We start from the raw sequence: 56,982 nt of genomic DNA, 5'->3' as shown, positions 1-56,982 counted from the left end.
AGTTCGGCGAAGTAAAGGCCGTTGACCGGGTTTCTATCGATATTCAGGACGGCGAGTTCTTTTCCCTGCTGGGCCCCTCCGGCTCGGGCAAAACCACTTGCCTGCGCCTGATCGCCGGGTTCGAACAACCGAGCACCGGCTCCATCCGCATCCATGGCGCCGAAGCCGCCGGGCTGCCGCCGTATCAGCGCGACGTGAACACCGTGTTCCAGGATTACGCGCTGTTCCCGCACATGAACGTACTCGACAACGTCGCCTACGGATTGAAAGTCAAAGGTGTCGGCAAGTCCGAACGCCAAAAACGCGCCGAAGAAGCCCTCGACATGGTCGCCCTCGGCGGCTACGGCGAGCGCAAACCGGTGCAACTCTCCGGCGGCCAGCGTCAGCGTGTAGCCCTGGCCCGCGCGTTGGTCAATCGCCCTCGCGTACTGCTGCTCGACGAGCCCTTGGGCGCCCTCGATCTGAAACTGCGCGAGCAAATGCAGGGCGAGCTGAAGAAGCTGCAACGCCAGCTCGGCATTACCTTCATCTTCGTCACTCACGATCAGACCGAAGCGCTGTCGATGTCCGACCGTGTGGCGGTGTTCAACAAGGGCCGCATCGAACAGGTCGACACACCGCGTAACCTGTACATGAAACCGGCAACCACTTTCGTCGCCGAATTCGTCGGCACTTCCAACGTGATTCGCGGCGATCTGGCGCAGCAGTTGAGCGGCAATCCACAGCCGTTTTCGATCCGCCCGGAACACGTGCGTTTCGCCGAAGGCCCGCTGGCCAGCCATGAAATCGAAGTCAGCGGCCTGCTGCACGACATCCAGTACCAGGGCAGCGCCACTCGCTATGAACTGAAACTGGAAAACGGCCAGACGCTGAACATCAGCCAGGCCAACGTCCAGTGGCTGGACGTCAGCGCGCAACATCAGACCGGGCAGCGCATCAGCGCCCGCTGGGCGCGCGAGGCGATGATCCCGCTGCACGACAATGTTGTGGGCGGGGTGTGAGATGAACAGCGTGGCCGCTCCTCAACACCCTGCCAGCGGCTCGCCGTTGCGCCGGTTTTCCAATCTGCTGTACCGCCGGCCGAACCTGTATCTGTCGCTGCTGCTGGTGCCGCCGTTACTGTGGTTCGGTGCGATCTACCTCGGCTCGCTGTTGACCTTGTTGTGGCAAGGCTTCTACACCTTCGATGACTTCACCATGGCGGTCACCCCCGACCTGACCCTGGCGAATTTCACCGCGCTGTTCCAGCCGTCGAACTTCGACATCATCTTGCGCACGCTGAGCATGGCCATCGTCGTGTCGATCGCCAGTGCAATCGTGGCGTTCCCGATCGCCTACTACATGGCGCGCTACACCAGCGGCAAAACCAAGGCGTTTTTCTACATCGCGGTGATGATGCCAATGTGGGCCAGTTACATCGTCAAGGCCTACGCCTGGACCTTGCTGCTGGCCAAGGGCGGCGTGGCCCAGTGGTTCGTTCAGCACCTGGGGCTGGAGCCAGTGTTGCAGTTAGTGCTCGGAATTCCGGGCATCGGTGGCAGCACCCTGTCGACCTCGCATCTGGGACGGTTCATGGTGTTCGTCTACATCTGGCTGCCGTTCATGATCCTGCCGATTCAGGCTTCACTGGAACGCCTGCCACCGTCCTTGTTGCAAGCCTCGGCCGACCTCGGCGCCAAGCCGCGTCAGACCTTCATGCAAGTGATTCTGCCGCTGTCGATTCCGGGCATCGCGGCCGGTTCGATCTTTACGTTTTCGTTGACCTTGGGCGACTTCATCGTGCCGCAACTGGTGGGCCCGCCGGGCTACTTCATCGGCAGCATGGTCTACGCCCAGCAAGGAGCGATCGGCAATATGCCGATGGCGGCGGCCTTCACACTGGTGCCGATCGTGCTGATCGCCATTTACCTGTCCATCGTCAAACGTCTGGGGGCTTTCGATGCGCTCTGATGCTTCATCTCAAGATCGGGCATCCCTGGGCCTGCGCATCGCCGCCTGGGGCGGGTTGGTGTTTCTGCACTTCCCGATCCTGATCATCTTCCTCTACGCCTTCAACACCGAAGACGCGGCGTTCAGTTTTCCGCCCAAGGGCTTCACCCTGAAGTGGATCGGCGTAGCGTTCTCCCGGCCCGACGTGCTGGAAGCGATCAAGCTGTCGTTGCAAATCGCGGCCGTCGCTACGCTGATTGCGATGGTCCTCGGCACCCTCGCGTCGGCGGCGTTGTACCGGCGGGACTTCTTCGGCAAACAAGGTATCTCGCTGATGCTGATCCTGCCGATTGCCCTGCCCGGGATCATCACCGGCATCGCGCTGCTGGCGACTTTCAAAACACTGGGGATCGAACCGGGGATGTTCACCATCATCGTCGGTCACGCGACCTTCTGTGTGGTGATCGTCTACAACAACGTCATCGCCCGCTTGCGCCGCACGTCATACAGTTTGATCGAAGCCTCGATGGACCTCGGCGCCGACGGTTGGCAGACCTTCCGCTACATCGTCCTGCCAAACCTCGGCTCGGCGTTGCTCGCCGGGGGCATGCTGGCGTTCGCCCTGTCGTTCGACGAAATCATCGTCACCACCTTCACCGCTGGCCACGAACGCACCTTGCCGCTGTGGCTGCTCAACCAGCTCAGCCGCCCACGGGACGTGCCGGTGACCAACGTCGTCGCGATGCTGGTGATGATGGTGACCATGCTGCCGATCCTCGGCGCCTATTACCTGACCCGGGGTGGCGAAAGCGTTGCGGGCAGTGGCGGGAAATAACGGACAACTCATTCCCAAGGTGGAAACCGGATCCTGTGGGAGCGGGCTTGCCCGCGATAGCGGTCTTACAGTCGACATTTCTGTTGAGGGTCAGTCCGTCATCGCGGGCAAGCCCGCTCCCACAGGGGGCCGGTTTCAGCAGGAAAACAAAAGCAGCTTCGATGAGGACATAGCCATGCAAACCAAACTCTTGATCAACGGCCAACTCGTCAATGGCGACGGCCCCGCCCAAGCCGTGTTCAACCCAGCCCTCGGCCGTGTACTGGTGGAAATCAACGAAGCCAGCGAAGCCCAGGTCGACGCCGCCGTGCGAGCCGCCGATACCGCCTTCGAAACCTGGTCGCAAACTACGCCGAAAGAGCGTTCGCTGCTGCTGCTCAAACTTGCCGACATCATCGAAGCCCATGGCGAAGAGCTGGCCAAACTGGAATCGGACAATTGCGGCAAACCCTACAGCGCTGCGCTGAACGATGAGATCCCGGCGATTGCCGATGTGTTCCGTTTCTTCGCCGGCGCCAGCCGTTGCATGAGCGGCGCGCTGGGAGGGGAATACCTGCCCGGCCACACCTCGATGATCCGTCGCGACCCAGTGGGCGTGATTGCCTCCATCGCGCCGTGGAACTACCCGCTGATGATGGTTGCCTGGAAAATCGCCCCGGCCCTGGCCGCCGGTAATACCGTGGTACTCAAGCCGTCGGAACAAACCCCGCTGACCGCCCTGCGCCTGGCAGAACTGGCGTCGGAAATCTTCCCGGCTGGCGTGCTTAACCTGGTGTTCGGTCGTGGTCCTACGGTCGGCAGTCCATTGGTTACACATCCGAAAGTGCGCATGGTGTCCCTGACCGGCTCCATCGCCACTGGCTCGAACATCATTTCCAGCACCGCCGGCAACGTCAAACGCATGCACATGGAACTGGGCGGCAAAGCGCCGGTGATCATCTTCGACGATGCCGACATCGATGCCGCCGTGGAAGGCATTCGCACCTTCGGTTTCTACAACGCTGGTCAAGATTGCACCGCCGCTTGCCGCATTTACGCGCAAGCAGGCATCTACGACCAGTTCGTCGAGAAGCTCGGTGCGGCTGTCAGCAGTATCAAGTACGGCTTGCAGGACGATCCCTCGACAGAGCTTGGCCCGTTGATCAGTGCACAACATCGCGACCGCGTGACCGGATTGGTCGAGCGTGCCATGGCGCAACCGCACATTCGTTTGATCACTGGCGGCAAAGCGGTGGAAGGCAATGGTTTCTTCTTTGAACCGACGGTGCTGGCAGACGTGCAACAGGACGATGAGATCGTGCGCCGCGAAGTGTTCGGGCCGGTAGTGTCGGTGACTAAATTCACCGATGAAGCGCAAGCACTGGTCTGGGCCAACGATTCAGACTACGGCTTGGCATCATCAGTCTGGACCACGGACGTCGGCCGCGCGCATCGGCTGTCTGCACGCCTGCAGTACGGCTGCACGTGGGTGAACACCCACTTCATGCTCGTCAGCGAAATGCCTCACGGCGGTCAGAAACTGTCCGGTTATGGGAAAGACATGTCGATGTATGGGCTGGAGGATTACACCGTTGTGCGGCATGTGATGTTCAAGCATTAAAAGCTTCGCTCCTACAGGACTGCGCTGAACCTGTGGGAGCGTGGCTTGCCCGCGATGGCGTCACAGCACAATCAAGGAAGAACTCAAAGACCTTTACCAATTGCCATCTCGACAGCTTTATCCGTGGAAACACGGAGGTCTCAGGCCGGCACTATCAACTCAACCGATGAAAAATAGCTACGGTAGCGCTTGGCATCCCGCGTCAACAACGGCAGCTTTTTCACAGCCGCATGAGCACCGATGAAAAATTCCGCCAAAACATTGTTTTTTCCGCCACCGACTTTACGGTAACGAACGAAAGCCTTTCCTGCCAAAAACAAGGCGGGGCGCGGGACTTCTTGCATTACAAGACCAAGCTGAGTGACGACATCATCCAACGCTTCGAAATTGGAAAATGTCTGTGACAGTTCAGCGTAAATAATCGGATTAATGGCCAATTCATGGATCTGGGATTGGGCGCGAAGCTGTTGTATGGACCAATCAGCCCAGACAGGGTCGTCCTCCAAGACATCAATCAACACGTTCGTGTCGACCAATATCATCAATCGTCACCCCGTAGTAGCTTCATCAAATCGTCGGTTCGCCATTTTATATCCGCCTTTCCACGCACGGCTTCGAAGCGGTCGATAGTGCCCGCTTTACCCATTTTGGGGTTGCCGCTGTGCAGCACCACCTCCCCCTGCGCGTTGACGCTGAACTCAATTGCCGCACCCGGCTTCAGATGCAATGCATCACGAATAGGCTTGGGAATGGTCACTTGCCCTTTACTGGTCATGGTTGTCGTCACGATGCTCTCCTGAAGTATTACTCTACAGATAAACGTAATACTTAGCGTGTAAGCCTGCAACCGCCGCTCATCGTAGGCAGTTTCTCTTCGTTCTGAAGGATCCGACCGCGACAACGCTGTCATGGCCGAATCCTTCACCGTCTCAAAACCGCGAAACACTGCGCATCGCATCCACCAGATACCGCATCGCAATCCGGTCACTCTCCGACAGCTCACGATACCGCTCCACCAACTTCAACTCCTCCGAACTGAGCCGACGCCTTCGCCGACCGATGGCCAGGCAAGGGAAGATTCCTAATATTTCAGTGATGCCTTGTACTTTCGACATGGACGATGTCCTTCTATACGTCAGAGAAAACTTCAAAACCGCATCGCCCTATCACTTTCAGCGGTCACCTTGTGCCTGCCGCACCCACCGGCCTGAAGGGCCGAAACCGGTCATGCCTCATAGAATAGAAATTAAATCGGCGCTGAAAAGCGTTTTTAGAGTAATTAGTCGAAAAAAGCAGATATGCCCTAAAAATCAGAAAGTGCTGTGAGAAACGTTACCTGAAATGTCTTGTTTCATTGCCGCACTGTCGCGGTGCCATCAATCATTTTTGCTCTGCAACCGAACGGTTTAAGCTATTTGGCATCTCTTTAAGGTCCGTTGCGTTTGGCCAAGGCATGTCCGAACCGTTATTTCTGATCCAGCACGTGCCAGGAACGGCGCGGGATTGTTCACGACAGGTTGTACTTATGCACCGCAGGAATTTGCTCAAAGCCTCCATGGCTATCGCGGCTTACACTGGTCTTTCGGCCACCGGCTTATTGGCGACACACGCCTGGGCTGGCAGCAGCACCGCTGATGGCGACGAGGTGGCGTTCGACTTCGAAGCGCTGAAGAGCCAGGCCAAACAGCTCGCCGGCAAGCCCTGGCAGGACACCAAGCAAGTGCTCCCGCCGACGCTGGCGACCATGACGCCGCAGAACTTCAACGCGATCCGCTACGATGGCAATCATTCGCTGTGGAAGGACTTGAAAGGTCAGCTGGACGTGCAGTTTTTCCACGTCGGCATGGGTTTCAAGCAACCGGTGCGCATGTACAGCGTCGATCCCAAGACTCGACTGGCGCGCGAGGTGCATTTCCGCCCGTCGCTGTTCAACTATGAAAAAACCACCGTCGACACTAAACAGCTCAAGGCCGATCTGGGCTTTTCCGGATTCAAGCTGTTCAAGGCCCCGGAGCTGGATCAGCACGATGTATTGTCCTTCCTCGGCGCCAGCTACTTCCGCGCGGTAGATGCCACCGGTCAGTACGGTTTGTCGGCCCGCGGCCTGGCGATCGATACCTACGCCAAGAAGCGCGAAGAATTCCCGGATTTCACCAAGTTCTGGTTCGAGACACCGGACAAGGACAGCACCCGCTTCGTGGTATATGCCTTGCTCGATTCGCCGAGCGCCACTGGCGCCTACCGTTTTGACATCGATTGCCAGGCCGAGCGTGTGGTGATGGAAGTCGACGCCCACGTCAATGCCCGCACCGCCATCGAGCAACTGGGCATCGCGCCGATGACCAGCATGTTCAGCTGCGGCACCCATGAGCGGCGCATGTGCGACACCATTCACCCGCAAATCCACGACTCCGATCGCCTGGCCATGTGGCGCGGCAATGGCGAGTGGATCTGTCGCCCGCTGAATAACCCGGGCACCCTGCAATTCAATGCCTTCGCCGACACCGATCCGAAAGGCTTTGGTCTGGTGCAGACCGATCACGAGTTCGCCAATTATCAGGACACCGTCGACTGGTACAGCAAGCGTCCGAGTCTGTGGGTAGAACCTACAACCGCGTGGGGCGAAGGCTCTATCGATTTGCTGGAAATTCCTACAACCGGCGAAACCCTGGATAACATCGTCGCGTTCTGGACGCCGAAAAAACCGGTCGCGGCCGGGGACTCCCTCAATTACGGCTACAAGCTCTATTGGAGCTCCCTGCCACCGGTGAGCACGCCGCTGGCGCGGGTCCACGCGACCCGTTCGGGCATGGGCGGTTTCATTGAAGGCTGGGCGCCGGGCGAGCATTACCCGGAGGTCTGGGCGCGACGCTTTGCCGTGGACTTCACCGGCGGCGGTCTGGACCGCTTGCCCGAAGGCGCGAGGATCGAGCCGGTGGTGACCTGCTCGAACGGCGAAGTGAAGGACTTCAATGTGTTGGTGCTGGATGACATCAAGGGCTACCGAATTACTTTCGACTGGTACCCGACCAATGACAGCGTGGCGCCGGTGGAGCTGCGGTTGTTCATTCGCACCAATGACCGGACGTTGAGTGAAACCTGGTTGTACCAGTATTTCCCGCCGGCGCCTGATAAGCGTAAGTACACCTGACGGTAAGTGGGCGCCTGAACCGGCCCTTTCGCGGGCAAGCCCGCTCCCACAGTTGACCGTGCGTGTACAGAATTTGTGTACACCTGATTCACTGTGGGAGCGGGCTTGCCCGCGAAGGCGGCAGGACAGACGACAAACCTCTCGGCACAAAAATGCAAAAGCCCCGATCAACACGACCGGGGCTTTTGTTTTTACAGCAGCATTCAATCACGCAAATCCGATTCATGAATCGGCTGGTCACGATGGGTAGCCCGCTGATATTGCGCCGGCCAGATAGCCTTGTTCCCGCCCAGATCATCATCGGCATGCAGCGGCCAGTACGGATCACGCAACAACTCCCGGGCGAGGAAGATGATGTCGGCCTGACAGGTACGCAGAATGTGCTCGGCCTGGGCCGGCTCAGTGATCATTCCTACGGTGCCGGTGGCAATGCCTGACTCCTTGCGTACCCTCTCGGCGAAACGGGTCTGGTAACCGGGGCCTGTAGGAATCTCGGCGTTTACCGCCGTACCACCCGATGAGACGTCGATCAGGTCCACGCCCAGGTCTTTGAGGCGTCGCGCCAGCTCTACGGTTTCATCGGGGTTCCAGCCGTCTTCCACCCAATCGGTGGCCGACACCCGCACAAACACCGGTAACTCTTCAGGCCACACGGCCCGCACCGCTTCGGTGACTTGCAGCACCAGCCGAATCCGATTCTCGAACGAACCACCGTACAGATCGCGCCGCTGATTACTCAGGGGCGAAAGAAATTGGTGCAACAGGTAACCGTGGGCGGCGTGTACTTCGACCACTTTGAAACCGGCGGTCAGCGCCCGTTTGGCCGATTCGACGAACGCCTGAATGACCTCGGCAATTTCACCTTCATCGAGCTGCTTGGGTGGTGTGTGCTGTGGGTCGAAAGCGATGGGTGAAGGGCCGACCGGGATCCAGCCACCGTCTTCCGGCTTGACGCTGCCATGCTTGCCGAGCCACGGCCGATGCGTGCTGGCCTTGCGCCCGGCATGGGCTAATTGAATGCCGGCAACGGCGCCCTGCGCAGCGATAAAGCGGGTAATACGTTGCAAGGGCTCGATCTGCTCATCGTTCCACAGACCGAGATCCTGGGCGGTGATGCGCCCGTCGGCGGTGACCGCCGTGGCTTCGGTAAATACCAGTCCCGCCCCGCCGATGGCACGGCTACCGAGGTGGACCAGATGCCAGTCATTGGCCAGCCCATCCACGCTGGAATACTGGCACATCGGTGATACCGCAATGCGGTTAAGCAAGGTCAATTGACGAAGAGTATAGGGTTCAAGCAGCAGACTCATGGGGCACCTCTCGAATCAGTGGGCAGGCTCCAGGGTTCTGTTTGAATAGTCGACGAGTGACAGGAAAATGGTGCAGCACCCGCCCCCGCGGGCAAAAAATTCGACAAGACGTCACAAGGATAATCAAGCAGTGCTTAGAGCCTAGTCGACATCGGGGGATGAGGGAGGGTTCAGAGAGATTCGGTGTGAGGGAAATCGCTTTCGCGGGCAAGCCCGCTCCCACAGGGTTTGCGCAAATCCTGTGGGAGCGGGCTTGCCCGCGAAGGGCTTAACGCGGTTCGATATGGGCAATCATCAACTGAACGGTCTCGTTCCCACGGAACTCATTGAGGTCGAGTTTGTAGGCCAATTCGACCCACTTGATGGTCGGATTCGGCCAGATATCACGGTCGATACCGAAGGCAATGCCGTCGAGCTTCACCGAACCACATTCACTCCTCAGCACCACTTTGAGGTGCCGTTCACCCACAACACGTTGCTCAACCAACTGGAACACCCCGTGAAACAGCGGCTCCGGAAAGTGTTGCCCCCAAGGCCCGGCGTGGCGCAGGGCGCGGGCCAGTTCCAGGTGAAACTCTTCGACCGCCAACGTGCCGTCCGACAGCAGGCGTCCGGTCAGGTCTTCTTCACGCATTTGCCTACGCACTTCAGCGTCGAAGGCCTCGGCGAACAACGGAAAATTCGCTTCCGGCAACGTCAGGCCGGCCGCCATGGCGTGGCCGCCGTATTTGCTGATCAGGTTCGGATGCTGCGCCGCGACCACGCTCAAGGCGTCGCGAATATGAAAACCCTGGACCGAACGCCCCGAGCCCTTGAGCATCCCATCACCTGCATCGGCAAAGGCAATGGTCGGACGGAAATAGCGCTCTTTCATACGCGACGCGAGGATTCCGATGACGCCCTGGTGCCACTCGGGATCGAACAGGCACAGGCCGAACGGCATCGATTCCACTGGCAAATCCTTGAGCTGGGCCAGCGCCTCACGCTGCATGCCCTGCTCGATGGATTTGCGGTCCTGGTTCATGCCATCCAACTGAGCGGCCATTTCACGGGCAGCGCCCGCGTCTTCGGTGAGCAGGCATTCGATGCCCAGGCTCATGTCGTCCAGACGCCCTGCCGCGTTCAGACGCGGGCCGAGGATGAAGCCCAGGTCGGTGGAGGTAATGCGTGAATGGTCACGCTTGGCCACTTCAAGGATCGCCTTGATCCCCGGCCGCGCGCGCCCGGCGCGAATCCGCTCCAGGCCCTGATGCACCAGAATCCGGTTGTTGGCATCCAGCGGCACCACGTCGGCGACGCTGCCCAGCGCCACCAGGTCCAGCAGTTCGCCAATGTTCGGCTGTGGCTTGCTCTCGTACCAACCCAGGCTGCGCAAGCGCGCGCGCAGGGCCATCAGCACATAGAAAATCACCCCGACACCGGCCAGGGCTTTGCTCGGAAACTCGCAACCCGGCTGGTTCGGATTGACGATGGCATCGGCCAACGGCAGTTCATCGCCGGGCAAGTGGTGATCGGTGACCAGCACCTTGAGCCCGGCCTTTTTCGCCGCCGCCACGCCTTCGACGCTGGAGATGCCGTTGTCCACGGTGATCAGCAGTTGTGGCTCGCGGGTCAGCGCCACTTCGACGATCTCCGGCGTCAGGCCATAGCCATACTCGAAGCGGTTCGGCACCAGATAATCGACATGCGCCGCGCCCAACAGACGCAACCCCAGCATGCCCACGGTACTGGCCGTCGCACCATCGGCGTCGAAGTCGCCGACGATCAGAATCCGCTGACGCTGTTCCAAGGCCGTTACCAGCAAATCCACCGCCGCATCGATACCTTTGAGCTGCTGGAACGGAATCAGCCGCGCCAGGCTCTTGTCCAGTTCAGCCTCGGACTGCACGCCACGCGCCGCGTAAAGGCGGGTCAGCAGCGGTGGAATATCACCGAGGAATGGCAGGGTGTCGGGCAACAGGCGAGGTTCGATGCGCATGGGGTGACAGGTGCTTCTCTTGAATACGTAGGATAAAACCGGGTAACTCGGTTCAGCGGCGAATAATCAGCCGCGCTCACCGCTCAGCCATTGCAACTGGACTTCGTGCTGACCACGGTCGTCGGTGACGAAAATCGTTCCTTCGCTGATCATCACATCCCACTTGATAACGCGCGGCATGTCCTTGGCCAGGGTTTCCAGCACTTCCTGGGGCACTGCGGCGATGTGAACGTTTTTCAGGTTTTTGATCGCCGGGATCACTTTGGTTTCCCAGACCCGCAGGCTGCCGTAAGCCAGCAAGCTGGTGCGCTCGGTGCGACGCGAGCACCAGGTCAGGCGATCGGCGTCTGGCTGGCCGACTTCGATCCAGTGCAGGACACGGTCATCCAGGCTTTTTTCCCACAGCGCCGGTTCATCCACGTCTGACAGACCGCGACCGAAGGACAGCTGCTCGTTGTACCAGAAGGCGTAGGCCAGCAGCCGCACGGTCATGCGCTCTTCGGTTTCCGAAGGGTGACGGGCGATGGTCTGCTTCACGCTCTCGTAGACGCTGCGGTCAAGGTCGGTGAGGTTCAGTTCAAACTTGTAGGTCGTGGACGGCTGGGCCATGAACGGGCTTCTTGATACGAGGAAAGGCGGCAAGTCTAACCGATGCAACAGGCAATCAACGAATTGAAGGCGATCAACCTTGGGCGACTGACGGTCGGCTATGTTAAAACTCTGCACTCGCTCAGCCTTTGTCCTACAGGATTCAGCATGCCGTTCTCCAACAAACCGCTCTCCGGTCTGAAAGTCATCGAATTGGGTACGTTGATTGCCGGGCCGTTTGCCTCGCGTATTTGCGGCGAATTCGGCGCCGAAGTGATCAAGATCGAGTCCCCGGACGGCGGCGACCCGTTGCGCAAATGGCGCAAGTTGTATGAAGGCACTTCGCTGTGGTGGTTCGTTCAGGCGCGGAACAAGAAGTCTTTGACCCTGAACCTGAAACACCCGGACGGCCTGGCGATTCTGAAACAGCTGCTCAGCGAAGCCGACATCCTGATCGAGAACTTTCGCCCCGGCGTGCTGGAAAAGCTCGGCCTGGGCTGGGAAGTCTTGCACGCACTGAACCCGAAACTGGTGATGGTGCGGCTCTCGGGCTTTGGCCAGACCGGGCCGATGAAAGATCAGCCGGGCTTCGGCGCGGTCGGTGAATCCATGGGCGGCCTGCGCTACATCACCGGCTTCGAGGACCGGCCGCCGGTGCGCACCGGGATTTCCATCGGTGATTCGATTGCCGCGCTCTGGGGCGTGATCGGCGCACTGATGGCCTTGCGTCATCGCGAGGTCAATGGCGGCTTGGGACAAGTGGTGGATGTGGCGCTGTACGAAGCGATCTTCGCCATGATGGAAAGCATGGTCCCGGAGTTCGACGTGTTCGGCTTTATCCGTGAACGCACCGGCAACATCATGCCGGGCATCACGCCCTCCTCCATTCATACCAGCGCCGACGGCAAGCACGTGCAGATCGGCGCCAATGGCGATGCGATCTTCAAGCGTTTCATGCTGATCATCGGTCGCGAAGACCTGGCCAACGACCCTGTGCTGGCCAGCAACGACGGACGCGATAGCCGTCGCGACGAGATTTACGGGGTGATCGATCGCTGGGTCAACTCACTGCCGCTGGACGCGGTGATCGAGCAACTGAACCAGGCCGACGTTCCCGCCAGCCGAATCTTCAGTGCCGAAGACATGTTCAGCGATCCGCAGTACCTGGCCCGGGAAATGTTCTTGCAAGCCAAGCTGCCCGATGGCAAGGACTTCAAGATGCCCGGCATTGTGCCGAAACTCTCTGAGACGCCCGGCAGCTCCGAATGGGTCGGACCGCAGTTGGGTGAACACAACGCGCAAGTACTCCACGACCTTGGCTACGACCCGGCACAGATCGTGCGGTTGCGTGAAGACGGGGCCATCTAAGCTGAAGCGCCTGCTCTCATCAATCATCGGTTACGTCGGCATCGGGCGTGCGCTGACGGCGCTCGGGCTGTTGGCGGGGCTGATATCCCCGGCCCTGGCGCAACCTAAGGAACATTTGCTCTGGCTGCTGCGCGATCTGCCGCCCGTGACGATCTTCGAAGGCCCGAAAAAAGGCCAGGGGGTTATCGATCAACTGATGCCGCTGTTAATTGCCGGTATGCCGCAGTACGAACACACCCTGATGCGGGTCAATCGCGCCCGCGGCATGCAAATGCTTCACGAAAAATCCTTTACCTGCGATCCCTCGCTGATCTGGAGCAAGGAGCGCGAACAATGGATCGCCTTTTCCATTCCGGCCTTCCGGGCTGTCAGCAATGGGCTGGTGATTCGACGTGAAGACCGGTCGGTGCTGGAGCCCTTTCTTTTTGGCGATGAAGTCGATCTGGCAGCACTGTTGGCCAGCCGTCGAGAGAAAGTCGGGGTGGTCGCCGAGCGTCGTTACGGTCGGTTCCTCGACACGCTGCTACAACAGGCGCCGCCCGGCGTGCTGACGCCCCACTACGGCAATAACGCTCTTGGCAGTCTATTGCAGATGCAGCGCCTGGGTCGTTTGCAGGTGGTCTTGGGCTACTGGCCGGAAATCCGCTATCAGGCTCATCAGGAACATATTGCCGATGATCAGTTGGAGTTTTATCCAGTCAAAGGCACGGGCAAATACCTGTCCGGGTACATCGGTTGCTCGAATACGCCCCAGGGACGACAGGCAATCAGTGAAATCAATCAGCTATTGCGCGCCCTGCCCCGCGAGCGCCTGGACCCGCTGTACGCCGACTGGCTCGATCCGCAAAGACGCAAGGACTACCTGGAAGAAACCAAGGCTTTTTTCCAACGTCAGGCCGCACAGTGACAAATCGCAGGCAAAAAGAAACCCCGAGAAGTGGGGAGACGACTCGGGGTTAAACGTGGCCTACATAAAGACCAGTAACAACAAGCTACAAGCACCGGAGCACAATGCTTGATCCTGCTGTTACATGGTCTGACTGACCTTGGCGCAGGAAGGTTCCCACAAAAAACAATTCAATTTCGGCTGGCCAGGATCTTGTCCTGAGCAGCATTGCGCAACGCCGCAATGACACAGGGCTCCAGGCGTCCTTCAGCGATCAGCACGTCGCGGTGCAGCCCGTCGACGACATCCGTCAGCAGACGTTTATCGGTTAACTGGGCCTGATTGAACGTCCGTTCGACCACGATAGCGCCGCTCGTACTCTTCAGTGTCACCAGGCATTCGCCATGGGCACCCGATGGGGTCAACTTGACCTGATACGGGCTCAGAGCCTCACCGAGCAATAGACTGATACTTTCCATCTCGATCACCACTCAATAGTCCGAAAACAAAGTGCCTGGGGCGTGTCCACAGTAAATGACCACAGGCCCGAGAAGAAAGTTCTGGATTCCAACGGCAGGCGCACCGGCGCCTCTGGTAGTTAGAGCATGCACGGTAAAGATGACAGTAAAAAAACAGCTGATTCACGCTTGATGCCAGCCCGCCAAGATGCAGATGCTGTAGGAGCGGGCTTGCTCGCGAAGAGGGAGTGTCAGTCGACATTAACATTGCCTGGCACACCGCCTTCGCGAGCAAGTCGGATCGCCGCACCGCCGCTCCCACAGGAATTGCGCCTGACTGACAGGCATTGCCAATTCATACCTGCCTCGTACGCTTGCCGATATCGCTCCATCCGCCCAGCAGTCCTCGCAATTGACCGTCCGCACTGTAGAACGGCACCGTCCACTGGTAGATGTCTCTGGCGCCATCCTTGAACATCAACTGACGTTCGCTGAAGCGGGTCTTGCGAGTACCGAGCTGAATCATGAACTCGGCGTGCAGCTGTTCGGCGGTCTCTTTGGGCAAGACATCGAGTTCGATCAGTTGTCGCCCCTGAACCTGGTCGAAACGGGTCGACAAGCGTTCCTCATAACTTTTGTTGCACATGATCAAACGCCCCTCCAGATCACGCACAAACATCGGATCGGGCATGGCGTCTATCAATGCGTGCTGGAACGCGAGCTGGTCATTGAGGTCTTTCTCGGCGTCCCGACGTTGTTCGATCAGCGCAGCAAGCCGACGGTTCCAAAGCAGTGAGAGCAAGCCGAACAGGCTAACGATGAACAGGCTCCAGCAACCCCACTGGGTTATCCGCTGCCAGGCCGAGGGCGCGTGTACCGGCGCAATTCCGTTCAGCCATTTCAGCCGTATGGCGCGTAACTCGGCGGGTGGAAATGCCTCCAGCGCCTTGTTGAGGATGCTCAATAACTGCGGCTGTCCTTTGCGGACTGCCAAATGATCTGCCTCCCATTTGCCCTCCACCGCATGCCCGACCTTGAGCCGGCCCGAGGGATAGAGCTGCGCTCCGATTTCGTTTTCGATGGTGGCGTAGGCCTCGCCACTCTCCACCAGTGCCCGGGCCTCAGCCTGGGTTTTGACCGAGCGCAGCTCGATCGCCGGGTAGTCACGCCGAATCACACCCTCTAGCGCGTGCCGGGTCGGCAGCACCAGGACTCTTTTCGAAAGCTGCTCCAGGGACTGTAACGCTGGAGTACCGGCCAGTCCCACGAGTACCCAGCCCGCCCCGCCGAACGCATGGCTGAAATCCAGAAACGCCTTGCGCTCGTCATTCATGGCCAGCGTCGTGCTCATGTCCGCCGCGCCACGTTCCAGTCGCTCCAGCAGTTGGTCGGTGGAAAACGACTCTTCATGGACGAACCGCAAGCCGGTCATGGCGCTGATGCGGTTGAGCACATCGTTGTTCAAACCGCTCCAGTGACCGTGCTCATCCTTGAACAGATACAGCGGGTACTGCGTCGATGCGACGATAACCATTGGATGTTCAGCAATCCATTGCCGCTCCTGAGCGTCCAGCTCAATGCGCGCGACAGTGGCTGACTCCCGGGGTTCATGTGTCGTCAATTGTGCGGCCGTTACCCATTGCCCCAAGCCCAGGGCGCCCAGCAAAAACATCCAGCACACGGCTGGTTTAAACCCTCTAAAAAACAGCATTGCCACTTCCTTGGTGATCGTCTCGCCCGTCCTTCATGGGCGGCTCTTCTTTTACGAAACCCGGCAAGTGTGGCATGCAGAAATGAGAAAGCCCGTCAGGAGACGGGCTTCAAAATGTGACAGCTTTTACCGGTTACAGCGGCTTGCCGCGGTTGCCATGCTGACTGACAAAGGCCTGCACGGCTTTCAGGTCGTTCGGCAATACGGTGCAACGCTCATCTCGCTCAAACAAATCAGAAAGATGTGCAGGTAGTTCGAGCGCTTTTCCTACGCCAGCTTTTTCCACTGCGTCCGGGAATTTGACCGGATGGGCCGTGCCAAGGATCACCATCGGGATATCCAGGCTACGACGGCATTCGCGCGCGGCCTTCACGCCGATGGCAGTGTGCGGGTCCAGCAGCTCGCCGGTTTGCTCAAAGACTTCGGCAATGGTTTCGCACGTTTGGGCGTCGTCCACGGCCAGCGAATCGAACAGTTTGCGTGCCTCGATCCAGCGTTCCTCTTCGACGCTGAAACCGCCGCCCTGCTTGAAGGTGTCCATCAAGCCGGCAATCGCCGCGCCGTTGCGACCGTGCAGGTCGAACAGCAGGCGTTCGAAGTTCGACGAGACCATGATGTCCATGGACGGCGACAGCGTGGCGTGCAGGGTTTCCTTGACGTACTGATTACCGCTCATGAAGCGGTGCAGGATGTCGTTGCGGTTGGTGGCGACGATCAACTGGTTGATCGGCAGGCCCATGTTGCGCGCCAGGTAACCGGCGAAGATATCGCCGAAGTTGCCGGTCGGCACCGAGAACGACACCGAACGCGCCGGGCCGCCCAGTTGCAGGGCTGCGTGGAAGTAGTAAACGATCTGGGCCATGATCCGCGCCCAGTTGATCGAGTTCACCGCCACCAGACGCGTGCCCTTGAGGAAGCTCTGGTCGGCGAAGCTGGCCTTGACCATTTCCTGGCAGTCATCGAAGTTGCCTTCGATGGCGATGTTATGGATGTTCTCGCCGAAGATGGTGGTCATCTGGCGACGCTGCACTTCAGACACACGGTTGTGCGGGTGCAGGATGAAGATGTCGACGTTTTCGCAGTGCTTGCAACCTTCGATCGCCGCCGAACCGGTGTCGCCGGAGGTAGCACCAACAATTACCACGCGCTCGCCGCGCTTTTCCAACACGTAGTCGAGCAGACGACCCAGCAGTTGCAGGGCAAAGTCCTTGAATGCCAGGGTCGGGCCGTGGAACAGCTCCAGTACCCATTCGTTGCCATTCAGCTGACGCAGTGGCGCAACGGCGTTGTGGGAAAACACGCCGTACGTTTCTTCAAGAATTTTTTTGAAATCGGCATCAGGGATGCTGCCGGTCACGAACGGGCGCATCACCCGAAAGGCCAACTCGTGATACGGCAGGCCGGCCCAGGAAGCGATTTCTTCCTGGGTGAAACGTGGCAGGTTTTCCGGGACGTACAGACCGCCGTCGGTGGCGAGACCGGCCAGCAGGACATCTTCGAAATTCAGGGCCGGTGCCTGGCCGCGGGTACTGATATAACGCATGACTGGCTCCAATAGACAGTGTTCGCAATGCCGGGCCCGCGTGCGAGCCCGGTGAACGATAACGGCTTAGTTCAGGTGCTCGACGCGGATCCGTACGACCGGGCCGACCACGCCTTCCAAGGCCTCCAGAGCGGTGATCGCGTCGTTCATGTGCTGTTCCAGCACACGGTGCGTCAGCAGGATCATTGGCACCAGACCGTCATGCTCTTCGACTTCTTTCTGCATGATCGATTCGATGTTGATGCCGCGCTCCGAAAGAATGCTTGCCACCTGAGCCAACACACCCGGATGGTCCTTGGCCTGAATGCGCAGGTAGTAGGCGCTTTCGCAGGCTTCGATCGGCAGGATCGGATGAGCCGACAGCGAATCCGGCTGGAAGGCCAGGTGCGGTACGCGGTTTTCCGGGTCGCAAGTCATGGCGCGAACCACGTCCACCAGATCGGCAATTACCGAAGAGGCGGTAGGCTCCATGCCGGCACCGGCACCGTAGAACAGGGTCGAACCGGCAGCATCGCCGTTGACCATCACCGCATTCATCACGCCGTTGACGTTGGCGATCAAGCGATCGGCCGGGATCAGCGTCGGATGCACACGCAGCTCGATGCCGGCCGCGGTGCTGCGCGCCACGCCCAGGTGCTTGATGCGATAGCCCAGCGCTTCGGCGTAATTCACGTCAGCGGTGGTCAGCTTGGTGATGCCTTCGGTGTAAGCCTTATCGAATTGCAACGGAATGCCGAACGCGATGGACGCCAGGATCGTCAGCTTGTGGGCTGCGTCGATGCCTTCGACGTCGAAAGTCGGATCGGCTTCGGCGTAACCCAGGGCTTGCGCCTCGGCGAGCACGTCTTCGAAGGTGCGGCCCTTCTCACGCATTTCGGTGAGGATGAAGTTGCCGGTGCCGTTGATGATCCCGGCCACCCAGTTGATGCGGTTGGCGGACAAACCTTCACGGATCGCCTTGATCACCGGGATGCCGCCAGCCACGGCCGCTTCGAACGCCACGATGACGCCCTTCTCGCGGGCCTTGGCGAAAATTTCATTACCGTGAACGGCAATCAGTGCCTTGTTCGCGGTGACCACATGCTTGCCATTCTCGATGGCCTTGAGTACCAGCTCGCGGGCAACGGTGTAGCCGCCCATCAGCTCTATAACGATGTCGATCTCAGGGTTCGTGGCCACTTCGAACACATCGTTGGTAATCGCAATACCGGTCGTCTGGAACTGAGGCTTTGGCGTGCGCATGGCAATTTGTGCCACTTCGATTCCACGCCCGGCACGACGAGCAATTTCCTCGGCGTTGCGCTGAAGTACGTTGAAGGTACCGCCACCGACGGTCCCTAACCCACAGATGCCTACTTTGACCGGTTTCACTGTGAACTCCCCATAAAACGGCCGACTCAAGGCCGGCCGTGAAAACAGCCGCATACTCGCGGCTCTCTATTAATGGCCCGACAATATTGCCGCCGAACCATGATCGTCAAAGGCTGACCATGACGATGCGAAATTATTTCGCGCCCAGTGCCAGTTTGGCGACTTGTGGCGCAGGCTGGTAGCCCGGAATGACCTGTCCGTCGGCCAAAACGATGGCCGGTGTGCCGTTCACGCCAATCGACTGACCGAGGGCGAACTGTTTGGAAACCGGGTTCTCGCACTTGGCGGCCTTGATTTCCTTGCCATCGACCATTTTGTCCATGGCGGCTTTCTTGTCCTTGGAGCACCACACGGCTTGCAGTTGTTCGTCACCCGGCGAGCCCAGGCCCTGGCGCGGGAACGCAACATAACGCACTTCGATACCCAGCTTGTTCAGCTCCGGCACTTCGGCGTGCAGCTTATGGCAGTACGGGCAAGTAGTGTCGGTGAAGACGGTGATGTGCGACTTGGTTTCGCCGATAGCCGGATAGACCACGGTTTCAGCCACTGGAATGTTGTTGATCAGTTTGGAAATGCCCAGGCGCTCGGTCTTCTCGGTCAGGTTGACCGGTTTGCCGTCCTTGAGCTGGAACATGTAGCCCTGAACAACGTATTGGCCGTCGGCGCTGGCGTAAAGCACGCGGCTGCCCTTTAGTTTGACTTCGTACAGACCTGGCAGCGGGCTGGCGGTGATGGTTTCGACCGGCACGTCGAGATTGAGGTTTTCCAGGCTTTTACGAATGGCTTTATCGGCCGCATCATCGGCGACGGCAAAGGTGCTGACCAACGCAATGGCTGCGGCGGCGAAAATCTGGGTCAGACGCATGAGAACTCCTGAAGGCGGACAAATGGGACGATCAGAACACCCGTGCCGAAACACCGGGTCATAACCGCCCATCGTACAAACCGGCAAAGCCTACCACATAAGGCCCGTGTGGCCGAATGCGGGTGACGCGAGACACCCATGCCTGACTGACACCCATTATTGTGGCGAGGGAGCTTGCTCCCGCTCGGCTGCGTAGCAGCCGCAAATAGGCCAGTCGGGCCTTCCTGAATAAATTCAGCGCCTGTTTTTGGGGTTGCTGCGCAACCCAGCGGGAGCAAGCTCCCTCGCCACAGGGTTTGCGCTAGCCTCTGGGGTGATGTTTGGCATGCAGGTCCTGCAAGCGTGCGCGGGCGACGTGAGTATAGATCTGGGTGGTCGAAAGATCGCTATGGCCGAGCAGCATTTGCACCACTCGAAGGTCGGCGCCGTGGTTGAGCAAGTGCGTGGCAAAGGCATGGCGCAAGGTGTGCGGCGACAGCGACTTGCCGATCCCTGCAACCTTGGCCTGGTGCTTGATGCGATGCCAGAAGGTCTGGCGGGTCATCTGTTCGCCGCGAAGGCTGGGGAACAGCACATCGCTGGGACGTCCGCCCAGCAACTCGCCACGGGCGTCGCGCATGTAGCGCTCGACCCAGACAATCGCCTCCTCGCCCATCGGCACCAGCCGCTCCTTGCTGCCCTTGCCCATCACCCGCAGCACGCCCTGGCGCAGGTTGACCTGCTCCAGCGTCAAGCTGATCAGCTCCGTCACCCGCAAGCCACAGGCATAAAGCACCTCAAGCATGGCGCGGTCACGCTGACCGATGGCTTCGCTCAAGTCTGGCGCGGCCAACAGCGCTTCCACATCGGCTTCCGACAAGGATTTAGGCAAAGGCCTACCCAGTTGCGGCATATCGACGCGCAAGGTCGGATCGACAGCGATCAGCTTTTCCCGCAGCAAATAGCGATAGAAGCCACGCACACCGGAAAGAAACCTTGCCGTAGAACGGGGCTTGTAGTTTTGCTCCAGGCGCCAGGCCAGGTGATCGAGGATCAACTCACGACCGGCGTTGATCAGCTCCAGGCCCTTTTCCTGTAGCCAGCCGTTGAACAAGGCCAGGTCACTGCGATAGGCATCGCGGGTGTTATCGGAAAGGCCTTTTTCCAGCCACAGGGCGTCGAGGAACTGGTCTATCAGGGGATGGTCGATGGCAGGCATGGAGTCTCAGACAGGCAGGCGTAAGGCCGCAAAAAATGAAGAGTCTTTCATAGCACGTTGGCGGTGAACATAAAATTCAGGCACAAAAAAAGCATCCCCTGCGGGATGCTTCTTTTTTGCGTGAGGCGCTCAGATTATTGTTGAGCCGGTTCGTTTTGCCCCAGGATCAACTTGCCTTCCTTGTCGACCGGAATCTGGTTGCCCGGATCGCGATCCATCCGCACTTTGCCTTCCTTGCCATCCAGCGAATAACGAACGTCGTAGCCTACAACTTTGTCGCTGATGTCATTCACGGTGTTACAGCGGGTTTGAGTGGTGGTGTAGGTGTCACGCTCCTGCATGCCTTCCTGCACCTTGTTGCCCGCATAACCGCCGCCGACCGCACCGGCCACTGTGGCGATTTTCTTGCCTGTACCACCGCCGATCTGGTTGCCCAACAGGCCACCAGCCAGCGCGCCGACCACCGTACCGGCGATCTGGTGTTGATCTTTTACCGGCGCTTGCCGGGTTACTGCAACGTCCTTGCATACTTCACGTGGCGTCTTGATTTGTGTCTTGACCGGTTCAACGGCTAGAACTTGCGCATACTCAGGGCCGCTTTTTTTGACCAGGCTGTAGGTGGCAACAGCACCCCCGGCCGTCACACCAACAGCACCCAATACTGCACCAACCAGCATCGACTTGTTCACATGAACCTCCTGACCATCACATGCGGGACATGCCCGCGCTTCTCCCAGCCTTGGAGCATAAAAAAAGGCGCGAGTTCAATACTCGCGCCTTCTCGGCTTACAGCTGGAAAAGCGATAACCGTTATGGACGATCGTCGACTTCCGTCTCGACCGCCGCAGCAGGAATCAGGTCCTCGCTGCTCAGGTTCAGCCAGATCAGCACCACGTTCGCGATGTAGATCGACGAGTAAGTACCCGCCAGAACACCGATGAACAGGGCAATGGAGAAGCCGAACAGATTGTCGCCACCGAAGAACAACAGGGCCGCGATCGCCAGCAAAGTGGAGATCGACGTCGCCATGGTCCGCAGCAGGGTTTGCGTGGTCGAGATGTTGATGTTCTCGATCAGGCTGGCCTTGCGCAGTACCCGGAAGTTCTCACGAACCCGGTCGAATACCACGATGGTGTCGTTGAGCGAGTAACCGATGATCGCCAGCACCGCCGCCAATACCGTCAGGTCGAAGGTGATCTGGAAGAACGACAGGATACCGATGGTCACGATCACGTCGTGGATCAAGGATACGATCGCACCGACCGCAAACTTCCACTGAAAGCGGAAAGCCAGGTAGATCAGGATGCCGCCCAGCGCCATCAGCATGCCGAGGCCGCCCTGGTCGCGCAGCTCTTCACCGACCTGCGGGCCGACGAACTCGACGCGCTTGACCACCGCCGGGTTGTCGCCACCGACCTTCTGCAAGGCCTCGGCTACCTGGTGACCCAGCTGCGGGTCTTCACCTGGCATACGCACCAGCAAATCGGTAGTCGCACCGAAGCTCTGTACGATCGCTTCGTGGTAACCCGCTGTCACCAGCTGCTCACGCACTTTGGTGACGTCGGCCGGACGCTCGTAGGTCAGCTCGATGAGCGTACCGCCGGTGAAGTCCAGCCCCCAGTTCATGCCCTTGTGGAAGCAGCTGAACAGTGCCAGCGCGGTAAGGAACAATGTGACGCCGAACGCGAAGTTGCGAACGCCCATGAAGTTGATTGTACGTAACATGGCAGCCCCTTAAATCCACAACTTCTTGAAGTCACGACCGCCGAAGATCAGGTTGACCATCGCGCGGGTCACCATGATGGCCGTGAACATCGAGGTAAAGATCCCGAGGGACATGGTCACTGCGAAACCCTTGACCGGGCCGGTGCCCATGGCAAAGAGAATCCCGCCGACCAACAAGGTAGTCAGGTTGGCGTCGAGAATCGCGGTGAATGCCCGGCCGAAGCCTTCGTTGATTGCCCGCTGCACGGTCATGCCGGCCGCGATCTCTTCACGTATCCGCGAGAAGATCAGTACGTTGGCGTCGACCGCCATACCCATGGTCAACACGATACCGGCGATACCCGGCAGGGTCAGCGTTGCCCCCAGCAGCGACATCAAGGCCAGCAGCATCACCATGTTCACCGTCAGCGCGACGGTGGCGATGAGGCCGAAGAAGCGATAGATGGCCATGATGAACAGCGAGACAAACAGCATGCCCCACAGCGATGCATCGATACCTTTGGTGATGTTGTCAGCCCCCAGGCTTGGGCCGATGGTGCGCTCTTCAGCGAAGTACATCGGTGCGGCCAGACCACCGGCACGCAGCAGCAGCGCCAGTTCGGACGATTCGCCCTGGCCGTTCAGGCCAGTGATGCGGAACTGGGCACCCAGCGGCGACTGGATGGTCGCCAGGCTGATGATCTTCTTCTCTTCTTTAAACGTCTGAACCGGCACGTCTTTCTCGACGCCGTTGATCACTTGCTTGGTGTAAGTGGTGACCGGACGTTGTTCGATGAAGATCACCGCCATGCTGCGACCGACGTTGCTGCGAGTCGCACGACTCATCAGCTCGCCACCGTGGCCATCCAGACGGATGTTCACTTCTGGCGTGCCGTGCTCGCCGAAGCCAGCCTTGGCGTCAGTCACCTGGTCACCGGTGATGATCAGGCCACGTTCGATCTGTGCCGGAGGACGATTGCCTTCACGGAATTCGAACGACTCGGAAGTGGCTTTCGAAGCGCCGGGCTCAGCCGCCAGACGGAACTCAAGGTTGGCCGTCTTGCCGAGGATACGCTTGGCTTCTGCAGTGTCTTGCACACCCGGCAGCTCAACCACAATGCGGTTGGCGCCCTGGCGCTGAACGATAGGTTCGGCAACACCCAGCTCGTTGACGCGGTTACGTACCGTGGTCAAGTTCTGCTTGATGGAGTATTCGCGGATTTCCGCCAGCTTGGCCGGGGTCATCGCCAGACGCAGTACCGGTTGGCCATTGAGGTCGGCCGGAACAATGTCGAAATCGTTGAAGTTCTTGCGAATCAGCGCACGCGCCTCTTCACGGGCTGCTTCATCAGTGAAACCCAGCTGAATGGCACCGCCCAGCTGCGGCAGGCTGCGATAGCGCAGACGCTCTTTGCGCAACAGGCTCTTGACGTCGCCTTCGTAGACTTTCAGGCGTGCGTCGAGGGCTTTGTCCATGTCCACTTCCAGCAGGAAGTGCACACCACCGGACAAGTCCAGACCCAGCTTCATCGGGTGCGCGCCAAAGCTGCGCAGCCATTGCGGGGTGGTTTGTGCCAGGTTCAGTGCAACGACGTAGTCATCACCCAATGCCTTGCGCACGACGTCTTTGGCGGGCAGCTGATCTTCAGCCTTGGTCAGACGGATCAGACCGCCCTTGCCGTTTGCGGCCAGAGTGGCAGCCTTGACGTTGATCCCGGATTCCTTGAGCGCGGTGCTCACACGATCCAGATCAGCCTGATTGACCAACAGCGCAGTACTTGCACCGCTGACCTGAATGGCCGGGTCATCAGGATATAGATTGGGAGCGGAATAAATCAGACCGACCGCCAGCACCGCCAGGATCAGAATGTATTTCCACAGAGGGTATTTGTTCAGCATCACGCCGCCCGCTTATGACGCGGGGCGCCTTGCGCGCCCCGTCGATTGAGTAGAAGTTGAAACTTAGATCGCTTTGAGCGTGCCTTTTGGCAGCGTGGCGGCGATGGCGCCTTTCTGGAATTTCATTTCGACGGTGTCGGAGACTTCCAGAACAACGAAGTCGTCGGACACTTTGGTGATCTTGCCGGCGATACCACCAGTGGTCACCACTTCGTCACCTTTTTGCAGGCTGCCCAGCAGGTTTTTCTGCTCTTTGGCGCGCTTGGCCTGTGGACGCCAGATCATCAGGTAGAAGATGACCAGGAAACCGACCAGAAAAATCCACTCAAAGCCGCCGCCCATTGGGCCTGCCGCAGGTGCAGCAGCATCAGCCATGGCATTAGAGATAAAAAAGCTCATTTAGCACTCCAGTTGCAAATGTTGAATCTTGGGGTCAGAAAACTCAGTCCAAAGGCGGAACAGGTAACCCGCGTTTGGCGTAGAAGGCATCGACAAAGGCGGCCAATGTACCCTGTTGAATAGCCTCGCGCAAACCAGCCATAAGCACCTGGTAATGGCGCAAATTGTGGATGGTATTCAACATGCTACCCAGCATTTCGCCGCACTTGTCCAGATGGTGCAGATAAGCACGGGAGAAGTTCTGGCAGGTGTAGCAATCGCAGGTCGGATCCAGCGGCGAATCATCATGGCGATGGAACGCGTTACGGATCTTCAGCACGCCTGTATCAATGAACAGATGCCCGTTGCGGGCATTACGGGTTGGCATCACGCAATCGAACATGTCCACACCGCGGCGCACACCCTCAACCAGATCTTCCGGTTTGCCAACGCCCATAAGGTAACGAGGTTTGTCAGCCGGCATCTGGCCCGGCAGGTAATCCAGCACCTTGATCATCTCGTGCTTGGGCTCGCCCACCGACAGACCGCCGATGGCCAGGCCGTCGAAGCCGATCTTGTCGAGGCCTTCCAGGGAGCGCATGCGCAAATCCTGGTGCATACCGCCCTGAACGATGCCGAACAGCGCCGCCGTGTTGTCGCCATGGGCTTCTTTCGAACGCTTGGCCCAACGCAACGACAGCTCCATCGATACCCGCGCGACGTCTTCGTCAGCCGGGTACGGGGTGCATTCGTCGAAGATCATCACGATGTCCGAGCCCAGATCGCGCTGGACCTGCATCGACTCTTCCGGGCCCATGAACACTTTGGCGCCGTCGACCGGAGAAGCGAAAGTCACGCCCTCCTCCTTGATCTTGCGCATCGCGCCCAGGCTGAACACCTGAAAACCGCCGGAGTCTGTAAGAATCGGGCCTTTCCACTGCATGAAATCGTGCAGGTCGCCGTGCTTCTTGATCACTTCGGTGCCAGGACGCAGCCACAAGTGGAAGGTGTTGCCCAGAATGATTTCCGCGCCGGTGGCGACGATATCCCGCGGAAGCATGCCCTTGACCGTGCCGTACGTGCCCACCGGCATGAAGGCCGGGGTCTCGACGGTACCGCGCGGGAAGGTCAAACGACCGCGACGAGCCTTGCCGTCGGTGGCAAGAAGCTCAAAAGACATGCGACTGGTGCGACTCATTCTGTTTCCTCTGGGCCTGTTTCTTTAGGGGCGGTAGGCGCGGGATTACGGGTGATAAACATCGCATCACCGTAGCTGAAAAAGCGGTATTCGTTGTCGACGGCGGCTTTATAGGCGGCCATGGTCTCGGGATAACCGGCGAATGCCGAAACCAGCATCAACAGCGTGGACTCGGGCAAATGGAAGTTGGTGACCAAGGCATCGACCACGTGAAACGGCCGGCCCGGGTAGATAAAGATGTCGGTATCGCCACTGAACGGCTTGAGCACGCCATCGCGCGCGGCACTTTCCAGCGAACGCACGCTGGTGGTCCCCACCGCCACCACGCGACCACCGCGAGCGCGGCAGGCTTCGACGGCATCGACCACGTCCTGGCCGACTTCCAGCCACTCACTGTGCATGTGGTGATCTTCAAGCTTCTCGACCCGCACCGGCTGAAAGGTGCCGGCGCCGACGTGCAAGGTCACGAACGCAGTCTCGATGCCCTTGGCGGCAATCGCCTCCATCAGCGGCTGATCGAAATGCAGCCCCGCCGTCGGCGCCGCCACCGCGCCCAAACGCTCGGCGTACACCGTCTGATAACGCTCGCGGTCCGAGCCTTCATCCGGGCGGTCTATGTAAGGAGGCAACGGCATGTGCCCGACGCGGTCGAGCAGCGGCAACACCTCTTCGGCAAACCCCAGCTCGAACAACGCATCGTGACGCGCCAGCATCTCGGCTTCGCCACCGCCGTCGATCAGGATCTTCGAACCCGGTTTCGGCGATTTGCTGGAACGCACATGCGCCAGCACGCGATGACTGTCGAGCACCCGCTCCACCAGAATTTCCAGCTTGCCGCCGGAAGCCTTCTGGCCAAACAGCCGCGCCGGAATCACCCGGGTATTGTTGAACACCATCAAATCGCCCGGGCGCAAATGCTCAAGCAAATCAGTGAATTGACGGTGTGCCAGGGCGCCGCTGACCCCGTCCAGGGTCAACAGGCGACTACCGCGACGCTCAGCCAAAGGATGGCGAGCAATCAGCGAATCAGGGAGCTCAAAAGTAAAGTCAGCAACGCGCATGATGGGGTTCGTCTAGCAGGGCCGGGAAGTCTAGCGGAAATATCAAAAATTCTCCATGTACCTGATTGACCGACGGTTATCTCATCTCTATACTTCGCCGCCATTGAGCCCTGATGGCGGAATTGGTAGACGCGGCGGATTCAAAATCCGTTTTCGCAAGAAGTGGGAGTTCGAGTCTCCCTCGGGGCACCACATAGCAGTATCTGAGAGTCTCTACCAGCCTCTCAGACCCAGAGAAACCGGCCACTTGGTCGGTTTTTTTGTGCCTGTCAGTCTATCCCTGTATCCCCTTATCCGTTGTATCCCTGTATCCCTGCTTGTATCCTGAGAAAAATACCGAACTTTGGGATACAAGGATGAAGCGCGCAGACATCAAGCGCCGCCCTCTCGCTGACACGACACTTGCGGGGCTGGAGCCGGAATCAAAGGAATACCGTGAGCTGGACGGAAACGGCCTCTACTTCAGAGTCAAACCCGACGGCGGTAAATCTTGGCAACTCCGCTACAAACGTCCGGCTGGCAATTGGGCTTGGATGGGGCTTGGGGGTTACCCGGAAGTAAGTGGCGCATTGGCACGCGACAAAGCTGCTGATCTACGCAAAGTAGTGAGCAGTGGCGCCGATCCCCTTGAACAAAAGCGATCTGCAAAAGCTGCAATCGATACGGCTAAAGCTCGAACCTTCCGGGCGGCTGCCGATGCTTGGCTCAAGGCAAAAGAAGAAAAGGGTCTTGCCCCTTCCACCCTCAATAAGATCCGGACGTACCTCGACAAGGACATCCTTCCTGCTCTGGGGGACAAACCTCTCGACGAAATTACCCGCACAGATTGCGCAGAACTCCAAGCATCCATAGAAGCTAGAGACGCTCACAACGTAGCGGAGAAGTGTCGCACTTGGATCAACCAGATCTTCGGTCGAGCCATTGGATTGGGCTTGACCGAAAACGATCCGGGGAGCCGTCTTCGCGATATCGCCGCCCAAGCACCAAAGACTCAACAGCATCCACACCTGCTCGAACCCGAACTTGGCGACTTTCTGGCCGCGTTGAAAAACACACCCAGCAGACTGACAGCCCGAACTGCAGCATGGCTTTGCATATGGACGGCATCGAGACCGGGAATGGTTCGCTTAGCTGAATGGAAAGAGTTCGACCTTGATAAAGCTATTTGGACGACCCCTGCCGCTAAGATGAAGATGCGCAGGGATTTTGTGTGCCCACTCCCTAAGCAGGCGCTCTCCGCTCTCAAAGAACTCCAATGCCTCACCGGGCGCAGTCGATGGCTATTTCCTGGAGTCGGCGCTAAGAACCCGACCATTAGTGAAAACACCATCAACAAAGTTTTTGCGACGATTGGTTACAAAGGTCGCCTGGTTGGCCATGGCACTCGCCATACCGCTAGCACTCTGCTCAGGGAACACGGCTGGCCGAAAGAGCATGTCGAAGCGCAGCTTGCTCATAAAGAAGAGGGAATCTCTGGGGTTTACAACAAGGCTCAATACCTTGAGCACCGGGTGAAAATGATGCAGTGGTATGCAGATCACCTTGATGCGTTAGCAAGCGAAAAGGTGATCAAGGGACCGTTTGGAAAAGCGGTATGAGTGCGCATATCCGTACCCCTTTCAAAATCTTTGTTACGGGTGTTACTCGTGTAACGACCTTCGCCAAACACCAGAATTCATTGGCTCTCGCGCCCGTTACACTCCTGCCCGACCTTCCGTACATTCGATGTAACGCACCTCTGTTGTGTAACGCCAGAACAAACCCCTCGCTTGCTGCGGGCCGACGTTCGACCCACTTGGCGAGAGCGTCATTCTCGCTGGCTACGCCTGCGCGACGCAGGGCGTGGGATAAAGCGTTACACGTTGAGAGCGATTGCCAATGATTGATACTCACCCAATCTTGCACTCGGCGCTAACCGCTGGCCTGATCCAATATCTCTCAGGGCAACCGCTCTACGAGTTTTGTAATGAACAGCTCGCTGACGTTTGCGAGCTGATCAATCGGTGTTGCGTGCGCATTCAGACCGGCGACATCAATGGCGATCTCAGCAGCATGTGCATACAGACAACGATGCACGAAGAGGCAATTTTCCAGTACGCCTCAACCGACAACAGAGCCCGTCTTGCACATTGGGTTCGCCAGTACAGCAAGTGCCATTCGGCATCTGAACGCGAGACACATGCGGCCTACATCATGGCCTGTGCTGTAAAGGCGCTGGGAGCATTGGCCGACTGGATGCGTGCCACCGATCAGGAGGCTTGGTCGCATATTACTGAGCGTCCGACCGACTGGCCGTGGGATCTCTATTGTCAGTTTGTGGAGATGCAAGTCAATCCCAACGAACGTATCCAGGCACTAGACCAGTATGTTCTTTATCTGGAGCCCATCATTTCCCTGCCTTGCTTGATCAACGACGAGTTGCTCCCCATCGCGGACAGGGCAATCAAGAACGCCATCCGTAGCAAAGGGGGCATCATCAGCGGTATGGAGCGCAATAAAGACATCGTTGCCCGCGACGCTGCAATCATTCATCAGGGGCGGCACTACTTGGCGAGCGGAATGCCCGAGAGGAACATTGCAACAGCAGTGCAAGCCTGGCTAAAACGGGAAGTGGCTAAACCGCCCAAGCAGCGCCTTGGTTGGATCACACTCGAAACAGAAAAGGCGCTATCGCGTAAATCCGTTGACACCATCCTCAAACGAAATTTCGTGCTGTAAACCAAAATTTCAATTGGAAGTGAACTGCTTACCGATCACCCATTTCTAGATCATTGCTCTCAGTCCTAACCTGTCGAGAGCAAGACCTATGAAAGCATCTAATACCGAACTTCTCCGCCTGAACTCTACTACTTCAAGCCCACTTTTCGATGCAGCTACGACACTGATCCGCATGCCCGAAGTCGAGGGCATTTTGGGCATGAAGCGCTCGACCATCTACAAGCTGATGCAGCGCCCCGACTGCAGATTCCCCCTGCCCGTCAAACTGAGCAACAGCAACGCTCGCGGCGCTCCTGTCGCATGGGTTCTTTCTGAAGTTCAGGCATGGGCACGCAGCCGCATCGAGGTGCGTGATCAGGTGGCGGCATGAAGCGCAACTCCAGTCCAATCAAAGGGCCCTTCCTCGACTCCTACAGCATCGGTTTCCGCCTCTATCAACCCGGCGCAATCAACTGGCGGCATCGCACCATCGCAGGCGTGAGCTGGAACGGCGAAGAGCAGGAAGCGTTCTTTTTCAGCCCTGAAGGCCTCGTTCTGCCGCTCATAGCCAATCCGTGGGAATTGCCTGAACTGATCCGTAAAAACGCGGTACGCAGAGAGTTCTCCAGCATTCACGGCACCGGGTATTTCGCCATGAAAGACAGCCGTCGCGTCTCGCTGAATTCGCTTGGTTTAACCGACTGGGTCACCTACTGGCTAGTGGATCAATCGGCTGGATATGCAAACGATCCAGCAGTATGGCAACGCATCACCGATGAGGATCTCGCCACGGAAAAGGCCGCTACCGAACGCCTTCACCGTGACATGCGATTGACCTCCGATTTGACCGGCTATGTGGACGAATGCCTAGCACAGCGCCGCGATCTGCTGGCTGTAGAACACCGCCGACGGTGCGCCGAGGACAGCAAGATCTTGGCTTGGCTCAAAGGTGAAACACCGCCGCCGCTGTTTGCCAACGTACAGGAGGCCGCATGAGCCGTCAGATTGCCAATAACGCCTTGATGCATCCCTTTTCCGTACTACGCCGGATCGGCTTTTCGCCGCGCCTCATGCAACGCCTTGAGCGCTACCGCAGCCAGCAGGACAAACAGGATCGCGTGGTCAGTGTACTCAGCTGGTCCGACGGCACCTGGTGCGCCCTCTCCCTCCACTGCAAAAACACCGGAGCCGTGATTGTCGACGAAGGCCAGCAAACGCATGCCTACGAAGACGCTCGCTCGATGCTCAACGGTGGCTTCCTGCCCCTGCTCTCCCTGCGCTGGGAAGCTCATGCCTGAAACGAAAACGCCTCCGGGGGCGATCCGGAGGCGTTGAGGTGAATCAACATGCACGAACAATTTATGCCGCACTTGAAAAATCCGCAAGCCATCAGCGCAGTTGCACTTTCGAAAAACGAACGTTACTCTCTGGTCGTCGCTGCAAACTCAGCGATTGGGCTTGGCGGCCCAAACAGTACAAGGCGCAACAGCGCCCCCATTACGATTGCAGGCGCTTTTTTTGTGCCCGCATTCCCGTGTTATGGCGGGTTGCGTAGGAGCACCCTCGGGTGCGCCGGTCTCCTTGTACGCCGGTCCGCCAATCCTGCGCAATCCGTCACCCAAATCTGCTTGGCGGCAGACGGTGACGGTTCCTCAGTACAAGGAGCCTCACATGCAACACGCCCTCAATCCGTCCAAAATTCGCGCCGCTGCACACCGTGCAATGGCTCTCGCCGCTTTACACGCCAACTCCAGCCTCGCTACACGTCTTGCCCGCTACAACAACCACATGGCCAAAGCCCGCGCACTCGAAACCGCAGGCGGTGCCCAATGAACAACGCCCTGAGCTTTGCCCTGCCCGAAGACATTCTTTGTGTCAGCACAACCGCCGAAGCCGGTGTACCCATCGACGCCATCACCTGCGCTATTGAACGTGCCGACTCGGTGCTGACGCTGCTTGAAGATCACTTCGAAAGCGAATCCTCACGCCTCGCTAACCACGTTATTGCCGCCGTCCTTTGGGACGTGCGCGGCACCCTCGGTCTGATCAAAACGCTCGCCTTGCATGGCGACACCACCTCGACGCCTGCGGTGCAGAAAGGCGGTGCGCTATGAGCACCTCCACCACCCTTGGCCATGCCACTTTTTCCCGCGCTAACGCCTCGGACCAGAAGCTGTTTCGGGTCAACGCCGGTATACCCGTTGAGGACGCATTGGAGATAGTTTCCCTGCTGCAGCATCATGCCAACCAGCTCAATCTCGACGCCGCCATGAGCGACCACGGCGAACGATTCAGTTGGCCTGCTCTGTACCTGGGCGAGATGCCCAAAGCCCTGATCGATGACATCAACGACGCTCTGTTTCTGCCGAGGGCCGACGCATGAGCCAACGCCCGAACAGCACCACAAAACGTCCAAGCTTTGCCGACGTGAAGGCCGCCTCGCTGAAAAACGTTGATCTCGTCCTGTCGCACTGGCTGCCCAACGGCAAGCGCGTGGACGGCGGCAAGGAATACACCGCCCCGAATCCGACCCGCACTGATAAGCGCGCCGGTTCGCTCAAGGTCAATTTGAGCAAGGGCACCTGGGCCGACTTCGCTACCGGCGACAAGGGCGGTGATCTGATCGATCTGGTGCGCTATCTGGATGGCGGTACCGACGTCGAGGCCTGCAATAAACTGGCTGACCTGCTGAACGTCTCGCCCGGCACGGCCCAGTCGAAGACAGCACCCAGCAAGGCCAAAGCACCCGAGTGGATAGCCATCCAGCCGATCCCCGACGAGGCCATGAACAAGTGCCCGTCCAAGCACCGGAAACACGGCGCACCGTCCAAGGCGTGGATCTATCGTGATGCGCATGGCCAGCCACTCATGGCGCTCTACCGCTTCGACCTCGGCCCCGATGAAGACGGCAAACCGAAGAAGGTCTTTGCGCCACTGACGTGGTGTCATCGCTCCGATGGCAAGACCAAGCAATGGCGCTGGCAGGGTCTGCCGGATCCGCGCCCTCTTCTGCGCCTAGACGAACTGACCCAGCGTGGTGATGCGCCAGTTGCCCTGTGCGAAGGCGAAAAAGCCGCTGATGCCGCCGCCGAACTGCTGCACAACTACGTGGCTACCTGCTGGCCGAACGGTTCCAACTCTTGGCACAAAGCCGATCTGACACCGCTCAAAGGTCGCGACGTGCTGTTGTGGCCAGACAACGACGTCAGCGGCAAAGCCTGCATGGAAGCCGTCACCGACAAGCTGCGCGAAATCGGCGCAGCCTCGGTCCGAGTCATCGCGATGGATGTATTCAAACGCAAGCCCACGCTGAAGAACGAACGCGTCGCCTTCGCCAAAGGTGGTCAATGGGACGAGGGCGACGACGCAGCCAATGCACTCGCCAAAGGCTGGACAGCGGTCCATTTCGCCGAGCTCGAAAGCAGCGGTGAACTGTTTGGTTTGCCTGTAGAAAAGTCTGCGACAGAGCAGGCTGAGACCACGCCGGAACCGAAGACGAAAACAGCAGCGAAGCGTCCCGCAAAATCGAAAAATGACCTGATACAGGGAGGCTTTCGCCTGACGCCCGAAGGTGTGTTTTATGCCGGCGACGACGGCGAGGCGCGCCCGGTATGTTCGCCTCTGGAAATTCTCGCCCGCACTCGTGACGACAAGGGTCACAACTGGGGCTTGCTCGTAGAGTTCGACGATCCCGACGGCACCAAGAAGCGCTGGAACATTCCGGCGCGCACCATGACAGGCGACTTTGGCAAGGACGTTCTCGGCCCGTTGGTGGACATGGGGCTACGCCTCGCTGGAAGCCGGTCGGGACGCAATGCGCGCAACGACCTGCAAAGCTACCTTGGCAGCTTCGACAGCGCGGAACGTGCGCGACTAGTGACCCGTTTGGGTTGGCACGATAGCGCCTTTCTGTTGCCTGAGCAGCAGGTCGGAGCGCACAGCGAACACCTGCATTTCTATGAGGCTGGTGCGCAGCTTCCACCCATCAGCGAAGCGGGCACGCTGGAGCAATGGCAACAGCAGATCGGCGCGCTGTGTGTCGGCAACCATCGCTTGGCGTTTGTGGTCGGTGTTGCCTTTGCTGGCCCGCTACTGCACATGCTCGGACATGAGTCGGGCGGCTTTCACTTGTACGGCGACAGCTCCGGCGGCAAGACCACTCACCTACAAGTTGCTGCCTCGATCTATGGCGGACCGCGCTTGGTCCGCTCATGGCGATCCACCGACAACGCGCTGGAATCCATCGCCGCCGCGCATTCCGACGGCCTCCTGGTACTGGACGAAATCGGCATGTGCGATCCGCGCATTATCGGCGAGACGGTGTACATGCTCGGTAACGGCACCGGCAAGGCACGCGCCAATGACCGGGGCCAAGCTGGCCGACAGGTACAGGAGTGGCGCCTGCTGTTTCTTTCCACTGGGGAAAAGACCTTGGCCCAGCACATGGCCGAAGCGAACAAGGAGCTGAAAGCAGGTATGGAGGTACGCATGCTCGCCGTCCCGGCCGATGCCAGCAAAGGCCTCGGCATGTTCGACACGCTCAACGGTTTTGAGGATGCGGCTGCGTTGTCCGATGCGCTCAAGGCGCGGGTGGCGAACTACTACGGCACACCGCTTACCGCGTTCCTGTCGGCGCTGTGCGAACCCGGCAAGCGCCACGGTTGGTCGGTAATCCTGCGCCGCACGCTGGAAGACTTCATCGCCAAGTCGCTCCCGGCATCCGCCAGCGGTCAAGCACACCGTGCCGCCGCTCGCTTCGGCCTCGCCGCCGCAGCGGGCGAGCTGGCCACCGCCATGGGCATCACCGGCTGGCCGGACGGGACCGCGACCACTGCCGCCCGCGTGTGCTTGAACGCTTGGCTAAACGAGCGCGGCGGCGCTGGGAATTTCGAGAGTGATGCGATCTTGGCGCGCCTGCGCCAAGTCATCGAGCGCTTCGGCGAAAGCCGCTTCACCCGCTGGGAATCGGCGGCGGCAAAGATCGACGAACACGGCCCGCGCACCATCGACCGCCTCGGCTTTCGCAAGACGCTCGAACACGGCATGGGAGACACCATGCACACCACCAACACCTATTACGTGCTGCCCGAGGCCTGGCGCGCCGAGATCTTCCGGGGCATGAACATCAACGCAGTGAACAAGGAACTGCTGCAGCGCGGCGTGCTGGAACCGGCTAGCGACGGTAAAGCGTCGAGTCTGGTCCGGTTGCCCGGCCTCGGCCCACAACGCTGCTACATCGTGAAGACGATTCCGGGAACGGATGAGAGCGAGGCTCGGGCTGCCTAGGGCATCTCTGCTGAACGAGGTAGCGCCGGCTCTTTCCCGGCCTCGCCAGCCGCTCATTCAACCCAAAATCAAATTGCACAGGACCAACACAATGAACGAATTTCAACAACCCAAAGAGCAACGCGAATCGCAGACCAATGAAGTGGAGAACTTCCAGGCCGCCCTGCTTCCCAAAACAGCGCTGGACGGCAACGAAACGAACAATCAATTGAAGTGCGCAGAGCAGACGAGGATAAACGAGATCCAGGCATTGAAAGAAAGGCGTGATCAGCTACTCAACGAAGCGGAATGCCTGCATGCCAAACTGCGTCCCTATGAGGCAATGCTGGAAAGCGAGGAAACCATTGAAGCAGGCCAAAAACGCGAGTTGCGCGATAACTACGACGATTTGAAAAGGCAGTTTGATTCCCGCCAACACAACGCCAGCCTTCTGGAACAGAAGATCAATCGTCGCGAAAACCTCGTTAACTGTGACTCCCTCATGGCGGGATACATTGAGGCAATGAGCGATTGGAAAACCGACGAGCAGGAGCTCCACGAGAAACGTCAAAGCCTCAGCACCCGTCTTGAACAAGTCCGTCAGCAAGCGATTGTCGACATGGCTAAAGCCCGACAAGCCGAAACCGATGCAGCGATGACCTATGCGCAGGCGGTGGCCTGGGGCGACACAGAGGGCGAGAAGAACGCCAACGCCGACGCAGTGAAAGCGGCGAAAAACCTCGCAACTGCAACCGAGCAAAATCGTCGACAACAGTTGATCATCGCCGCTCTTGAAAATGAACTGGCCACTGTTGATCGGTACATTGCGGAAGCTCAAAAAGAGCACACAACAATCGAGAAAAAAGCCCTCCACCTGGCGCACACCGTGCTGGAGGAAAAGTGGAATCAAGCGGCAGAAGCGTTGCTCGATGTCGGAGGCAAGCTGTGGGCTTCTTATCACCTGATCGGTCACGATCCACTCAGCCTCATGAAACTGGTCCTTCCGGAACAGGGTGAAAACTTCCACGACTGGAAATTCGGCGAACTCTCTGATCGGTCGTACAAGCACACCGTGCAGAACGTCCTAGAGATGTAACGAACAAGTTCTCCCGAAACAGCCCACGGGCGTGGGCTGTTTCGAACACTGCAAGGATTCCATCATGCCCCCTCCTGCAACGCCTCAAGCTTTACTAATGTACTGAAAGCAAGAAGAGCTCATCTGTAGCCCTTTTGGATGTGAAGGAATCGACCGAGATAGGAAGGCTTCTATCGACACAATGAACATGTTGATAAGCGCACTGGACAGCTGAATAAAAGACTCTGATCATCAGAGCCTCTTGAAAGCTCGCAAAACCCAGCTTGTCGCGCCGTGCCATTTAAACTCAAATTGCTCCGCACAAAATCGGTAAAACCAAAAACAATCTACCAAGCAGTAAAATGGGCCCTTTAAGGCCCATTTTTTTGTTACTTTGAAAGGCTCACGAGAAAATCTGCCCATAGGGAAGATTCTTCAACGACTCGGAGATATTGAGCGCTTTCATATGCTCAACAATATTTTCTTCTAAGTCAATTTTAAACCCATGATACTTATTACCTTGATGGCAATGGAACTGATACCACTCACCATTAAAATAACTATAGACCCTAGAGTCGATCATAATTCCATTACTGAGTGCAATTTGTGCATCTGACGCGCATAGATCCATTGCACTAATACTCTCACCAGACGCACTGTACGCGACAGGTCGATGTTTAGGGTTATGCTCGAAAATCCAAACAAGTTCCGCCAGACCAGACTCATCAGTTACATTCAAGACCTTTTTTTCACCCCAGATTGAACTATAGATCTGGGTTGACGCTAATTGGTAAGAATGACAATTCTGAGCTGATACTGTGAGTGGCGACCCCACACAAGAAGCGGCACCATCAAAGCATGTGTCTTTCAAACATGATCCAGATGCATCGGTAATAGAGTCTTGCTCGCCAACGTGGTTGCTTTCTGAATATGGTTTTTTCAGCAACACCTCGAGAATCAACCTTCGCTGACGTTCATCTTTTATCAAAGCTTTGCTTGAACTGGAAAATAGCACATCCCTGACAGTCGCCTCCCCAGTAACCAATTTATCACCGAGCGTCCGAGACCGATAAGCTTTCTGCTCGAAGCTGATACCTCTAGTCTTTGCAACTGCAGATGCAAGGTTAAAAAGTATACCCATAGCTTCGTCATTATCAGTAGCCTGCCCAACCAATGATAGCTCGTTAATATATACTTTCATTAAAAAAGCCTCAGCAAATCCTTTTCGGCCTGATCAAAAAAACCTTCATCCATATCACTTAATCCGCCATCATTATCTACGATAATTTCTGTAACGGTACGTCCAGACTTAGTCGAACGGACAGAGTTTATAGTCACAAATCCATCCCTGAGCCCCTCTTCCTTAGTGAAAACCCGGATCCCGTTCACTATATGATCGCTATGGGTTTCCAGGATAACCTGAACACCACATGTTGCAGTTAGGGTAAGCAAACGAGCCAGTGACGACTGTGCTGCAGGATGAAGATGAACTTCCGGATTCTCGACTATTAAGTAACCCCCTTCTCTAGTGCAAAGCGCTGCAAGCACGATGGGGACAACGTTACTAATTCCAAACCCCGTATTGACAGGACGAACCTGGTTCGCGGTAGCGCCCGCTGAAAATGTATTAGATACTTTATCGAGATTTTGATGCGCATTAGTGGCGATATCAAAATCCGAACTAATGAGTTTCATCGCCTGCCTAAACGCCATGATCAAGGTGATGGCTCGTTCATCAGACTCTTCCCCGCTCTCAGCCGGTGAACAGACTTTTTTAGCAAGCTTCTGATTTGGTGCGGGCCTATCACCGCACCTTACTAATTCGGCGATAGCATACTGCCCATAAATACCGACATCAAACTTATCTGTTTCGAAATTAGTATCATAACTGTTTTGCGGCGAAAGCCGGTATGCACTTAGATAATTAAAGTCCGACTCAAATAAATCATGCTCAAGCGCTGGCAAAGGGTCCAGATCAATATGATAATCATCGGCGTTAGTTTTCTTAAGATTGCAGGAGAACTTTAGCTCATCAACTCCAATCGACAATGCCTCGCCTACAGGAGAATGATTAATCAAATCCCGAACGTGACCCGCAGAAAAATATTCTCCCACCAAATTAAGCCTACCAAGTCTTAATTTATTAGCATTGTGATTTTGCCTGAGCAAAAGAAGTGCTTGTATTGCCGTAGACTTGCCAGCAGAGTTCGCCCCACAAAACACGGTCAGATTCGAAAACTTGAAAGATACATCACCAAAGCATTTTATATTTTGCAAAATAAGTTTCGAAATCATACGACAAGTCTCACACTATAAGTTCCTTGAGAAAATTCTGTGGCGATCGATTAGCCCTATAACCTATTCGATGACTTTCCGAATTATTCAAATTATACCCTCTCCCTTTTAACCCTTGAATAAAACAATCAACAATAGTGTCACTATCTAAAAGCATCTGACCAGGGGGATAATTATTATGTAAATCCCTATTTGGCTGACTAGAAAAAACCATCGTAGCGCCTAGAGATTCACTTGCTATTTTAAGAGCGCCGGTTACTGCCTGCCCCAAAGGTTCAAAGTCTGCTGGATTTTTATGCAAATAGATCGCAGCCTCATCAAGCAGGTCGTTGAAACGAGCGGGAAAGCGAGCATGGGGAAGAGAAATGCGCTCGTGAAAAGTCAATGTAGCAAAACAGAGAAGTAAAAACAGCTCATCAAAATCAGTAACTTCTCGATGAATTGCCTTAGGAGTCTCAATTGAAAAACCATATTCATAATGTTGTTTTGGAGCCAGCTGAAACACGTTCGACCTTTGTAGCTCCCGGATAAAAGACAACTGATCTCGAAACGCGTAATTTCTCGCAAGCTGGATAGGGAATCGATAAGTATCTGCATGTACTCTTTTGAAGAACTCAAACTTCAAAATAGTATCTGTATCGTATCCTATTACAGTCAAACCTAACTCAGAGCGATTATGAAATACTGATGATTGACTATAAGGAAGATCCGAATACCTACAACCTTCAAGCGAAGGTATTAATTTTAAACCTTGAAGCCTGAATTCGTTATTAAAATACTCCTGCAAGCAAATTAATCGTTGCACCCCATCAAGCACAAAAAGTTCACCATAATGATTCTCTTCGCACAAAATGTCTGCAACAGGCATTCCGACAAGTATACTTTCGATGAATGTTGACTTTGAGAAATGTGACCATGACTTCGTATAAGCGAACATAGGATCCCACTGAATTCGTCCGCTACGAATACTTTCTAGCAATGATGGCACGGAGTATGCTGTCCTCCTGTACCTGAAAGATCTATCAAACTCTCTATAATCCATGGTGGGCAAGCCCTAAAAAAACCTTACCAATCATAACATATTTCTTACGCTCAATCGAGCGTCGTGACAATGGCAAACTTTTGAAGCCTCGCTGAAAACCACATACAGAACCAACCAAACAACTAAATTAACGACTTAACAAGTAAGGTAAATTCTGAAATATGAAACCAATCCGAATACACTATCCGCCCTTCCAACATACTCACTGAAACCTATACACAAACCGTCGAAGAGCAAGCCAGGTGACCTTTCACGACAAAGGACAGCTTTATGGGTCGCTTTTCCTTGCTGCTGGCTTAGCCACTATGTCCTCCTGTCATAACAAATCTAAAGAACAATAACCTATTAGAATACACAGTCTGTTAGGAAGTCCCGGGCAGGCAGACCTACTGGGAGTCGACGCATTCCTAGAATTTGTTACATCAAAGCTTCCGTAATATTTTCCCATCACCTGCAGGAAAAGACCGCATAGTATATGAACTGGCACCAAGGGCTGCGACCAACACATCCTCGTCTTCGGAAGTCGCCAGTATTATCTGCCCGCCCCCAACACATGCAGCAACAGATTCTTTAAGAAGCTTTGTAAAGCTAACTTTCTTTGCCTCTTGCTGCCTAGGTTCGTCAAATATCAAAACCTGCGGATGATTAGTTCTGTAAACCTTTGATAATTTAAAAATACCTATCAGGTAGCTCCAAATAACTCGAATACCGTCACTGGCGGATGTATCGAACCCTAAATCAAAACCTTCACGCGTAGGAAGATACGTCTCTTCTGATATCTGAATGAGTTCCGGCTTAAAACTTGAAAACCCAAAATCCGTTAACAGTTCAACGACGAAGCTCTGAAGCCTTGCAAGCTTTTCAGAATCAGTAAAGGACAAAATGTTCTGCGGCAACTTTCTTCGAGCATCAATAAGTCTTTTATAGTCCTTAACATGCTTATCCAGCTCCAACCTCGCCTGCAGGATTGCCGCTATCCCGTCCGAATAAGACTTGATCAAATTTTCTAAATCTATCTTCTTACGCAAGTTTTCTTCCATCAAAATGCTACTTGGCGACATAACATTTTTCTGGAGTCGCACCACTTCCTCAAACAAGGTAGAGATTTCCAAATTTAGCTTATCGAGTTCAGTAATCTTAAGCCTCTTTTCCACCTCAAGACCATCTCTAATGCTTTCAACCAACTTAGCCTGTTCTTTTATATAATTCAAACTCTCATCAAGTGACATAATAGAAGAAGACTCTTCAAGATTAACCAGATTATCTGATATCCCCTGAGAGCATGCAGGACAAGTTTGACCTCCTAAAGAGGACCCTTTTAAAATATCCAACTGGCCAATCTTCTTTAGATCCTCATACTTCCTCCTATCTTCTCTTAGCCTATCGATGCGGACAGTTGCAGACTGTATCTGCTGAGCCGAATAGCTAACGTCTTCCTCGATAGAGTTAGCCCTGTAGGTTAGCGACCGCGCTTTTAACTTTCGCGATTCTATTTCCTCCAAAACCTTAGACTCTTTAACCTGATCGTTATTTCGCTGCTGCATATTGGCCAAAAATATATCAAGCTCGGCCTCTGTTTCGCTTTTCAGGAACTGTATCGACCTCCATTTATCATTGCTTTTAACTGCAATATCCATTTTATAAGGATCAAAACCAACTTCCGGAACATCTGGTATACCGGTAACCTCACCAGAAATCCTCGCAGCTGCAAGTGAAAGGTTTTTTTTGCAAGCCTTCCAAGAGTAAGACAGATCATCCATAGAGGACTTAATAAAGTGCTTCTTTTTTATGATCGAGTTGGTTTCTAGCGCGAGAAGAAATTCGATGGTTCGTTTCTTTGCCTCTCTTATTTTAAGAAAAAGAGGAGTTGTGGCCTGTATCGAACCCCACCCCTTCTTTTGCTCAACAAACCAAGCAGGAAAAAAAACCGCAGGGTAAAGTGGGGCTTCTCTACCGTCAACTGTCGGAACACTGGGTAAATCCCAACCTACAAACTTGCTGAGCCAATAGTAAAACCCTAGAGATCTAGTTGTATCACCTTCTCTATGCAAAAAAAGTTTTTGAGGGGTTGTCACTGCGATACTATCTATGCCTCCAGGGTGAACATGAATAGCATTTTCTTCTGTAACGCCCAAAATTTGTCGCTTTATAGTTGCCACCTCTCCCGCACCATTACCTATCTCTAAAAGTACCAAAGAAGATATTACGGGCATTTCTATGCCATTCTCATCCTGGATCTCTTTAGTCAAAGAAGGCGGAAACGGTAGCTTTACATCTGCCAACCCCAGAGCTTTCTCCATGCCAAGAGCATATGCAATGGCGTTCATACACGTAGACTTCCCGTGAGTATTCTCAACTCTAAGTATGAACAAACCAGTCTCGAAAGGTATATCAACTCCGTAATCGCCTACAGAAGTCTTCGCTATAATTTTGAGTCTTTTTATCTCTAACATATTATTAATTCGCCTTGAAAATACGCTCAACAGCCGCTTCTGATAGATATTTTTTCGCAGCCGTTAGTGTTTTTTTCTCGCGCTCCATGATTTCCAAATTGGAAAAAATTTGCGAATACAAATCTTCTCCGGCGGGAGTTAGCGATATCTTACCTCCCGTTTTGCAGACATACCCTGACGCTGCTATTAAATCTATTGCTCTATCTACGGTGGGGTCCAGTCGAATATGCGGCGCAAAAAGAGTTTCCGACCTAGACCATTCCAGTAGTTCTTCAAGATGCTCTGATGATTTAGTCAACCAGTTGGCCGCATGGATCTTCTTTAGCGAGCAGCGTTTTTCACGACCTGTAATTCCAATTATCAGGATCACAAGCGAGCACTTCCACAAAGGCCTAGTCTCGCATGGAGTAAAGGTTTTTCTTTGTTTGAAGGAAAAAGGACTATTGAGAAGTTCTTCTAGGTTCATTAGAAATCCAATGGGCAACGAATAAGCCAGTCGGAAACAACACCCCACTTTATTAGCTCAATATCTGTACGCTTTAAAGTGCTGACTTCCCTGGCTAAATCCGCCTCTAGCTTTTGCAATTCATCTTTTATGACATCATTAGGAAGAAGGTCCGGGGAGATGATAAACCTAGACTCTAAGTAACTTTGCCGATGCTGAACCGACCTTGTCACGATCTCATAAATATCTGCCCAATCCTGGAGCAATCGTGACAAAAGATTCTGATAATCTAGATATTGATGAACCAAATAGCTTTTTGTTTGGCGTTTCTTTTCTTCGCTGCCTATTATCTTTGGAAGCTTTCTATCAAGATTATCTAAGAAGGTCAGGTTATTATCAATCCACCCCTCGACACCCTGAGGGGATGTTCTTTCAAAATCAATATTCAGCTGATACACCTGCCTACTTAAATGTGCCGCCTCAATTTTGTAATCATCTTCAGTATGAATAAGTATTTCGAAGTCGCCAGCTACGAAATTAAGCCCTTGCCCTCGGACCTCTAATGATTTTTGAGCACAAAAACTAGTAACCTCTGCAGATTTATGTGCCGAGGTCGCTAATATCCAGCGACAGACTTTTGTAGATCCAAACAGTGCTTCTAGCTTAGTTTGATTCGTAGAAAGTTTTTTTATATCACGATTAATTTTTGATTTTTGGGCTGCTACTAGTTTCGCCACATCTGACGTCTGTTCAGGGAGGTAGCACTGAAAGGCATGACCTAGCAGAGTGTAACACTCGATACCATAATCACCTCCCTGCCCGTCGGGTACATCTCTATAGTTAGCAGGAGAGTAATGCAACTTAATAATATCTTTAAAGTAACGCTCAAATGCTTTGGGGTCAGTATGTTTATTGCTTATCATCCCTGGACATCCTGAATAAATTACCCAACATCAGCTCTGAGCTCATCCCACTATCTACAAACTCTGCGCTAATCCTTTTTCCACCTCATTCTGTCCTCATCCGTTCGGTTTTTCAATGTGAACACAGCAGTAAAATACTGCTACGCCTAGCACCTGTGCCACTCAGTCGATAGTCCCGACTATGTGGATGCTTCCGCCAAATCGCTTCTGCTGCCACCGCTAGGAGGATGGGTACAGATATCCTCCGCTCCGTTGAACGCGGCCGAAAACACCTCCATCTGCCTTCTAGTCGCCTATTTGCGTGGTCTCGGTGTAACACCACACTCATGAGTAACACCCTTCATTCAACACTTGAAATTGCCGTGTAACAAAATTTAGTCCTTTAGATTCAAGGATATAACTGGCTACGTTACACACGTTACATGCGTAACATGTGTTTAGAACATGTTTATCCCCGCCCCCCTTAAGCAACCGAACCTCCAGCGGAACTCTATCCGACAGGTGGGTCTCTTGACGGCTACAAGGGGTCCCAATGAGGTTCCTATCAATAACCGGTCGGAACCCGCCGGGGACCCTGGGCATATTCGCGAGGTACGGGGTCGGAAACCCGCGTGATCGTGTTAGCGGAAAACTGCCCAGCTTAGTGAACAGGTGAACCGGGTGAACTGCTGTTCACCAGTGCATTTGCACTATGAATCGGAGTGTCGCGGGGGACCCTGGGCATTTCGGACAGACACGGGGCAGAGAACCCGCGCGTTCGTGTTAGCGGCTGGATTTTTGAAGTTGGTTGACAGGTTGACGGAGTTGACTCGGTTGACGAACGCCATGCGTGCGTTATCAGCAACACAAAGGGGCATCTTTACCAATACGGTAACGATGCCCCTTTTTCTTCAAGATCCTTTCAATTTCAACGTTGAAATTTCAGTAAGCTGGAGAATCTGTCGCTACCACGATGTCGCGGGTTTCCGACCCCGTGTCAAAGGACTTCCTTCAGGGTCCCCGGCAGATTTTTCATCCGTTTCTACGCATATCCGCTAACGTTGGTCTCGGAGAGATGCATCCTCAGGAGAAATTTAGGCAGGAGAGTGGCATGTACGGTGAGCTATCCAGACCCCTTTCACAGGAAGGCTACGTAATTCAGTCGTGCCTCACGATTGGTCTGACAGAGCTGCGCAATGCAAACCTGAATGAGAAGGGACGCTACTACACCGCCTTCTTTCAGCTTGCGATAGGAATTGAACGGTTAGCAAAGCTGGCTTTGATCCTAGATCACATGGCACAGAATCAGCTTCAGGCTCCAGGGCGCCCAGTTTTCAAAGGGTATGGCCATGATTTGCGAACTCTAATATCCAATGTATCTAACGTAGCCAGCGCTCGCGGATACGATCTATCAACGCCCTTTCCAACCGATCCTTTGTGCACACGTGTAGTAGCATTTCTTTCAGACTTCGCTACGGGCATGCGTTACGCAAACCTCGACTCCTTAGCATCAGGGAAGTCAGAGCGTGATCCACTAAGCGAATGGAACGAGATTCTGCAGCACACCATTGCCTCAAAAATGAGTGATGCGGCAAAACATAAAATCAATACTCGGGCCACAGCCATTGCTGAAGCGCTGGAAGGCCATGCAGCTGTATTCGCTAGCGATCTTGCAGGCAACCCACTGACCCTCTCGTCGGCATTCTCTGAACCGTCAACCTTAGATACGGCTTCAAAGTACCTGGTATGGGAAATCTGCACCCTTCTATCGCCACTTCGTGACTCTGTCGTGAGTGCGGGCTACGCCGCCGACGCAGTGGCAGTTTCCATAAATCCCCATGGAGACCGTGTGCCGGAGCTCAGTGAGTTTTTCAACTTTCTGTGGTTAGACCGTCAATATGTACTCCGGAAGAAGCGATGGCCCTAGGCAACGAAAGGGTGTCCTGTAGAATTCGCCAATACGACGTCTTCAGGGTTTACTCGACGAATCTCATTGGAAACGGTTCCAGCAGCAGGAGGCTTGTATCCCTCCTTGTATCCCTGAATATATAATTCGCCCGCAAGCCTTGATTTATATGGAACGCTCCAGTCTCCCTCGGGCACCAAAATTAAGAAAGGTCTTGCTTTGCAAGGCCTTTTTTTTCGCCTGTAGAAAAGTGACCTCGCCCCGCCGCCCGTAGGAGCTGCCGAAGGTTGCGATCTTTTGATCTTGCTCTCCAACGCCACAACCCGAAAACGCTCGGCTAACGAATCAAGGATTCACACAATGGAATTGCCACTGGAAACCGTTGCCCTTTTCGCCCTCAAGCTGGCTTATGAGACGGAAGGTGAAAGCCCGATTCTGCGGGATGATCCGATCATGAGCGATTACGAGCGGGAGGTGTTTGGGTTGTTGGTGCGTCGGGGGGATGTTGAGGGGATTCAGTTTAGAGTGGCGCATTGCGTGGGTTTGGCGCTGGACGCTATAGGCGGCGTAAATACGCCGTTAGGGCGTGAACTACATAGATTGTCGGCTGATTTGCGCGGTGCGCAGACATTGGAGCAACTTGATGCACCGCTTACCGCACTCAAGGACTACTTGAAAGATATTCAGTGAGGGAGCCCAAACCCACACCGGGCAGCAACGCCCTTCAGCACAGAGCCACCAGTTTGATATCGTGCCTCCATCGCCTCATCTCCTCAAAGATGCCCCATGGCGGTTTCAGGGGCATTGTTAACAAGGAAAAGGATTGAATGCAGCTAATCGGCGTGCTGGTGTTCTTCGCTGCGACAGCGGGGATGTGGATTTGGGTGGTGAGGAACCGTGGCACCATGAATCTGTGGCTCGCTAATCTGGCAGGTGCCGTGGGTAGTTTTATTGTCGGGATTGCGGTGCTGATTCTGTTCAACAGGTGGTTTGTCCCCGGAGGAAACTCGGCACGGGGCGTTGTATTCATGTTCTATACATTGATGGCAGTTTTAGGTGCCTTTGTCGGAACTTGGCTTCTGGTGATCGCCAGGCTCAAGCAGTCTGAATACCCCGTCGTCCGTCACTTGATCGCCGGAGCGTGCAGTGTGCTAGCGGCACTGACCACGGTGGTGTTGTGGGTGATGATCCTTCCCGCCAAGTAAGTGTTTTGCCCCCCTCTCATCGCGTTCAAGGGTTACCTGAAAAATACTCAGTGAGCGAACGCCTCGGGCTGCACTCTTCTAGACTTAATAGATAGTCGTAGACAGAATCGAACACGTCGCTTTGGTGCAGATGAATCAAAGGCAGCGTGGCAAGCTGCCTGTTATGCCCTGAAGAGGTGTGGCAAAGACCGCACCGGGCCCAACAAGATGCCCGCTCAGGGTGCCTGGCCAACGGCCTGAAAATGCCACGATACCGTGACGTGGTGTGACTGCCGCAGCCGACACTTTCGGACAACCAACAACCGCCTGGTTTGTCCGTGATCGTGAGGAATGCTGTATGCCTGATGAGATGTTGCACCTGCCTATGGTCAACAGCCTGCTGGAGCGCCACAAGCGCTCCCCCGGCGCACTGTTGCCCATCCTTCATGAGATTCAGGAGGGCATCGGTTACATCCCCGATGCCGCCATCCCCGAGATTGCCCATGCCCTCAACCTGAGTCAGGCCGAGGTTCGCGGGGTTATCAGTTTCTACCATGACTTCCGCACCGCGCCGCCGGCCCGGCATATTCTGCGTCTGTGCCGGGCCGAGTCCTGCCAGAGCCGCGGCGCTGAGCAGCTTGCCGCGCAGTTGCGCGAGCGTCTGCAACTGGACGATCACGGCAGTAGCGCCGACGGCAGCATCAGTCTGCGCCCGGTGTATTGCCTTGGTGCCTGCGCCTGTTCGCCGGCTCTGGAGCTGGATGGTCGGGTGCATGCGCGGCTCAGTGCCGAGCGTCTGGATGCATTGCTCGATGCTTGCCGGGAGGACGCGTGATGCCGGCTTTCTATCTGCCCCGTGATTCGCTGGCCCGTGCCGTAGGCGCCGAAGAGATTGCGGCAGCCCTTATCATCCATGGCCGGGGCCGGGGCCGCGTTATGTCTGAGTTGCAACGCACCAGTTCGCGCGGCCTTTATTGGCTGGAACCATTGCTGGAAGTGGACACGCCCCAAGGCCGTATCGGCTTCGGTCCGTTGACTGCTGACGATGTGCCGTCAGTGCTCGAAGCCTTGAAAGGCGAGTCGTCTGCCCATCCGTTGGCCCTGGGCCTGGTGGAAGAGTTGCCCTATCTGAAGACGCAACAACGTCTGCTGTTTGCCCGCGCCGGCATCACCCGGCCGCTGTACATCGACGATTACCTGGATCATGGCGGTTTCGAGGGTTTGAAAAGAGCCGTTACCCTCGGTGGCGAACAGACTGCGACTGAGGTATTCGATTCGGGCCTGCGCGGCCGTGGCGGCGCAGCCTTCCCGGCCGGGATCAAATGGCGCACGGTGCGCGGCACCCAGGCTGCGCAGAAATACATCGTATGCAACGCCGATGAAGGCGACTCCGGCACTTTCGCCGACCGTATGTTGATGGAAGGCGACCCCTTCCTGCTGATCGAAGGCATGGCGATTGCCGGCATTACCGTCGGCGCCACCTACGGCTACATCTATGTGCGTTCGGAATATCCGGATGCCGTGGCCACGCTGCGTGCAGCGTTGAACATCGCCCGAGATGCCGGTTACCTCGGCGCCAATGTCGCCGGCAGCGGCCAGGCCTTCGATATGGAAGTGCGAGTCGGTGCCGGTGCTTACATCTGCGGTGAAGAAACCGCGCTGCTGGACTCGCTCGAAGGCAAGCGCGGAATCGTCCGCGCCAAGCCGCCGATCCCCGCCTTGCAGGGTTTGTTCGGCCTGCCGACGCTGGTGCACAACGTGCTGACCCTGGCCTCGGTGCCGCTGATTCTGGCCAAGGGCGCGCAGTTCTATCGCGATTACGGCATGGGCCGCTCCCTGGGCACCATGCCCTTCCAGCTGGCAGGCAATATTCGTCACGGCGGGCTGGTGGAACGGGCCTTTGGCCTGACCCTGCGGGAACTGGTGGACGACTACGGCGGTGGTACCGCCAGTGGTCGGCCGCTGAAGGCCGCTCAGGTTGGCGGCCCGCTCGGCGCTTGGGTTCCACCGTCGCAATTCGACACGCCGCTGGATTACGAAGCGTTCGCGGCGATTGGCGCGATGCTCGGCCACGGTGGTGTGGTGGTGGCTGACGACACCCTGGACATGGCCCGCATGGCGCGCTTCGCGATGCAGTTCTGTGCCGAGGAGTCCTGTGGCAAATGCACCCCCTGCCGCATCGGCTCGACCCGGGGCGTGGAGGTGATCGATCGCCTGTTGGCCGCACCTGACCAGAACAGTCGTGATGAGCAGGTGATCATCCTCAAGGACCTGTGCGACACCCTGCAATACGGTTCGCTGTGCGCGTTGGGCGGCATGACCTCCTATCCGGTGGTCAGCGCCCTCAAGTACTTCCCCGCCGACTTCGGTCTGCAGTCCTCGGAGGCCGACCAATGATCACTCTCTTCGACCCGAAAACCGATATCGACCTTGGCTCTCTTGATCTGGGGACGCCGGCCCGCGAAAGCCAGGTGCAGGTCACCGTGAACATCGACGGCCGCAGCATCAGCGTGCCCGAAGGAACCTCGGTGATGCGCGCCGCCGCGCTGCTGGGCACCACCATTCCCAAACTGTGTGCCACCGACAGCCTGGAAGCCTTCGGCTCCTGCCGCATGTGCCTGGTGGAGATCGATGGCATGCGCGGCTACCCGGCGTCCTGCACCACGCCGGTCAGCGAAGGCATGAGCGTGCACACTCAGACGCCCAAGCTCGCGACGCTGCGCCGCAACGTCATGGAGCTGTACATCTCCGATCACCCGCTGGACTGCCTGACCTGCTCGGCCAACGGCAACTGTGAGCTGCAAACCGTCGCCGGCCAGGTCGGCCTGCGAGAAGTGCGTTACGGCTATGAAGGCGACAACCATCTGGCCGACGTGAAGGACACTTCCAACCCCTACTTCGACTACGATCCGAGCAAGTGCATCGTCTGCAACCGCTGCGTACGCGCCTGCGAAGAAACCCAGGGCACCTTTGCTCTGACCATTACCGGGCGCGGCTTCGAATCCCGAGTTGCGGCCGCCGGTGGCGATAACTTCCTCGACTCGGAATGCGTGTCCTGCGGCGCCTGTGTGCAAGCCTGCCCCACCGCGACCCTGATGGAAAAAAGTGTGGTCGAACTGGGTCAACCCGAACGTAGCGTGATCACCACGTGTGCCTATTGCGGCGTGGGCTGCTCGTTCCGCGCCGAGATGAAAGGCGACCAACTGGTGCGCATGGTTCCGGACAAGAACGGTCAGGCCAACCACGGCCACTCCTGCGTCAAAGGGCGCTTTGCCTGGGGTTACGCCACCCACCCGGATCGCATCACCAAGCCGATGATCCGCCAGCACATCAACGACCCTTGGCAGGAAGTCAGCTGGGATGAAGCGGTGACCTACGCCGCCAGCGAATTCCGCCGGCTGCAGCAAAAATACGGCCGCGACTCCATTGGTGGCATCACCTCCAGCCGCTGCACCAACGAAGAAACCTATCTGGTGCAAAAACTGGTGCGTGCCGCTTTCGGCAACAACAACGTCGACACTTGTGCACGAGTCTGCCACTCGCCTACCGGCTATGGTCTGAAACAAACCCTGGGCGAGTCCGCCGGCACCCAAAGTTTCGACTCGGTGATGCAGGCCGATGTGATCCTGGTGATGGGCGCCAACCCGAGCGACGCTCACCCGGTGTTCGCCTCCCAGCTCAAACGCCGTCTGCGTGAAGGCGCGCGACTGATCGTCATCGACCCACGACGCATTGATCTGGTGGACTCGGTGCACGCCCGCGCCGAACTGCACCTGGCCCTGCGCCCGGGCACCAACGTCGCGATGCTCAATGCCTTGGCCCACGTCATCGTCACCGAAGGCTTGCTCAACCAGACCTTTATCGACGCCCGTTGCGAGGGCAGCGATTTCGCTCGCTGGAGCGAGTTCGTCAGCCGCGCGGAAAACTCGCCGGAAATCCTTGGCCCCATCTGCGGCGTCGCCGCTGCCGACATCCGTGCCGCCGCCCGTCTGTATGCCACCGGTGGCAATGCGGCGATCTACTACGGCCTGGGCGTCACCGAGCATAGCCAAGGCAGCACCGCGGTCATGGGCATCGCCAACCTGGCCATGGCCACTGGCAACATCGGCCGTGAAGGCGTGGGCGTGAACCCGCTGCGTGGGCAGAACAACGTTCAAGGGTCCTGTGACATGGGCTCCTTCCCCCACGAGCTTCCCGGCTACCGGCATGTCTCCAACGAAACGGTACGGGCGCAATTCGAACAAGCCTGGAATGTCACCTTGCAACCCGACCCGGGCTTGCGCATTCCCAATATGTTCGAGGCAGCCCTGGGCGGCAGTTTCAAGGGTTTGTATTGCCAGGGCGAAGACATCGCCCAGAGCGACCCCAATACCCAGCACGTCACTGCAGCTCTATCGGCCATGGAGTGCATCGTGGTGCAGGACATTTTCCTCAACGAAACCGCCAAGTTCGCCCACGTGTTCCTGCCGGGTGCCTCGTTCCTGGAAAAGGACGGCACCTTCACCAATGCCGAGCGACGCATCTCCCGGGTACGCAAGGTCATGGAACCTCTGGGCGGCAAGGCCGACTGGGAAGGCACGGTGGCCCTGGCCAACGCCCTGGGCTATCCGATGAACTATCAGCATCCGTCGGAAATCATGGATGAAATCGCCAGCCTGACGCCGACCTTCACCAACGTCAGCTACGCCGAACTGGAGCGACACGGCAGCCTGCAATGGCCCTGCAACGCCGCGGCACCGGACGGCACGCCGACCATGCACATCGAGGAATTCGTGCGGGGCAAGGGGCGTTTCATGCTCACCGGCTACGTGCCCACCGAAGAGAAGGTCAACAGTCGCTATCCGTTGCTGCTGACCACCGGACGCATCCTCAGCCAGTACAACGTGGGCGCCCAGACCCGGCGTACCGATAACGTTGCCTGGCACGACGAAGACCGCCTGGAAATCCACCCGACCGACGCCGAAAGTCGTGGTATCAACGAGGGTGACTGGGTCGGCATCGGCAGCCGCGCCGGACAAACCGTACTGCGTGCGCGAGTCTCCGAACGGGTAGCCCCAGGCGTGGTGTACACCACCTTCCACTTCCCTGAATCAGGGGCCAACGTCATCACCACCGACAACTCCGACTGGGCCACCAACTGTCCGGAGTACAAGGTCACCGCCGTGGAAGTCAGCCGCGTCTACCACCCTTCCGAGTGGCAAATACGCTATCAGGCATTCAGCGACGAACAACAACGTCTACTCGACGAACGCCGCCAGGCACGCACCACCGGAACAAAAGCCGAGGTACGCCGATGAGCACTGACAATCTGATCAAAATGGCCAACCAGATCGCCCAGTACTTCGCCAGCGAACCGGACCAGCAACAGGCTGTGCTCGGCGTGCGTAATCACCTGCAGATGTACTGGACGCCCGGCATGCGCAAGGAGTTGCTGGCCTGGCAGACAGCCCATCAGGGGGCAGACTTGCACCCGCTGGCGCAGGCTGCGGTCAGTGGGGCGGGCTGGGAGGCTTAGGTTTACACGATCCTTGGGGAAGATTGCCCCTTGGCCTGTTGACTGAAAACTGTGGCGAGGGAGCTTGCTCCCGTTGGACTACGCAGCAGTCCCTTCTTTGGGGCCGCTTCGCGACCCAGCGGGAGCAAGCTCCCTCGCCACAAGTTTTTGATCATTTCGAGGCGAGTCTTTCGGGACTAATGCATCGGCAACACCACCAACGCCTCCAACCCGCCCATCGACCGATTACGCAGTGTCAACTCGCCTCCGTGCTCCAGCACAATCGCCCGCGCCGCCGATAACCCCAAACCAACACCCCCAGTGCTTTTGTTCCGCGAGCCTTCCATCCGGAAGAACGGCACAAACACTTGCTCAAGGCAGGCATCTGGAATGCCCGGCCCACGATCCAGTACTTTGATCCGCACCTGGCCAGCGCTCGGAATCAGTTCAATCCCCGGCTCACTACCGTACTTGATAGCGTTGTCGAGCAAGTTGGTCATCACCCGTTTAAGCCCTAACGGACGCCCGAAATACACCCACCGCAGCGGCCCGCTGAACGTGATGTCGACTCCCTGATCTCGATAATCATCAAGCAACGTTTGCAGCAGTTCCGCCAGATCAAACTGGGTCGCCGGCTCAAGCCGTGCATCATCACGAAAGAACTCCAGCGCCGAGTTGATCATTGCCTGCATTTCATCCACGTCACGAAACAACCGTTGCTGTTGCTCGCTGTCTTCGATGAATTCGCCACGCAAGCGCATCCGCGTCAGAGGAGCGCGCAGGTCGTGGGAGATGGCGGCGAGCATTTGCGTGCGATCGCGGATGAAGTGTTGCAGCTGCGCCTGCATGGCGTTGAACGCGAGAATGGCCTGGCGGATTTCATGGGGGCCCAGCGGTTCGATGGGCGGTGCGCGGAAGTCCACGCCGAAGCGTCGAGCACCTTCGGTAAAGTGCTGCAAAGGTGTGGCGAGGCGCCGGGTGGCAATCAGCGCGACCAGGGCGGTGGAGATCAGCACCAGCAGGATCACGATCAGGTAGCGTGGCGTTTCGTCGAGGCCCCAACTGCGCGAGGGCGCGGAGAACATCAGCCATGATGAATCCGATAGCTCGATCAGCAGCGCATAATGCGCGTCCGCCGTGTGCTCCGCCCAGTCGGCCGGCTCATAGGCTTCGATGCGCCGATCAGGGGCTCTGAGCATCGGCTGCAGGATGGTCGAGCCGATGTCGGACTTCGGATCTTCCACGGTCGGCAGATTGAGATCGTGTCGGTCAGGGTGCCAAGTGACAGTGAAGCCGCTCTCGTTGGCTGCTTGCGCCAATGGGTTGCGCAGTGGCGCCGGGGCGGCCTCGATGATGCGGGCGATGGCGGCGGCTTTTTCCAGCAAGCCGATTTCGGTCAGTGGTGGGCGCGCCCATACGCCGGCCAATTGGATAAACAGCCCGTTGAGCGCCAGTGAAATGAGCATGGCCAGGATGATCGTCAACGCGATCCAGCGCGCCACCGTATCTTGCGGCCAGTCTCGAGCGCGAATCCGCTTCAGCCAACTCATCGCCGCGTCACGCTGGGGGTGAACAGGTAACCGCCGTTGCGCACGGTGCGAATCATCGCCGGGCGCTTGATGTCGGACTCGAGTTTGCGTCGCAGACGGCTGACCTGAACGTCGATGCTGCGATCGAACGCCTCATGGCAATGCCCGCGCGCCAGGTCCAGCAATTGCTCGCGGGTGAGAATGCGTTGGGGGTGTTCGACGAAGACCAGCAGCAGGTCAAACTCACCGGCCGACAGCGGGATCATCACGTTGTCCGGCGAGCGCAACTCACGGCGAGTGACGTCCAGGTGCCAGTCAGCGAAATCAATCAGCGGCCGTGGCCGTTCCTGCGATATCGGACGGCGCTCGTCCACTCGGCGCTGCACGGCACGTACTCGGGCCAGCAGTTCACGGGCGTCGAAGGGTTTGGTCAGATAATCATCGGCGCCCAGCTCCAGGCCGACCACCCGATCACTGAGTTCGCCCATGGCGGTCAGCATGATCACCGGTATTGCGTGTCGAATCCGCAGTTGCTGACACAGGATCAGCCCGCTATCGCCGGACAACATCACATCCAGAATGATCAGGTCCGGCGCCTTGCGCTCTATGGCCGACCACAGCGACGCACCGTCTGTGGCGACCTCGACGCTGTAGCCGTGCTGCACGAAGAATTTTTTCAGTAGAGCAAGGACTTCAAGGTCGTCGTCCACAATTAAAAGGCTGTTCACCGAAGGTCACTTAAGGGGCGAATGGAACCGCCATCTAAAACTATTCACGGCCGCGCGTCATATATTTCAACTCTGCAATAAAGCGTCAGCACAGCAATAAACCAGACATCTTGCCGCAAGGATTGGAGCTCAGCATCACGGCGAATTCCTCCTGAGACTTGCGTCCATGTTGCCTTTCAAATGTGCTCCCTGGCTGGCCCGCAACACCTCAATTGCCGTGTTGGCCGCAGGGCTGACGGGTTGCAGCAGCCAGCCGCCGTCCACCACCAACGTGGCTTGCGCCGACGTCACTTACTCGGTGTACGACCCGGTGGAACCGTTCAATCGCGGAGTTTTCGCTTTCAATCGGACGGTCGACGATTATGCTCTGGCGCCGGTCGCTCGCGGCTATCGCTACTTGCCGGACTTTTTCCAGACCGGTGTGCATAACTTTGTGGCGAACTTCGGTGAGCCCAAGGTTTTTATCAATGACCTGCTGCAAGGCAACCCGATGCGCTCGGTCAATACCCTGGGGCGTTTCGCGCTCAACACCACGGTAGGGGTGGTGGGCTTGATCGACGTCTCCGGCATGGCCGGTATCCCGCGCCACGACTCGGACTTTGGCCAGACCTTCGGCGTGTGGGGCATCGGCAACGGTCCAATCATCGAGTTGCCATTGCTCGGGACCTCCAACAGTCGCGACGCCGCCGGCCGCGTGCTCGGCTTTGTGGTCGATCCGTTCGGCAGCAATAGCGATACCGTGGAGACGCTGTCCACTATCAGCACTGTCGGTGGCTTCGTCGATGGTCGGGCAGAAGCCTTACCGCTGACCGACAGCCTGCAAAAACTGCCGGACTATTACAGCGCGTTGCGTAATGTGGTGGCCGAGCATCGTGCTGCTTACGTGGCTGATGGCAAACAAGGCTTGCCAGAGAACACCACTCCTAAGTGCACAGGAGCACCGGCCGATGGGTTCTGAAAGCAATAGCCTGACTCTGCAGCAACGGGTGATCCGGGACGACTCGGCCAATCGGCATCTGCACTGTCGGGAAATCACCCTGCGCCTGTCACCGGACTGTCGCCAACTGGTGCTCAGCCGCTACACCGAACATTACGGCCCGGCGCTGGTGCGCTGGATAGAGCGCAGCCATACGGTGTCGGTGACCGAGTTGTTTCGCTGGCTCGTGGCCAATGGCGAGGTAGAAGTCATGAGAGCGAGCAGCCAGTCGCAGCCTTGATTTCAGGGTGATGATACGGAGGATGGAAATCTTCCGGCCATCATCCCACCCGAAGCCTACAGCGGAACCGAAACAAATCTGTTTCCCCTCGCACAGTTGCTGCAGCCCTTACCAGCAATCACGCTCGCACATAGACCCAAGCGCTGATGCCGGACTTGAGGGTCACACTGACGCGCTTGTAGTCCGCCACCTCGTATTTGTCGGCCGCGACCAGCTCTTGGGCCGTGATCTCGAAAACAGTGCCGGCGATCTCGTCCGACAGGTCGCCACTCTCCTGCACGATGGGGTGATGGGTTTTCCCACTAGCGGCCAGCACCGCCGGATCGGTTATCTCGACCAGGTTCTGCTTGTAGCCTGGCAGGCTGTCCAGGCGCCCTTTCAACTCGCGCCCGAAGGTGGACAACTGAACCGCCTGATCCTGCAAGGTACCGTAGGAAAACAGCAGAACCGGTTGCTCTGGCTGGTTTGGCATGAGATGTCCTCGATCAGATAAGCAAATCTTCGTAGAACGCTCCGTAAGGACGTTCTGGGTGGGCGATCTGGATTTCCAGAATCCATAGGCCGGTCGTCGGGGATTTGTCTAAATCCCCGAGGTCGCCGCCACGGTGAATTGCATGAGGGAAATCGCTGACTCTGTGACCTTTGATGTCCAGATTGAGCCTCCACCCCATGACTTGCGCCTGGTCGGCCGCATAGCTGTAAAGCTCCATGCCGGAAACCCGCTCGCTGCGCCAAAAGCCTTCGACCCGATTGAAAAGCTCCCGGGCGGCCGCGGCACAGGCGATCATTTCCGGGTCGGAACCCGTGGTGAAAGTCGCCCCTGCATCACCTTCGTGTCCTTGCCAGACTGCGCCCATGTCAATGAAGAAAATGTCTTGATCATCCAGTACAGGATCGCCATCGGAGCGCTGTTTGAATGTCTTGAGGGTGTTGGCTCCAAAACGAATCAGTAGTGGATGCCAGATTCGATCCAAGTCCAGTTCGGACAGGATCTGTTTGCCTCGCAACTGGGCTTCGGACTCGCGCATGCCGGGAGAAATAACCAGAGCGATCTGTTCGATGGCCTTCCAGGTCATCTGTTGGGCGTGGCGCATCGTCTCCAGCGTGTAACGCTCGCCTACCGCCTCTTTGCCGCTCAGGGCCATTGTCATCAGTCATTCCCTTTTGTAGGAAAGCGCAGGCCATACGCTATATCGTTTTATATATTGCGATATTCAATAATAAAAATATAGCCATGACCTTGGCTCCAATTTATCGCCATGATCCTGAGCGAGACTGTGACAGCCGGGAGCAGTCCGATGTTGCTGTACGAACTTTCCTGCGGACAAAACAAAACCCCTACCTGCATACGCAGATAGGGGTTTCGGAATTTAATCTTGACGATGACCTACTCTCACATGGGGAAACCCCACACTACCATCGGCGATGCATCGTTTCACTGCTGAGTTCGGGATGGGATCAGGTGGTTCCAATGCTCTATGGTCGTCAAGAAATTCGGTAGCCAGCTCGTGTTCTCATGCGAGATCACGCTCCAGCGAATGGGTATGCGATAGTTTGTGTGTTGCCTTGGCTTTTTGTGAGTAAGCCGAACTTTCGGTTCGTTTCGTCTTCACACACCGCAATCTGGCCTCTTTCGAGTTCACAAATTGCTTGGGTGTTATATGGTCAAGCCTCACGGGCAATTAGTATTGGTTAGCTCAACGCCTCACAGCGCTTACA

At 56.6% G+C, this 56,982-nt stretch carries 54 protein-coding genes, 1 tRNA gene and 1 rRNA gene (1 of these 56 only partly in view); 27 read left to right on the top strand and 29 right to left on the bottom strand.

Translation table 11 applies throughout. The annotated features are described in order from the left end of the window. The 4 genes from ACZ3HH_RS12330 to ACZ3HH_RS12315 form a co-directional block, all read left to right on the top strand. Positions 1-1,001, top strand: the 3' portion of a protein-coding gene (locus ACZ3HH_RS12330) for an ABC transporter ATP-binding protein (protein ID WP_465804917.1). Its footprint begins 37 nt before the window's first position; 1,001 of the gene's 1,038 nt are visible here — the last part of the coding sequence; the start codon falls outside the window, past its left edge; the stop codon is at positions 999-1,001. A 1-nt stretch (position 1,002) separates the two neighbouring features. Further along, positions 1,003-1,950: an ABC transporter permease gene (locus ACZ3HH_RS12325; RefSeq protein ID WP_465804915.1), complete on the top strand. Its 948-nt coding sequence runs from the start codon at positions 1,003-1,005 to the stop codon at positions 1,948-1,950. Then, the gene (locus tag ACZ3HH_RS12320) at positions 1,940-2,764 is read left to right on the top strand and encodes an ABC transporter permease (RefSeq protein WP_007897624.1); all 825 of its coding nucleotides are present in this window, start codon (positions 1,940-1,942) and stop codon (positions 2,762-2,764) included. The genes ACZ3HH_RS12325 and ACZ3HH_RS12320 overlap by 11 nt, the downstream gene beginning before the upstream one ends. A 175-nt stretch (positions 2,765-2,939) precedes the next feature. Beyond that, positions 2,940-4,364: a gamma-aminobutyraldehyde dehydrogenase gene (locus ACZ3HH_RS12315; RefSeq protein ID WP_465804913.1), complete on the top strand. Its 1,425-nt coding sequence runs from the start codon at positions 2,940-2,942 to the stop codon at positions 4,362-4,364. A gap of 140 nt (positions 4,365-4,504) precedes the next feature. On the opposite strand, the gene ACZ3HH_RS12310 is transcribed toward ACZ3HH_RS12315, so the two are convergent. From ACZ3HH_RS12310 to ACZ3HH_RS12300, 3 genes are all read right to left on the bottom strand, one after another. Continuing rightward, a complete protein-coding gene (locus ACZ3HH_RS12310) occupies positions 4,505-4,906 on the bottom strand; it encodes a type II toxin-antitoxin system VapC family toxin (protein ID WP_465804911.1) in 402 nt (133 codons plus the stop codon). Further along, positions 4,906-5,151: an AbrB/MazE/SpoVT family DNA-binding domain-containing protein gene (locus ACZ3HH_RS12305; protein WP_465804910.1), complete on the bottom strand. Its 246-nt coding sequence runs from the start codon at positions 5,149-5,151 to the stop codon at positions 4,906-4,908. Before ACZ3HH_RS12305 ends, ACZ3HH_RS12310 begins: the two co-directional genes overlap by 1 nt. A gap of 142 nt (positions 5,152-5,293) precedes the next feature. Continuing rightward, complete coding sequence (locus tag ACZ3HH_RS12300) at positions 5,294-5,479, bottom strand: hypothetical protein (RefSeq protein ID WP_123360676.1); 186 nt, start codon at positions 5,477-5,479, stop codon at positions 5,294-5,296. A gap of 410 nt (positions 5,480-5,889) precedes the next feature. Here ACZ3HH_RS12300 and ACZ3HH_RS12295 point away from each other — a divergent pair, with 410 nt between their 5' ends. Beyond that, positions 5,890-7,515: a glucan biosynthesis protein D gene (locus ACZ3HH_RS12295; protein WP_465804908.1), complete on the top strand. Its 1,626-nt coding sequence runs from the start codon at positions 5,890-5,892 to the stop codon at positions 7,513-7,515. Positions 7,516-7,718: 203 nt separating this feature from the next. Here ACZ3HH_RS12295 and ACZ3HH_RS12290 read toward each other — a convergent pair whose 3' ends face one another. The 3 genes from ACZ3HH_RS12290 to ACZ3HH_RS12280 form a co-directional block, all read right to left on the bottom strand. Next, on the bottom strand, positions 7,719-8,825 hold the full coding sequence (locus ACZ3HH_RS12290) for an NADH:flavin oxidoreductase/NADH oxidase (protein WP_465804906.1): 1,107 nt from the start codon (positions 8,823-8,825) through the stop codon (positions 7,719-7,721). A gap of 268 nt (positions 8,826-9,093) precedes the next feature. Further along, complete coding sequence (recJ, locus tag ACZ3HH_RS12285) at positions 9,094-10,803, bottom strand: single-stranded-DNA-specific exonuclease RecJ (RefSeq protein WP_465804904.1); 1,710 nt, start codon at positions 10,801-10,803, stop codon at positions 9,094-9,096. Positions 10,804-10,869: 66 nt separating this feature from the next. After that, positions 10,870-11,412 (bottom strand): YaeQ family protein, encoded by a 543-nt coding sequence (locus tag ACZ3HH_RS12280; RefSeq protein ID WP_007897614.1) that lies wholly within the window; start codon positions 11,410-11,412, stop codon positions 10,870-10,872. A gap of 147 nt (positions 11,413-11,559) precedes the next feature. Here ACZ3HH_RS12280 and ACZ3HH_RS12275 point away from each other — a divergent pair, with 147 nt between their 5' ends. Both ACZ3HH_RS12275 and ACZ3HH_RS12270 read left to right on the top strand, forming a co-directional pair. Further along, a complete protein-coding gene (locus tag ACZ3HH_RS12275; RefSeq protein WP_465804902.1) occupies positions 11,560-12,759 on the top strand; it encodes a CaiB/BaiF CoA transferase family protein in 1,200 nt (399 codons plus the stop codon). After that, positions 12,740-13,666, top strand: coding sequence for a TIGR02285 family protein (locus tag ACZ3HH_RS12270; RefSeq protein ID WP_465804900.1), 927 nt, complete (start codon positions 12,740-12,742; stop codon positions 13,664-13,666). Before ACZ3HH_RS12275 ends, ACZ3HH_RS12270 begins: the two co-directional genes overlap by 20 nt. A gap of 170 nt (positions 13,667-13,836) precedes the next feature. Here ACZ3HH_RS12270 and ACZ3HH_RS12265 read toward each other — a convergent pair whose 3' ends face one another. From ACZ3HH_RS12265 to queA, 12 genes are all read right to left on the bottom strand, one after another. Next, positions 13,837-14,124, bottom strand: coding sequence for a DUF3509 domain-containing protein (locus ACZ3HH_RS12265; protein ID WP_253550031.1), 288 nt, complete (start codon positions 14,122-14,124; stop codon positions 13,837-13,839). A gap of 334 nt (positions 14,125-14,458) precedes the next feature. Next, positions 14,459-15,814 (bottom strand): transporter substrate-binding domain-containing protein, encoded by a 1,356-nt coding sequence (locus ACZ3HH_RS12260; RefSeq protein ID WP_465804898.1) that lies wholly within the window; start codon positions 15,812-15,814, stop codon positions 14,459-14,461. A gap of 133 nt (positions 15,815-15,947) precedes the next feature. After that, entirely contained in the window at positions 15,948-17,357 is a 1,410-nt protein-coding gene (gene thrC, locus ACZ3HH_RS12255) for a threonine synthase (RefSeq protein ID WP_465804897.1), read from the bottom strand. A gap of 66 nt (positions 17,358-17,423) precedes the next feature. Next, the gene (locus ACZ3HH_RS12250; protein WP_447788482.1) at positions 17,424-18,728 is read right to left on the bottom strand and encodes a homoserine dehydrogenase; all 1,305 of its coding nucleotides are present in this window, start codon (positions 18,726-18,728) and stop codon (positions 17,424-17,426) included. Between the two features lie 133 nt (positions 18,729-18,861). Next, positions 18,862-19,593 (bottom strand): bifunctional protein-disulfide isomerase/oxidoreductase DsbC, encoded by a 732-nt coding sequence (gene dsbC, locus ACZ3HH_RS12245; protein WP_123719896.1) that lies wholly within the window; start codon positions 19,591-19,593, stop codon positions 18,862-18,864. Positions 19,594-19,894: 301 nt separating this feature from the next. Next, positions 19,895-20,791, bottom strand: coding sequence for a site-specific tyrosine recombinase XerD (xerD, locus tag ACZ3HH_RS12240; protein WP_019651849.1), 897 nt, complete (start codon positions 20,789-20,791; stop codon positions 19,895-19,897). 134 nt (positions 20,792-20,925) lie between these two features. Next, positions 20,926-21,480, bottom strand: a complete 555-nt coding sequence (locus tag ACZ3HH_RS12235; protein WP_038979087.1) for a glycine zipper 2TM domain-containing protein — start codon at positions 21,478-21,480, stop codon at positions 20,926-20,928. Positions 21,481-21,601: 121 nt separating this feature from the next. Next, positions 21,602-22,516 (bottom strand): protein translocase subunit SecF, encoded by a 915-nt coding sequence (gene secF / locus ACZ3HH_RS12230; RefSeq protein ID WP_465804893.1) that lies wholly within the window; start codon positions 22,514-22,516, stop codon positions 21,602-21,604. 9 nt (positions 22,517-22,525) lie between these two features. Further along, positions 22,526-24,394, bottom strand: coding sequence for a protein translocase subunit SecD (gene secD / locus ACZ3HH_RS12225; protein ID WP_465804891.1), 1,869 nt, complete (start codon positions 24,392-24,394; stop codon positions 22,526-22,528). Positions 24,395-24,457: 63 nt separating this feature from the next. Continuing rightward, on the bottom strand, positions 24,458-24,793 hold the full coding sequence (gene yajC / locus ACZ3HH_RS12220; protein WP_008014002.1) for a preprotein translocase subunit YajC: 336 nt from the start codon (positions 24,791-24,793) through the stop codon (positions 24,458-24,460). A 43-nt stretch (positions 24,794-24,836) separates the two neighbouring features. Beyond that, the gene (gene tgt, locus ACZ3HH_RS12215; RefSeq protein WP_176466924.1) at positions 24,837-25,952 is read right to left on the bottom strand and encodes a tRNA guanosine(34) transglycosylase Tgt; all 1,116 of its coding nucleotides are present in this window, start codon (positions 25,950-25,952) and stop codon (positions 24,837-24,839) included. A gap of 14 nt (positions 25,953-25,966) precedes the next feature. Then, positions 25,967-27,031, bottom strand: a complete 1,065-nt coding sequence (gene queA / locus ACZ3HH_RS12210) for a tRNA preQ1(34) S-adenosylmethionine ribosyltransferase-isomerase QueA (protein WP_367374286.1) — start codon at positions 27,029-27,031, stop codon at positions 25,967-25,969. 107 nt (positions 27,032-27,138) lie between these two features. Here queA and ACZ3HH_RS12205 point away from each other — a divergent pair. The 11 genes from ACZ3HH_RS12205 (at position 27,139) to ACZ3HH_RS12155 (ending at position 36,089) form a co-directional block, all read left to right on the top strand. Further along, positions 27,139-27,223, top strand: a tRNA-Leu gene (locus tag ACZ3HH_RS12205). A 164-nt stretch (positions 27,224-27,387) separates the two neighbouring features. Further along, a complete protein-coding gene (locus tag ACZ3HH_RS12200; RefSeq protein ID WP_465804888.1) occupies positions 27,388-28,629 on the top strand; it encodes a tyrosine-type recombinase/integrase in 1,242 nt (413 codons plus the stop codon). A 280-nt stretch (positions 28,630-28,909) separates the two neighbouring features. Beyond that, complete coding sequence (locus ACZ3HH_RS12195) at positions 28,910-29,749, top strand: hypothetical protein (RefSeq protein ID WP_465804886.1); 840 nt, start codon at positions 28,910-28,912, stop codon at positions 29,747-29,749. Positions 29,750-29,837: 88 nt separating this feature from the next. After that, a complete protein-coding gene (locus ACZ3HH_RS12190) occupies positions 29,838-30,119 on the top strand; it encodes a helix-turn-helix transcriptional regulator (RefSeq protein ID WP_465804884.1) in 282 nt (93 codons plus the stop codon). Beyond that, entirely contained in the window at positions 30,116-30,724 is a 609-nt protein-coding gene (locus ACZ3HH_RS12185; protein WP_465804882.1) for a hypothetical protein, read from the top strand. The genes ACZ3HH_RS12190 and ACZ3HH_RS12185 overlap by 4 nt, the downstream gene beginning before the upstream one ends. Further along, on the top strand, positions 30,721-31,026 hold the full coding sequence (locus ACZ3HH_RS12180; protein ID WP_465804881.1) for a hypothetical protein: 306 nt from the start codon (positions 30,721-30,723) through the stop codon (positions 31,024-31,026). The genes ACZ3HH_RS12185 and ACZ3HH_RS12180 overlap by 4 nt, the downstream gene beginning before the upstream one ends. Before the next feature lie 373 nt (positions 31,027-31,399). Then, on the top strand, positions 31,400-31,561 hold the full coding sequence (locus ACZ3HH_RS12175; protein ID WP_465804879.1) for a hypothetical protein: 162 nt from the start codon (positions 31,400-31,402) through the stop codon (positions 31,559-31,561). Continuing rightward, positions 31,558-31,842, top strand: coding sequence for a hypothetical protein (locus ACZ3HH_RS12170; protein WP_465804877.1), 285 nt, complete (start codon positions 31,558-31,560; stop codon positions 31,840-31,842). Before ACZ3HH_RS12175 ends, ACZ3HH_RS12170 begins: the two co-directional genes overlap by 4 nt. Then, the gene (locus ACZ3HH_RS12165; protein WP_465804875.1) at positions 31,839-32,111 is read left to right on the top strand and encodes a DUF3077 domain-containing protein; all 273 of its coding nucleotides are present in this window, start codon (positions 31,839-31,841) and stop codon (positions 32,109-32,111) included. The genes ACZ3HH_RS12170 and ACZ3HH_RS12165 overlap by 4 nt, the downstream gene beginning before the upstream one ends. Then, complete coding sequence (locus tag ACZ3HH_RS12160; protein WP_465804873.1) at positions 32,108-35,014, top strand: DUF927 domain-containing protein; 2,907 nt, start codon at positions 32,108-32,110, stop codon at positions 35,012-35,014. Before ACZ3HH_RS12165 ends, ACZ3HH_RS12160 begins: the two co-directional genes overlap by 4 nt. A 232-nt stretch (positions 35,015-35,246) precedes the next feature. Next, positions 35,247-36,089 (top strand): chromosome segregation protein SMC, encoded by an 843-nt coding sequence (locus tag ACZ3HH_RS12155; RefSeq protein ID WP_465805349.1) that lies wholly within the window; start codon positions 35,247-35,249, stop codon positions 36,087-36,089. Between the two features lie 382 nt (positions 36,090-36,471). Here ACZ3HH_RS12155 and ACZ3HH_RS12150 read toward each other — a convergent pair whose 3' ends face one another. The 6 genes from ACZ3HH_RS12150 to ACZ3HH_RS12125 form a co-directional block, all read right to left on the bottom strand. Beyond that, entirely contained in the window at positions 36,472-37,269 is a 798-nt protein-coding gene (locus ACZ3HH_RS12150; protein ID WP_465804871.1) for a hypothetical protein, read from the bottom strand. Then, positions 37,269-38,363 (bottom strand): AAA family ATPase, encoded by a 1,095-nt coding sequence (locus ACZ3HH_RS12145; protein ID WP_465804869.1) that lies wholly within the window; start codon positions 38,361-38,363, stop codon positions 37,269-37,271. Before ACZ3HH_RS12145 ends, ACZ3HH_RS12150 begins: the two co-directional genes overlap by 1 nt. A gap of 10 nt (positions 38,364-38,373) precedes the next feature. Beyond that, entirely contained in the window at positions 38,374-39,351 is a 978-nt protein-coding gene (locus ACZ3HH_RS12140) for a DUF262 domain-containing protein (RefSeq protein ID WP_465804867.1), read from the bottom strand. 476 nt (positions 39,352-39,827) lie between these two features. Beyond that, positions 39,828-41,858 (bottom strand): hypothetical protein, encoded by a 2,031-nt coding sequence (locus ACZ3HH_RS12135; RefSeq protein WP_465804865.1) that lies wholly within the window; start codon positions 41,856-41,858, stop codon positions 39,828-39,830. A gap of 4 nt (positions 41,859-41,862) precedes the next feature. Further along, positions 41,863-42,324, bottom strand: a complete 462-nt coding sequence (locus ACZ3HH_RS12130) for a hypothetical protein (protein WP_465804863.1) — start codon at positions 42,322-42,324, stop codon at positions 41,863-41,865. Beyond that, complete coding sequence (locus tag ACZ3HH_RS12125) at positions 42,324-43,226, bottom strand: hypothetical protein (protein WP_465804861.1); 903 nt, start codon at positions 43,224-43,226, stop codon at positions 42,324-42,326. The genes ACZ3HH_RS12130 and ACZ3HH_RS12125 overlap by 1 nt, the downstream gene beginning before the upstream one ends. A gap of 1,090 nt (positions 43,227-44,316) precedes the next feature. On the opposite strand from ACZ3HH_RS12125, the gene ACZ3HH_RS12120 reads away from it, so the two are divergent. The 7 genes from ACZ3HH_RS12120 to ACZ3HH_RS12090 all read left to right on the top strand — a co-directional run bounded on the left by ACZ3HH_RS12120 (position 44,317) and on the right by ACZ3HH_RS12090 (position 51,810). Continuing rightward, positions 44,317-45,132, top strand: a complete 816-nt coding sequence (locus ACZ3HH_RS12120) for a hypothetical protein (protein ID WP_465804860.1) — start codon at positions 44,317-44,319, stop codon at positions 45,130-45,132. Positions 45,133-45,471: 339 nt separating this feature from the next. Then, complete coding sequence (locus ACZ3HH_RS12115; RefSeq protein WP_465804858.1) at positions 45,472-45,801, top strand: hypothetical protein; 330 nt, start codon at positions 45,472-45,474, stop codon at positions 45,799-45,801. 137 nt (positions 45,802-45,938) lie between these two features. Beyond that, on the top strand, positions 45,939-46,316 hold the full coding sequence (locus ACZ3HH_RS12110; RefSeq protein WP_465804856.1) for a hypothetical protein: 378 nt from the start codon (positions 45,939-45,941) through the stop codon (positions 46,314-46,316). Positions 46,317-46,653: 337 nt separating this feature from the next. Further along, complete coding sequence (locus ACZ3HH_RS12105) at positions 46,654-47,130, top strand: formate dehydrogenase subunit gamma (protein ID WP_258620220.1); 477 nt, start codon at positions 46,654-46,656, stop codon at positions 47,128-47,130. Further along, positions 47,130-48,692 carry a formate dehydrogenase beta subunit gene (locus ACZ3HH_RS12100; protein WP_465804854.1) on the top strand — a complete coding sequence of 521 codons (1,563 nt, stop codon included), beginning with the start codon at positions 47,130-47,132 and terminating at the stop codon, positions 48,690-48,692. Before ACZ3HH_RS12105 ends, ACZ3HH_RS12100 begins: the two co-directional genes overlap by 1 nt. Next, entirely contained in the window at positions 48,689-51,592 is a 2,904-nt protein-coding gene (fdhF, locus tag ACZ3HH_RS12095; RefSeq protein WP_465804852.1) for a formate dehydrogenase subunit alpha, read from the top strand. The genes ACZ3HH_RS12100 and fdhF overlap by 4 nt, the downstream gene beginning before the upstream one ends. Continuing rightward, positions 51,589-51,810, top strand: coding sequence for a formate dehydrogenase subunit delta (locus tag ACZ3HH_RS12090; protein ID WP_095054230.1), 222 nt, complete (start codon positions 51,589-51,591; stop codon positions 51,808-51,810). The genes fdhF and ACZ3HH_RS12090 overlap by 4 nt, the downstream gene beginning before the upstream one ends. 176 nt (positions 51,811-51,986) lie before the next feature. On the opposite strand, the gene ACZ3HH_RS12085 is transcribed toward ACZ3HH_RS12090, so the two are convergent. Further along, the gene (locus ACZ3HH_RS12085; protein WP_465804850.1) at positions 51,987-53,339 is read right to left on the bottom strand and encodes a sensor histidine kinase; all 1,353 of its coding nucleotides are present in this window, start codon (positions 53,337-53,339) and stop codon (positions 51,987-51,989) included. Then, positions 53,336-54,046, bottom strand: a complete 711-nt coding sequence (locus tag ACZ3HH_RS12080) for a response regulator (protein WP_465804848.1) — start codon at positions 54,044-54,046, stop codon at positions 53,336-53,338. Before ACZ3HH_RS12080 ends, ACZ3HH_RS12085 begins: the two co-directional genes overlap by 4 nt. Before the next feature lie 166 nt (positions 54,047-54,212). Between ACZ3HH_RS12080 and ACZ3HH_RS12075 the strand changes: the two genes are divergently transcribed. Continuing rightward, positions 54,213-55,004, top strand: coding sequence for an MlaA family lipoprotein (locus ACZ3HH_RS12075; RefSeq protein ID WP_465804846.1), 792 nt, complete (start codon positions 54,213-54,215; stop codon positions 55,002-55,004). Beyond that, a complete protein-coding gene (locus tag ACZ3HH_RS12070; RefSeq protein WP_465804844.1) occupies positions 54,994-55,263 on the top strand; it encodes a hypothetical protein in 270 nt (89 codons plus the stop codon). The genes ACZ3HH_RS12075 and ACZ3HH_RS12070 overlap by 11 nt, the downstream gene beginning before the upstream one ends. Before the next feature lie 118 nt (positions 55,264-55,381). Here ACZ3HH_RS12070 and ACZ3HH_RS12065 read toward each other — a convergent pair whose 3' ends face one another. From ACZ3HH_RS12065 to rrf, 3 genes are all read right to left on the bottom strand, one after another. Next, positions 55,382-55,735: a gamma-glutamylcyclotransferase family protein gene (locus ACZ3HH_RS12065; RefSeq protein WP_465804843.1), complete on the bottom strand. Its 354-nt coding sequence runs from the start codon at positions 55,733-55,735 to the stop codon at positions 55,382-55,384. A gap of 13 nt (positions 55,736-55,748) precedes the next feature. Further along, positions 55,749-56,414 (bottom strand): M24 family metallopeptidase, encoded by a 666-nt coding sequence (locus ACZ3HH_RS12060; RefSeq protein ID WP_465804841.1) that lies wholly within the window; start codon positions 56,412-56,414, stop codon positions 55,749-55,751. Between the two features lie 223 nt (positions 56,415-56,637). Then, positions 56,638-56,753, bottom strand: a 5S ribosomal RNA gene (rrf, locus tag ACZ3HH_RS12055). Between the last annotated feature and the right edge of the window lie 229 nt (positions 56,754-56,982).

It is taken from the genome of Pseudomonas sp. PME37.24/025 (assembly GCF_055556615.1).
Note: the sequence above shows the minus strand (reverse complement) of the source record. Positions and strands in the feature narration are given on the sequence as shown.

Excerpts from the sequence above, each read along its gene's own strand:
- ACZ3HH_RS12075 (WP_465804846.1), top strand. The coding sequence starts at position 54,213 with ATGTTGCCTTTCAAATGTGCTCCCTGGCTGGCCCGCAACACCTCAATT.
- ACZ3HH_RS12105 (WP_258620220.1), top strand. The coding sequence starts at position 46,654 with ATGCCTGATGAGATGTTGCACCTGCCTATGGTCAACAGCCTGCTGGAG.
- ACZ3HH_RS12200 (WP_465804888.1), top strand. The coding sequence starts at position 27,388 with ATGAAGCGCGCAGACATCAAGCGCCGCCCTCTCGCTGACACGACACTT.
- xerD (WP_019651849.1), bottom strand. The coding sequence starts at position 20,791 with ATGCCTGCCATCGACCATCCCCTGATAGACCAGTTCCTCGACGCCCTG.
- ACZ3HH_RS12130 (WP_465804863.1), bottom strand. The coding sequence starts at position 42,324 with ATGAACCTAGAAGAACTTCTCAATAGTCCTTTTTCCTTCAAACAAAGA.
- ACZ3HH_RS12275 (WP_465804902.1), top strand. The coding sequence starts at position 11,560 with ATGCCGTTCTCCAACAAACCGCTCTCCGGTCTGAAAGTCATCGAATTG.
- ACZ3HH_RS12280 (WP_007897614.1), bottom strand. The coding sequence starts at position 11,412 with ATGGCCCAGCCGTCCACGACCTACAAGTTTGAACTGAACCTCACCGAC.
- ACZ3HH_RS12185 (WP_465804882.1), top strand. The coding sequence starts at position 30,116 with ATGAAGCGCAACTCCAGTCCAATCAAAGGGCCCTTCCTCGACTCCTAC.
- ACZ3HH_RS12065 (WP_465804843.1), bottom strand. The coding sequence starts at position 55,735 with ATGCCAAACCAGCCAGAGCAACCGGTTCTGCTGTTTTCCTACGGTACC.
- secF (WP_465804893.1), bottom strand. The coding sequence starts at position 22,516 with ATGTTACGTACAATCAACTTCATGGGCGTTCGCAACTTCGCGTTCGGC.
- ACZ3HH_RS12060 (WP_465804841.1), bottom strand. The coding sequence starts at position 56,414 with ATGACAATGGCCCTGAGCGGCAAAGAGGCGGTAGGCGAGCGTTACACG.
- ACZ3HH_RS12310 (WP_465804911.1), bottom strand. The coding sequence starts at position 4,906 with ATGATATTGGTCGACACGAACGTGTTGATTGATGTCTTGGAGGACGAC.
- ACZ3HH_RS12300 (WP_123360676.1), bottom strand. The coding sequence starts at position 5,479 with ATGTCGAAAGTACAAGGCATCACTGAAATATTAGGAATCTTCCCTTGC.
- ACZ3HH_RS12085 (WP_465804850.1), bottom strand. The coding sequence starts at position 53,339 with ATGAGTTGGCTGAAGCGGATTCGCGCTCGAGACTGGCCGCAAGATACG.
- ACZ3HH_RS12070 (WP_465804844.1), top strand. The coding sequence starts at position 54,994 with ATGGGTTCTGAAAGCAATAGCCTGACTCTGCAGCAACGGGTGATCCGG.
- ACZ3HH_RS12145 (WP_465804869.1), bottom strand. The coding sequence starts at position 38,363 with ATGATTTCGAAACTTATTTTGCAAAATATAAAATGCTTTGGTGATGTA.
- ACZ3HH_RS12150 (WP_465804871.1), bottom strand. The coding sequence starts at position 37,269 with ATGAAAGTATATATTAACGAGCTATCATTGGTTGGGCAGGCTACTGAT.
- fdhF (WP_465804852.1), top strand. The coding sequence starts at position 48,689 with ATGATCACTCTCTTCGACCCGAAAACCGATATCGACCTTGGCTCTCTT.
- ACZ3HH_RS12265 (WP_253550031.1), bottom strand. The coding sequence starts at position 14,124 with ATGGAAAGTATCAGTCTATTGCTCGGTGAGGCTCTGAGCCCGTATCAG.
- queA (WP_367374286.1), bottom strand. The coding sequence starts at position 27,031 with ATGCGCGTTGCTGACTTTACTTTTGAGCTCCCTGATTCGCTGATTGCT.
- ACZ3HH_RS12260 (WP_465804898.1), bottom strand. The coding sequence starts at position 15,814 with ATGCTGTTTTTTAGAGGGTTTAAACCAGCCGTGTGCTGGATGTTTTTG.
- ACZ3HH_RS12120 (WP_465804860.1), top strand. The coding sequence starts at position 44,317 with ATGTACGGTGAGCTATCCAGACCCCTTTCACAGGAAGGCTACGTAATT.
- ACZ3HH_RS12180 (WP_465804881.1), top strand. The coding sequence starts at position 30,721 with ATGAGCCGTCAGATTGCCAATAACGCCTTGATGCATCCCTTTTCCGTA.
- ACZ3HH_RS12295 (WP_465804908.1), top strand. The coding sequence starts at position 5,890 with ATGCACCGCAGGAATTTGCTCAAAGCCTCCATGGCTATCGCGGCTTAC.
- ACZ3HH_RS12315 (WP_465804913.1), top strand. The coding sequence starts at position 2,940 with ATGCAAACCAAACTCTTGATCAACGGCCAACTCGTCAATGGCGACGGC.
- ACZ3HH_RS12175 (WP_465804879.1), top strand. The coding sequence starts at position 31,400 with ATGCAACACGCCCTCAATCCGTCCAAAATTCGCGCCGCTGCACACCGT.
- ACZ3HH_RS12170 (WP_465804877.1), top strand. The coding sequence starts at position 31,558 with ATGAACAACGCCCTGAGCTTTGCCCTGCCCGAAGACATTCTTTGTGTC.
- ACZ3HH_RS12100 (WP_465804854.1), top strand. The coding sequence starts at position 47,130 with ATGCCGGCTTTCTATCTGCCCCGTGATTCGCTGGCCCGTGCCGTAGGC.
- thrC (WP_465804897.1), bottom strand. The coding sequence starts at position 17,357 with ATGCGTTATATCAGTACCCGCGGCCAGGCACCGGCCCTGAATTTCGAA.
- ACZ3HH_RS12320 (WP_007897624.1), top strand. The coding sequence starts at position 1,940 with ATGCGCTCTGATGCTTCATCTCAAGATCGGGCATCCCTGGGCCTGCGC.
- ACZ3HH_RS12125 (WP_465804861.1), bottom strand. The coding sequence starts at position 43,226 with ATGATAAGCAATAAACATACTGACCCCAAAGCATTTGAGCGTTACTTT.
- ACZ3HH_RS12165 (WP_465804875.1), top strand. The coding sequence starts at position 31,839 with ATGAGCACCTCCACCACCCTTGGCCATGCCACTTTTTCCCGCGCTAAC.
- tgt (WP_176466924.1), bottom strand. The coding sequence starts at position 25,952 with ATGTCTTTTGAGCTTCTTGCCACCGACGGCAAGGCTCGTCGCGGTCGT.
- ACZ3HH_RS12090 (WP_095054230.1), top strand. The coding sequence starts at position 51,589 with ATGAGCACTGACAATCTGATCAAAATGGCCAACCAGATCGCCCAGTAC.
- ACZ3HH_RS12110 (WP_465804856.1), top strand. The coding sequence starts at position 45,939 with ATGCAGCTAATCGGCGTGCTGGTGTTCTTCGCTGCGACAGCGGGGATG.
- ACZ3HH_RS12290 (WP_465804906.1), bottom strand. The coding sequence starts at position 8,825 with ATGAGTCTGCTGCTTGAACCCTATACTCTTCGTCAATTGACCTTGCTT.
- secD (WP_465804891.1), bottom strand. The coding sequence starts at position 24,394 with ATGCTGAACAAATACCCTCTGTGGAAATACATTCTGATCCTGGCGGTG.
- ACZ3HH_RS12160 (WP_465804873.1), top strand. The coding sequence starts at position 32,108 with ATGAGCCAACGCCCGAACAGCACCACAAAACGTCCAAGCTTTGCCGAC.
- ACZ3HH_RS12195 (WP_465804886.1), top strand. The coding sequence starts at position 28,910 with ATGATTGATACTCACCCAATCTTGCACTCGGCGCTAACCGCTGGCCTG.
- ACZ3HH_RS12135 (WP_465804865.1), bottom strand. The coding sequence starts at position 41,858 with ATGTTAGAGATAAAAAGACTCAAAATTATAGCGAAGACTTCTGTAGGC.
- yajC (WP_008014002.1), bottom strand. The coding sequence starts at position 24,793 with ATGAGCTTTTTTATCTCTAATGCCATGGCTGATGCTGCTGCACCTGCG.
- ACZ3HH_RS12115 (WP_465804858.1), top strand. The coding sequence starts at position 45,472 with ATGGAATTGCCACTGGAAACCGTTGCCCTTTTCGCCCTCAAGCTGGCT.
- ACZ3HH_RS12190 (WP_465804884.1), top strand. The coding sequence starts at position 29,838 with ATGAAAGCATCTAATACCGAACTTCTCCGCCTGAACTCTACTACTTCA.
- recJ (WP_465804904.1), bottom strand. The coding sequence starts at position 10,803 with ATGCGCATCGAACCTCGCCTGTTGCCCGACACCCTGCCATTCCTCGGT.
- ACZ3HH_RS12325 (WP_465804915.1), top strand. The coding sequence starts at position 1,003 with ATGAACAGCGTGGCCGCTCCTCAACACCCTGCCAGCGGCTCGCCGTTG.
- dsbC (WP_123719896.1), bottom strand. The coding sequence starts at position 19,593 with ATGCGTCTGACCCAGATTTTCGCCGCCGCAGCCATTGCGTTGGTCAGC.